The 57,671-nt window shown below is 50.2% G+C and carries 52 protein-coding genes and 2 riboswitches (1 of these 54 running past the window's edge); of the genes, 50 read left to right on the top strand and 2 right to left on the bottom strand.

The features are described from left to right. The 12 genes from AC50YG_RS29475 to spoVT all read left to right on the top strand — a co-directional run. A protein-coding gene (locus AC50YG_RS29475; RefSeq protein WP_494832225.1) for an asparaginase crosses the window boundary here: on the top strand, nt 1–559 show its 3' portion. It extends 617 nt beyond the left edge of the window; only the last 559 of its 1,176 coding nucleotides appear in the window; its start codon lies beyond the left edge, outside the window; the stop codon is at nt 557–559. Nucleotides 560–704: 145 nt separating this feature from the next. Next, nucleotides 705–854: riboswitch (guanidine-I (ykkC/yxkD leader) on the top strand. 182 nt (nt 855–1,036) lie between these two features. Next, complete coding sequence (locus AC50YG_RS29470; protein ID WP_494832223.1) at nt 1,037–2,053, top strand: ABC transporter substrate-binding protein; 1,017 nt, start codon at nt 1,037–1,039, stop codon at nt 2,051–2,053. Nucleotides 2,054–2,058: 5 nt separating this feature from the next. Beyond that, complete coding sequence (locus tag AC50YG_RS29465) at nt 2,059–2,859, top strand: ABC transporter permease (protein WP_473755424.1); 801 nt, start codon at nt 2,059–2,061, stop codon at nt 2,857–2,859. A gap of 344 nt (nt 2,860–3,203) precedes the next feature. Then, a complete protein-coding gene (locus tag AC50YG_RS29460; protein ID WP_494832221.1) occupies nt 3,204–4,076 on the top strand; it encodes an SPFH domain-containing protein in 873 nt (290 codons plus the stop codon). Between the two features lie 13 nt (nt 4,077–4,089). After that, on the top strand, nt 4,090–4,290 hold the full coding sequence (locus tag AC50YG_RS29455; protein WP_494832219.1) for a type II toxin-antitoxin system antitoxin: 201 nt from the start codon (nt 4,090–4,092) through the stop codon (nt 4,288–4,290). Nucleotides 4,291–4,660: 370 nt separating this feature from the next. After that, a riboswitch (guanidine-I (ykkC/yxkD leader) is annotated at nt 4,661–4,810 on the top strand. 53 nt (nt 4,811–4,863) lie between these two features. Beyond that, a complete protein-coding gene (locus tag AC50YG_RS29450) occupies nt 4,864–5,592 on the top strand; it encodes an urea amidolyase associated protein UAAP1 (protein WP_494832217.1) in 729 nt (242 codons plus the stop codon). Beyond that, the gene (locus AC50YG_RS29445) at nt 5,592–6,242 is read left to right on the top strand and encodes an urea amidolyase associated protein UAAP2 (protein WP_494832215.1); all 651 of its coding nucleotides are present in this window, start codon (nt 5,592–5,594) and stop codon (nt 6,240–6,242) included. Before AC50YG_RS29450 ends, AC50YG_RS29445 begins: the two co-directional genes overlap by 1 nt. 23 nt (nt 6,243–6,265) lie before the next feature. Continuing rightward, a complete protein-coding gene (uca, locus tag AC50YG_RS29440) occupies nt 6,266–10,015 on the top strand; it encodes an urea carboxylase (RefSeq protein ID WP_494832213.1) in 3,750 nt (1,249 codons plus the stop codon). Then, complete coding sequence (atzF, locus tag AC50YG_RS29435) at nt 10,012–11,847, top strand: allophanate hydrolase (protein WP_494832211.1); 1,836 nt, start codon at nt 10,012–10,014, stop codon at nt 11,845–11,847. Before uca ends, atzF begins: the two co-directional genes overlap by 4 nt. Before the next feature lie 220 nt (nt 11,848–12,067). Further along, entirely contained in the window at nt 12,068–12,862 is a 795-nt protein-coding gene (locus tag AC50YG_RS29430) for an ABC transporter ATP-binding protein (RefSeq protein WP_494832295.1), read from the top strand. A 25-nt stretch (nt 12,863–12,887) separates the two neighbouring features. Continuing rightward, nucleotides 12,888–13,121 (top strand): hypothetical protein, encoded by a 234-nt coding sequence (locus AC50YG_RS29425; protein ID WP_494832209.1) that lies wholly within the window; start codon nt 12,888–12,890, stop codon nt 13,119–13,121. Nucleotides 13,122–13,659: 538 nt separating this feature from the next. After that, the gene (spoVT, locus tag AC50YG_RS29420) at nt 13,660–14,202 is read left to right on the top strand and encodes a stage V sporulation protein T (protein WP_341280342.1); all 543 of its coding nucleotides are present in this window, start codon (nt 13,660–13,662) and stop codon (nt 14,200–14,202) included. 131 nt (nt 14,203–14,333) lie between these two features. Here spoVT and AC50YG_RS29415 read toward each other — a convergent pair whose 3' ends face one another. Both AC50YG_RS29415 and AC50YG_RS29410 read right to left on the bottom strand, forming a co-directional pair. Then, entirely contained in the window at nt 14,334–14,720 is a 387-nt protein-coding gene (locus AC50YG_RS29415) for a hypothetical protein (RefSeq protein WP_494832207.1), read from the bottom strand. Between the two features lie 4 nt (nt 14,721–14,724). After that, nucleotides 14,725–15,468 carry a hypothetical protein gene (locus AC50YG_RS29410; protein WP_494832205.1) on the bottom strand — a complete coding sequence of 248 codons (744 nt, stop codon included), beginning with the start codon at nt 15,466–15,468 and terminating at the stop codon, nt 14,725–14,727. A gap of 195 nt (nt 15,469–15,663) precedes the next feature. Here AC50YG_RS29410 and yabN point away from each other — a divergent pair, with 195 nt between their 5' ends. The 38 genes from yabN to AC50YG_RS29220 all read left to right on the top strand — a co-directional run bounded on the left by yabN (nt 15,664) and on the right by AC50YG_RS29220 (nt 57,497). Next, on the top strand, nt 15,664–17,145 hold the full coding sequence (gene yabN, locus AC50YG_RS29405) for a bifunctional methyltransferase/pyrophosphohydrolase YabN (RefSeq protein WP_494832204.1): 1,482 nt from the start codon (nt 15,664–15,666) through the stop codon (nt 17,143–17,145). 192 nt (nt 17,146–17,337) lie between these two features. Then, nucleotides 17,338–17,610, top strand: coding sequence for an HU family DNA-binding protein (locus AC50YG_RS29400; protein ID WP_046234423.1), 273 nt, complete (start codon nt 17,338–17,340; stop codon nt 17,608–17,610). A 3-nt stretch (nt 17,611–17,613) separates the two neighbouring features. Beyond that, nucleotides 17,614–17,895, top strand: coding sequence for an RNA-binding S4 domain-containing protein (locus tag AC50YG_RS29395; protein ID WP_046234424.1), 282 nt, complete (start codon nt 17,614–17,616; stop codon nt 17,893–17,895). Between the two features lie 107 nt (nt 17,896–18,002). Further along, complete coding sequence (locus tag AC50YG_RS29390) at nt 18,003–18,611, top strand: histidine phosphatase family protein (protein ID WP_494832201.1); 609 nt, start codon at nt 18,003–18,005, stop codon at nt 18,609–18,611. Between the two features lie 91 nt (nt 18,612–18,702). Beyond that, nucleotides 18,703–19,470: a DUF817 domain-containing protein gene (locus AC50YG_RS29385; protein ID WP_494832293.1), complete on the top strand. Its 768-nt coding sequence runs from the start codon at nt 18,703–18,705 to the stop codon at nt 19,468–19,470. Nucleotides 19,471–19,678: 208 nt separating this feature from the next. Then, a complete protein-coding gene (yabP, locus tag AC50YG_RS29380) occupies nt 19,679–19,963 on the top strand; it encodes a sporulation protein YabP (protein ID WP_046234426.1) in 285 nt (94 codons plus the stop codon). After that, nucleotides 19,960–20,562 (top strand): spore cortex biosynthesis protein YabQ, encoded by a 603-nt coding sequence (gene yabQ, locus AC50YG_RS29375; protein ID WP_473755442.1) that lies wholly within the window; start codon nt 19,960–19,962, stop codon nt 20,560–20,562. The genes yabP and yabQ overlap by 4 nt, the downstream gene beginning before the upstream one ends. Before the next feature lie 69 nt (nt 20,563–20,631). Continuing rightward, nucleotides 20,632–20,946 carry an FtsB family cell division protein gene (locus tag AC50YG_RS29370; RefSeq protein WP_473755443.1) on the top strand — a complete coding sequence of 105 codons (315 nt, stop codon included), beginning with the start codon at nt 20,632–20,634 and terminating at the stop codon, nt 20,944–20,946. Nucleotides 20,947–21,049: 103 nt separating this feature from the next. Further along, a complete protein-coding gene (locus AC50YG_RS29365; protein ID WP_099517810.1) occupies nt 21,050–21,601 on the top strand; it encodes a S1 domain-containing RNA-binding protein in 552 nt (183 codons plus the stop codon). Nucleotides 21,602–21,965: 364 nt separating this feature from the next. Continuing rightward, on the top strand, nt 21,966–24,458 hold the full coding sequence (gene spoIIE, locus AC50YG_RS29360; RefSeq protein WP_473755444.1) for a stage II sporulation protein E: 2,493 nt from the start codon (nt 21,966–21,968) through the stop codon (nt 24,456–24,458). Between the two features lie 398 nt (nt 24,459–24,856). Beyond that, on the top strand, nt 24,857–25,582 hold the full coding sequence (locus AC50YG_RS29355) for a vWA domain-containing protein (protein WP_046234430.1): 726 nt from the start codon (nt 24,857–24,859) through the stop codon (nt 25,580–25,582). Further along, a complete protein-coding gene (locus AC50YG_RS29350; RefSeq protein WP_473755446.1) occupies nt 25,566–26,489 on the top strand; it encodes a protein kinase domain-containing protein in 924 nt (307 codons plus the stop codon). The genes AC50YG_RS29355 and AC50YG_RS29350 overlap by 17 nt, the downstream gene beginning before the upstream one ends. A gap of 78 nt (nt 26,490–26,567) precedes the next feature. Beyond that, the gene (gene tilS, locus AC50YG_RS29345) at nt 26,568–27,998 is read left to right on the top strand and encodes a tRNA lysidine(34) synthetase TilS (protein ID WP_494832197.1); all 1,431 of its coding nucleotides are present in this window, start codon (nt 26,568–26,570) and stop codon (nt 27,996–27,998) included. A 49-nt stretch (nt 27,999–28,047) separates the two neighbouring features. Then, entirely contained in the window at nt 28,048–28,587 is a 540-nt protein-coding gene (hpt, locus tag AC50YG_RS29340; RefSeq protein WP_338553848.1) for a hypoxanthine phosphoribosyltransferase, read from the top strand. A 103-nt stretch (nt 28,588–28,690) separates the two neighbouring features. Further along, entirely contained in the window at nt 28,691–30,685 is a 1,995-nt protein-coding gene (ftsH, locus tag AC50YG_RS29335) for an ATP-dependent zinc metalloprotease FtsH (RefSeq protein ID WP_494832195.1), read from the top strand. Between the two features lie 471 nt (nt 30,686–31,156). Further along, nucleotides 31,157–32,227 carry a BMP family lipoprotein gene (locus AC50YG_RS29330; RefSeq protein ID WP_494832193.1) on the top strand — a complete coding sequence of 357 codons (1,071 nt, stop codon included), beginning with the start codon at nt 31,157–31,159 and terminating at the stop codon, nt 32,225–32,227. A gap of 117 nt (nt 32,228–32,344) precedes the next feature. Then, nucleotides 32,345–33,892 carry an ABC transporter ATP-binding protein gene (locus AC50YG_RS29325; protein WP_494832191.1) on the top strand — a complete coding sequence of 516 codons (1,548 nt, stop codon included), beginning with the start codon at nt 32,345–32,347 and terminating at the stop codon, nt 33,890–33,892. A gap of 5 nt (nt 33,893–33,897) precedes the next feature. Then, nucleotides 33,898–34,992 (top strand): ABC transporter permease, encoded by a 1,095-nt coding sequence (locus AC50YG_RS29320; protein WP_473755452.1) that lies wholly within the window; start codon nt 33,898–33,900, stop codon nt 34,990–34,992. Nucleotide 34,993: 1 nt separating this feature from the next. Further along, entirely contained in the window at nt 34,994–35,956 is a 963-nt protein-coding gene (locus AC50YG_RS29315) for an ABC transporter permease (protein ID WP_341280356.1), read from the top strand. A 417-nt stretch (nt 35,957–36,373) separates the two neighbouring features. After that, on the top strand, nt 36,374–37,312 hold the full coding sequence (nadA, locus tag AC50YG_RS29310) for a quinolinate synthase NadA (RefSeq protein ID WP_046234439.1): 939 nt from the start codon (nt 36,374–36,376) through the stop codon (nt 37,310–37,312). A gap of 38 nt (nt 37,313–37,350) precedes the next feature. Continuing rightward, nucleotides 37,351–38,967, top strand: coding sequence for an L-aspartate oxidase (gene nadB, locus AC50YG_RS29305; protein WP_494832189.1), 1,617 nt, complete (start codon nt 37,351–37,353; stop codon nt 38,965–38,967). Beyond that, nucleotides 38,960–39,844: a carboxylating nicotinate-nucleotide diphosphorylase gene (gene nadC / locus AC50YG_RS29300; protein WP_494832187.1), complete on the top strand. Its 885-nt coding sequence runs from the start codon at nt 38,960–38,962 to the stop codon at nt 39,842–39,844. Before nadB ends, nadC begins: the two co-directional genes overlap by 8 nt. Next, on the top strand, nt 39,841–40,611 hold the full coding sequence (locus AC50YG_RS29295) for a type III pantothenate kinase (protein WP_338553855.1): 771 nt from the start codon (nt 39,841–39,843) through the stop codon (nt 40,609–40,611). The genes nadC and AC50YG_RS29295 overlap by 4 nt, the downstream gene beginning before the upstream one ends. 3 nt (nt 40,612–40,614) lie before the next feature. After that, nucleotides 40,615–41,514 (top strand): Hsp33 family molecular chaperone HslO, encoded by a 900-nt coding sequence (gene hslO / locus AC50YG_RS29290; protein ID WP_341280359.1) that lies wholly within the window; start codon nt 40,615–40,617, stop codon nt 41,512–41,514. 18 nt (nt 41,515–41,532) lie between these two features. Next, a complete protein-coding gene (locus AC50YG_RS29285) occupies nt 41,533–42,504 on the top strand; it encodes a peptidylprolyl isomerase (protein ID WP_494832185.1) in 972 nt (323 codons plus the stop codon). 307 nt (nt 42,505–42,811) lie between these two features. Beyond that, entirely contained in the window at nt 42,812–43,750 is a 939-nt protein-coding gene (cysK, locus tag AC50YG_RS29280; protein WP_046234444.1) for a cysteine synthase A, read from the top strand. 197 nt (nt 43,751–43,947) lie between these two features. Further along, on the top strand, nt 43,948–45,579 hold the full coding sequence (locus AC50YG_RS29275; RefSeq protein ID WP_494832291.1) for an anthranilate synthase component I family protein: 1,632 nt from the start codon (nt 43,948–43,950) through the stop codon (nt 45,577–45,579). Between the two features lie 14 nt (nt 45,580–45,593). Beyond that, the gene (gene pabA, locus AC50YG_RS29270; protein ID WP_338553858.1) at nt 45,594–46,175 is read left to right on the top strand and encodes an aminodeoxychorismate/anthranilate synthase component II; all 582 of its coding nucleotides are present in this window, start codon (nt 45,594–45,596) and stop codon (nt 46,173–46,175) included. Beyond that, on the top strand, nt 46,172–47,128 hold the full coding sequence (locus AC50YG_RS29265) for an aminotransferase class IV (RefSeq protein WP_494832182.1): 957 nt from the start codon (nt 46,172–46,174) through the stop codon (nt 47,126–47,128). Before pabA ends, AC50YG_RS29265 begins: the two co-directional genes overlap by 4 nt. A 61-nt stretch (nt 47,129–47,189) precedes the next feature. Next, on the top strand, nt 47,190–48,062 hold the full coding sequence (folP, locus tag AC50YG_RS29260; protein ID WP_494832180.1) for a dihydropteroate synthase: 873 nt from the start codon (nt 47,190–47,192) through the stop codon (nt 48,060–48,062). Nucleotides 48,063–48,093: 31 nt separating this feature from the next. Next, complete coding sequence (gene folB, locus AC50YG_RS29255) at nt 48,094–48,480, top strand: dihydroneopterin aldolase (protein WP_341280363.1); 387 nt, start codon at nt 48,094–48,096, stop codon at nt 48,478–48,480. After that, nucleotides 48,458–49,009: a 2-amino-4-hydroxy-6-hydroxymethyldihydropteridine diphosphokinase gene (gene folK / locus AC50YG_RS29250; RefSeq protein ID WP_494832178.1), complete on the top strand. Its 552-nt coding sequence runs from the start codon at nt 48,458–48,460 to the stop codon at nt 49,007–49,009. The genes folB and folK overlap by 23 nt, the downstream gene beginning before the upstream one ends. Beyond that, a complete protein-coding gene (locus AC50YG_RS29245) occupies nt 48,961–49,182 on the top strand; it encodes a helix-turn-helix domain-containing protein (RefSeq protein WP_341280364.1) in 222 nt (73 codons plus the stop codon). The genes folK and AC50YG_RS29245 overlap by 49 nt, the downstream gene beginning before the upstream one ends. A 48-nt stretch (nt 49,183–49,230) precedes the next feature. After that, nucleotides 49,231–50,229 (top strand): tRNA dihydrouridine synthase DusB, encoded by a 999-nt coding sequence (gene dusB / locus AC50YG_RS29240; RefSeq protein WP_494832175.1) that lies wholly within the window; start codon nt 49,231–49,233, stop codon nt 50,227–50,229. A gap of 576 nt (nt 50,230–50,805) precedes the next feature. Next, nucleotides 50,806–51,282, top strand: coding sequence for a transcription elongation factor GreA (gene greA / locus AC50YG_RS29235; RefSeq protein ID WP_494832172.1), 477 nt, complete (start codon nt 50,806–50,808; stop codon nt 51,280–51,282). 85 nt (nt 51,283–51,367) lie between these two features. Further along, entirely contained in the window at nt 51,368–52,891 is a 1,524-nt protein-coding gene (gene lysS, locus AC50YG_RS29230; RefSeq protein ID WP_494832169.1) for a lysine--tRNA ligase, read from the top strand. 269 nt (nt 52,892–53,160) lie between these two features. Continuing rightward, a complete protein-coding gene (locus AC50YG_RS29225; RefSeq protein WP_494832164.1) occupies nt 53,161–57,015 on the top strand; it encodes a glycosyltransferase family 39 protein in 3,855 nt (1,284 codons plus the stop codon). Nucleotides 57,016–57,080: 65 nt separating this feature from the next. Further along, nucleotides 57,081–57,497: a GtrA family protein gene (locus AC50YG_RS29220; protein WP_046234455.1), complete on the top strand. Its 417-nt coding sequence runs from the start codon at nt 57,081–57,083 to the stop codon at nt 57,495–57,497. Nucleotides 57,498–57,671 lie beyond the last annotated feature (174 nt).

The raw sequence follows: 57,671 nt of genomic DNA, 5'->3' as shown, positions 1-57,671 counted from the left end.
TGTGCGTGAAGTGACGAAAACAAATGCACTTCGTCTCGACACTTTTGAATCGCCTGGATTTGGTCCACTCGGCTACATTGATGAATCAGTCATTCAAATTTACCGTGTGCCGACAAGAGCGCTGAAAACCGACGCGGAGTGGGCGACGCCATTTGATCTGTCCAAGCTGCCGAAGGCGGGCTTCTCGAAGGTCGAAATTGCTTATTCGTATCAAGGTGCTGGCGGTGAGGCTATTAAAGGCTTCGTAGACGGCGGCGCAAAAGGGATTGTTACAGCGGGCACGGGAGCTGGCGGCATTTCCGCTGCAATGAGAGAAGAGCGTACGAAAGCGGTTGAAAAAGGCGTTATTTTCGTAACGACGACAAGAACCGGATCGGGCAATATTTACGGCGGCAGCGAGGGGATTTTAGCAGGAGACAATTTGAACGCGGCTCATGCTCGTATCCTGCTTATGCTGACTCTGACGTACACAAGCGATTTCCCGACTATGCAAAAATGGTTCACCGTTTATGGTGCACTGGAAGTGCCTGAAGATACAGCGGTGAAAGCTGCTGCATAATAGAAAGCATTTTAGATGAAAGTCACGTAAATTAATATGACATGAGTATTGACAGAGTGTTAGGTGCCCTACTATAATACAGATAAATGTAAGGTTATCTAACAAAAAATCATATAGTTCCTATGCTGGCTGTACACATCGGGAACGACAAGCTGTCTAGGGTTCCGTTGACAGGTCGCAAGTTTGCCTCGCGTCTTATCAAGTCTGGTCCAAGAGACGGCGTACGGCGAGTGTGCATCCATTGAGGGATGGCGGCAAGCGCTGTATAACACGGAAGGATAAAAGCCTGGGAGATCACAATCTCCCGGGCTTTTGTTTTTTTAGAAATATAAAAATGTATGAGTTACACGCTTATACATGCTTATATTTCACCCGCGAAACGGTAGCTTTGCCGCCAGAGGATGGCGACAGCTGTTTACGCTTGGCCCAATCTCTGGTTATTCAGGAGTTGGAGCGTTAAAGACAAGGGGTGGGACAATGAGACAGTCGTGGAAGGTTTGGCTCTTGGGGTTGCTTGTCGTGTCGATGTTTGTTGTTACGGGTTGTGGCAGTTCAGGTGGCAAAGCGGGAGAAGGAGGAGCGGGTGAGCCGATTACAATTGCCCTGAGTCCGTGGCCGGGTTGGTATATGTGGTATGTAGCTGAGGAAAAAGGTTTTTTTGAAAAGCATGGAGTCAATGTAAAGCTGGAGTTTTTCCCGGTGTACAGCGACTCGCTGCAAGCTTTGGCAACGGGAAGGGTAGATGCAAACAGCCAGACGCTGAGCGATACGCTCGCTCCTTTTTCAAAGGGGATTCCGCTTAAAGCGGTTCTGGTCAACGATAACTCCTTCGGCGGCGATGCTATTGTCAGCAAACCGGAAATCCAGTCCATTCAGGATCTGAAGGGGAAAACGGTTGCGACGGAGCTTGGTACTGTCGATCACTTGCTGCTGCTAACTGCCTTGGCGCAAAATGGCATGAAGGAAGAAGATGTGAACTACGTCAATATGACTGTAAATGATGCGGGCCCAGCATTTATTTCCGGAAAGTCTGATGCTTCTGTTCTATGGGAGCCGTTCCAGACAATTGCGGTGAAGGAAGGAAAGGGCAAGGTGTTGTTCTCCTCTAAAGATACACCGGGACTTATACCGGATTTGCTTGTGTTTCGTGAGGAGGTTGTGCAGAAGCGTTCCGCTGAAGTGCAGAAGGTTGTGGATGCTTGGTTCGATGCGCTTGCGTATTATGAGGCCAATCAGGAAGAGGTACTGAAGCTGCTGGCGACCAAGGCGGAGACGACTCCGGAGGATCTCAAGCTGGGGTTTGATGGCATCAAGCTGTTCTCTCAAGCGGATAATCTTCACGCCTTCGAGAAGCGTGATGAATATACCTCGCTTGAATATACGGCGGGGCAGACGGCGGATTTCTTGCGCGGACTCGATATGGTCGGTGACATTGATGACGTGAGCGGACTGTTCGACGCGCAATTCGTCAAAAATACATCAGCAGGGAAGTGATGACGATGAAGGCAGTTCGGCGGCGGAAGCCGCATCGGATACAGATTTTTAAAGATATTGGCTCCCGGGCGTTTATGATTACGGCTAGCTGCTCTTTTCTGCTCCTTCTGCTGCTGTGGTCGCTGCTTAGCTATACGGAGGCTGTGAACCCTGTATTTTTGCCGAAGCCGCATGTCGTTCTAGCGACCTTTATAGAGCTGCTCGGCAGCTCTGATTATTGGAATCATATTGGCGTTAGCTTATTTCGCGTGATGTCAGGCTTCCTGTTGGCGTGTGCGCTAGGCATTCCTATCGGGATATTGGCTGGGACGTTCAAATTCGGCGAAGCGCTGATAGAGCCTCCGATGGAATTTATCCGCTACATGCCAGCGGTCGCTTTTATTCCGCTTATTATGGTGTGGGCAGGGATTGGCGAGTGGGCCAAGGTATTGCTTATTTTTATCGGCTGTTTCTTCCAGCTCGTGCTGATGGTGGCTGACAATACGCGAAGGGTGTCGCAGGATTTGCTGCAAGCTTCCTTCACGCTTGGGGCGGGGCGCTGGAAGGCAATCGAGACGGTGCTCATACCGGCGATTCAACCGCAATTAATGCATACGATGCGGCTTATTCTCGGCTGGGCGTGGACGTATCTAGTTGTGGCGGAGCTGGTTGCTGTCAACAGCGGGCTTGGATATGCCATCATGAAGGCGCAGCGATTTTTGAATACGGAGGAGATTTTTGTAGGTATTTTCGTTATTGGGCTGCTGGGCTTGATCAGCGATCGCATTTTTGCCTTTTTGAACCGCAGATTGTTCCCTTGGGTATAGGGTTTGAGGACTGAGGTTCCGTTATCACCCTAATAATCTCTCCAAAATGGCTTTTGGCAGCGCATTAGCTGCTTCTGAGTCCGCTGCCTAGCCATAAGCCTTGATTCTGTTGAAATAGCTGCTGCTGTGTCCGCCAAGTATTTCTTTGTGCAGGGTGTGAACCCCTAAAACGAAGATTGCGATTCCTAGTTGAAAAAAAGAATATCAGTGCCTGCTATATACGAAGCTCGCAGTCCAAGAGGAAGAGTTCCTTGAGGCCTGTGGGCTTTTTTGGTGTTTGCATATAAATGTAAAAAGTGATATCATAAATATATCAAATTAATACTAAAGGGGTGTTCTGACAGATGAAAGAGTTCAAAGCTTGGCATGTGAATGGATTTTTGGCATTGCTGGTTGGCGTATTGTCGCTTGTTGGGGGAATCATTCTGATTTTGTTTGGCGCATCGGGTACACAGCCGGACTTCCTTTCGATTATTGCGGGTGCATTGCTGATTCTTGTTTTTATCATCGCTTCGTCCTCGCTGACGATTGTGCAGCCGAATGAAGCGAAGGTCATTACCTTTTTCGGAAAATATATCGGTACGGTAAGAACTGCAGGGCTGTGGATGACGCTTCCGCTGACGAACAAGCAAAAGGTATCGCTTAAAGTGCGCAACTTTAACAGCCATACGCTGAAGGTCAATGATGCCGACGGCAATCCGATTGAAATTGGGGCGGTTGTTGTTTTTAAAGTAACGGATACGTCCCGTGCGAGCTTCGATGTCGACAATTATGAGCGTTTCGTGGAAATTCAAAGCGAGACGGCCGTTCGCCACACGGCGGCACAGCACCCATATGATACGCATACGGATGAGAACGCGATGTCTCTGAGAGGCAATTCCGAGGAAGTGGCAGAAGAGCTGCTCAAGGAGCTGCAAAGCAGGCTTGCTGTTGCGGGAGTTGAAGTAATAGAGACGCGGCTGACGCATCTGGCCTACGCGCCGGAAATTGCTAGTGCAATGCTGCAAAGGCAGCAAGCAACAGCGATTGTGGCAGCTCGCCAGAAAATCGTTGAAGGCGCGGTCGGCATGGTGGATGCGGCATTGAAGCAACTGGAGGATAGTGGAATTGAGCTGGACGTGGAGCGGCGTGCGGCGATGGTCAACAATCTGATGGTGGCGATCGTATCGGATCGTTCTGCCACTCCGGTCATTAATACCGGGTCTTTGTACACGTAGGGAGCTGTCGATAATGGGAAAAGAAAAGAAAGCTTTTCCGCTCCGACTGAATCCTGACATTCACCGCGCTCTGGAGCAGTGGGCTAATGAGGAATTTCGCAGCGTCAATGGTCATATTGAGTTTTTGCTGCGCGAAGCGCTTAGCCGTTCAGGCAGGCTACCGAAGCCAAAACCTGCCGAGCCTCTGGAAAATGCCGGTGAGCCTAAGGAATAGAGAGAAGCAGATAAAGAGCCTGATTATAGGTAAGAAACAAAGCCAAACAGCAGCTGCCGTCCAATGACGATGGAGCTGCTGTTTGGCTGATTTGCAATCATCTGAAACTAAACTCGAAGCTGTTCAAAATTGGTTGGCTTCAAGTGATAGGAAAATCAAGAAGGTTACCATTTTGTTGAACCAAGAGGAGTTGTTAGACGCTTACTCAATGCCTTAGAGTAGGAATGCTAAGGTGTCTAAAATCGACGCATCTTGTGTTATGTTATCTAACATAACTGTTGACAAACGATATTCAACAGTCATATAATCTATCTAACGTTAGGTTATATGACAATTGAATATTGGTTTCCGTTGCAAAATAAACTGGAAACAAATCGCTGTCTAGGGTTCCGTTAGCTGCTGATGGGGTATATCTCATCTGTTGATAGCTAAGTCTGGTCCGAGAGACGGCATGCAGTCGAATGCGAGTAATACTGGCGCGAATCGCTGTATAACACGGAAGGATAAAAGCCTGGGAGATCAAATCTCCCAGGCTTTTTTTATTTATATTTACACGGGGAGGCGAAAGAGGGAATGAGTGAAGAATGGAGCAAAACGATTGAAGCTGGAGGCAAGTGGTCAGGCGTTATTGGGCGGGGGAAGCTTGTTCGTTTAACCGCCCTTGAAGGTGGGGCGAATGTGTCTACCATGCTGTTCAGCGCTCGAGATTTGAATGAACGCTACAATATGCCAGATACACTCAAGGCGCAGCATACCTCACATCTAACGAAAGGGAATGTGCTGATGAGCGACAATGGACGTGCGATGGTCAGTATTGTAGAGGATGGACTTGGCTGGCATGACCCGCTTGGCGGCTATACAAGCCGCGAGCTGACGGATGAGCGCTATGGCGCGACGACTTATCAGGTGCTTCGAAACGGCTGGCTGCGAAGCGGGCAGGAAAATTTGGCGGTTGAGCTGGTGCGAAGCGGGATGGGTGTCAGGGATTTGATGCCGGTCATCAACTGGTTTTCCAAAATTAGCTGCGATGAGCAGGGTGATATGCATTATGCCGAAAATCATTGCCTCGCAGGTGCTAGTGTGACGCTTCGAACAGAAATGGATGTGCTGCTGGTGCTGTCGAATACGCCTAATCCGCTTGATGCTAGAACAATTTATCCTTCGGTTCCGGTGCGGGTAGAAGTGTTCGAGGCTGAGAGAGTAGATCGAGAAAATGACTATTGTGTAAATTTTCGTGCGGAAAATCGCCGTGCGTTCGAAAATACGTGGGAATACAACCTTTTATGGGGAGGCGGATGGTAATGGCGGCATTTAACTTAGTAGAAAGCCCGCGCAAGACGGCGGAAGCTGTGTACAGTAAAACAATTTTAGCTGGCGATGGCTGGATGCATGATTTGCTGCCTGGACAAGTGCTCAGAATTGTTGATCTCGAAGGAAATCAGGCGGCGGATACCCTATTTTACGATGCCGATCAGCCGGAAGATCATTATAGTGCCATAGCAACGATTGCAAGGCAAGCCAATGTGTATTTAACGGCAGGCTCGGTGCTGCGGGCAGAGTCGGGCAAGCCGCTCGTAACGATCGTTGCCGATACATGCGGACGCCATGATACGATTGGCGGCTCCTGCTCTGCACAGAGCAATACGGTGAGATATGCCCATGAAAAGCTGCATATGCACAACTGCCGCGATACGTTCATGCTCCAGCTGGCGAAACGGGAGGCTGGCTATACAAAGCGCGATTTGGCGCCGAATGTGAACTTTTTCATGAATGTGCCAGTGACAGCCGAGGGCGGCTTGCAGTTTGCGGACGGCGTATCCGCGCCTGGCTACTACGTAGAAATGCAATCGCATGGCAAGGTGACGGTGCTCATCAGCAACTGTCCGCAGTTGAACAATCCTTGCAATGCCTATAACCCAACACCTGTGCAGGTACTAATCTGGAACGAATAAATGAATGCGGGGGAGAGGTCGCTATGTTTACAAAGGTACTGATCGCAAATCGCGGCGCAATTGCCGTGAGAATTGAGCGCACGCTGCGCAAGCTAGGTGTTCAATCTGTCGCTGTCTATACGCAGGCGGATCAAGACAGCAGGCATGTTGATGACGCCGATGAGGCGGTGTGGATCGGGGATGGGCCTGCCAAAGAAAGCTACTTGAATGCGGAGCTCATTCTTCAGACGGCGATAGCAACAGGTGCGGAGGCGATACACCCGGGCTATGGATTTTTGAGCGAAAATGCAGACTTTGCCCGTGCCTGTGCTGAGCGTGGTATCGTATTCATCGGCCCGACCCCGGAGCAAATGGAGCAGTTTGGGCTTAAGCATTCCGCCAGAGAGCTGGCGCAGAAGGCTGGCGTGCCAATGCTGCCGGGAACCGACCTGATTGACAGTGTGGAGGAAGCGGTGCTGCATGCACGGCAAATCGGATATCCGGTTATTCTGAAAAGCACGGCAGGCGGCGGCGGTATCGGCATGCGGGTATGTGACGATGAGCAGGCGCTGCTTGCTGCCTATGAGGGTGTTCGTCATCTGGCAGAGACGAATTTCAAGAACGGCGGGATGTTTTTGGAAAAATACATCGCCAAGGCACGCCATGTCGAGGTGCAAATTTTCGGCAACAGCTACGGTGAGATTGTTGCGCTTGGTGAACGGGATTGCTCCGTGCAGCGGCGCAATCAGAAGGTGCTGGAGGAAAGTCCGGCTCCCCATTTGCCGGACAGCGTCCGCGCGGCCATGATGGAATCGGCAACGAGGCTTGCGGCCGAGGTGGGCTACCGCAGTGCGGGAACGGTGGAATATTTATATGACCCCGAAACGGCTGCGTTTTATTTTCTGGAAGTGAACACGCGGCTTCAGGTGGAGCATGGCGTGACGGAAGAGGTGCTTGGGCTCGATCTGGTGGAATGGATGGTGCGGGAAGCGGCGGGGGAACTGCGCGAGCTGAAATCATTAGTAGGGGAGCCGCAGGGACATAGCATTCAGGCTCGCATCTATGCGGAGGATTGCTTGCAGGGCTTCCGTCCAAGTGCGGGGCAGCTGGATCAAGCGAGATTTTCAGAGCAGGCTCGCAATGAAACATGGGTGAGAGACGGCATGACCATTACGACGCTGTATGACCCGATGCTGGCAAAAATCATCGTGCATGGCGCGGATCGCGAGGATGCTCTGCGGAAGCTGGGCGAGGCGCTGGCGCAGACGCGGATGTACGGCCTGACGACGAATTTACAGTACGTGCAGGCGCTGCTTGCGGATGCAGCTTGCAAGGAGGGGCTTGTTTATACGCGGATGCTGGAGGATTTTGCGCCAGTTGAGCAAGCCGTCGAGGTGCTGGACGGCGGCGTGCAGACGACGGTGCAGGATTGGCCTGGAAGAGTCGGACATTGGGACGTGGGTGTGCCGCCATGTGGTCCGATGGACCCTTACTCGTTCCGCCTAGGCAACAAGCTGCTCGGCAATTCGGATCAGGCGGCGGGCCTTGAGCTGACGCTGCGCGGCGGTTCTTATCGCTTCCGCGGTGCGATGCGATTTTGCCTGACGGGTGCTGACATGCAGGCGAAGCTGGATGGCAAGCTTGTGCCGCTGTATGCGCCTTTACTGGCGAAGGCAGGGCAAGTGCTCAGCTTCGATGAGGCAGCCGCTGGGCTGCGGACGTATTTGCAGATTGCAGGCGGGCTTGATATGCCGCTCATTCTGGGCAGTGCCGCAACGTTTACGCTGGGCGGCTTTGGCGGTCATGGCGGCCGGGCGCTGCGAGCTGGTGATGTGCTGAGAGTTCACGGTGATGGCAGTACGCTATCTCATGAAATGGCGGTCTCTGAACGATTGCCGAAACAACAATCTGAACAGCAATCTGAGCAGCTTTCTGAACAACGCTCGGAACTGCCTCGAGACCATGTATCCTCGACGTTAGCAGAAGGGCTTGCTCCTGCTTACCGTCCGGCTATTGGGAGACAATGGACGATTGGTGTCATACCGGGACCGCATTGTACAGAGGAATTTTTGCGGCCGGAGTATTTAAAGCAGTTAACCGATACGCAGTGGGAGGTTCACTTTAATAGCTCCCGTACAGGAGTGCGTTTAATTGGCCCTGCGCCGCTTTGGACTAGAGAGGATGGCGGAGAAGCGGGGCTGCATCCTTCGAATATTCACGACAATGCCTATGCTGTGGGAACGCTTGATTTGACGGGCGATATGCCGATTCTGCTGGGGCCCGATGGCCCGAGCCTGGGTGGTTTCGTATGCCCGGTCACGACGGCTTCCGCTGAGTTTTGGAAGCTGGGGCAGCTGCATCCTGGCGACAAGGTTTATTTTCAGCTATTGACGCTTGAAGAGGCTGATGCGATGCGCGATGCGCAGGAAGCTAATTTGCGGGCGCTGGGTGAAGGCGACATGGCTTCTCTGCAAGAGCTGATGCTTCCTGAGCCTAGGAAACAGTTGCTTTCCCCGTCCTACCCGCTGCTCGTTAGCGAGGAGGCGGGGCGGAGGTTTCCTATCTCCATTCGGTGCAGTGGGGATGAAAATTTGCTCGTGGAATACGGCGAGCTGAAGCTGGACATTTTGCTCCGTTTTCAGGTACATGTGCTAATGGAGGCGATTCGGGCGGATGCTTCGCTTCCGGTGCTCGATCTGACGCCGGGTATTCGCTCGCTGCAGGTGCATATCGATCGCACTCGCATCACGGCCTACGATGCTTGCCGCCGCTTGCTGGAGCTGGATAGCGCGCTGCCGCCGCTTGAAACCATTGAAGTTCCGTCGCGAATTGTCCGGCTCCCGCTTTCGTGGGATGATCCGTCCACGCAGCTGGCGATAGACCGCTATCAGCAAACGGTGCGTCCGGATGCTCCTTGGTGCCCAAGCAACATAGAGTTCATTCGCCGCATCAATGGTTTGGATGGTAGGCAGGATGTGCAGCGAATCGTTTTTGATGCCAGTTATCTTGTGCTAGGTTTGGGCGATGTGTACTTGGGCGCTCCTGTTGCGACGCCAATTGATCCGCGGCATCGTCTGGTGACGACTAAATATAATCCGGCGCGGACGTGGACGCCTGAAAATGCCGTCGGAATTGGCGGAGCTTACATGTGTGTCTATGGCATGGAAGGGCCGGGCGGCTATCAATTTGTTGGGCGCACGATTCAAATGTGGAACAAGCTGCGAACGACGAAGAGCTTTACGGCGGGCAAGCCGTGGCTGCTGCGGTTTTTTGACCAAATTCAGTTTTATCCGGTTGCTGCGGATGAGTTGTTGAAGATGCGTGAAGACTTCCCGCGCGGGCGCTTTGATGTCGAAATTACGGAGACAACCTTCGAGCTGAAAGACTATTTGGCGTTTCTCGCTTCTATTGAACAAGATGCGGAGTCGTTCCGTGCTACCCAGCAGGCGGCGTTCAAGGCCGAGCGCGAGAGCTGGAAGGCGCTCGGCCTTGCGGAGTATGTCTCCGAGCAGGATGGCGCGGCTCAAAGCGAAGAAGAGGAGCTGCCTGCAGGGGCGGAGGCCATTCGCTGCAATATGCCGGGAAGTGTGTGGAAGGTGCTTGTACAGCCGGGCGTTCGAGTGAAAAAGGGTGATACGCTTATCATTGTGGAAAGCATGAAAATGGAGTTTTCCCAGCAGGCATCCTGTGATGGGGTTGTTGCCTCGATCTATGTCAAGCCTGGTGATGAGGTTCATACCGGCCAGCTTGTTGCTGGCATTATGCAAATCAAGAAAGAGGTGTCGCTCGTATGACGGGTGTTACTTTTCCTGAAGTGCTCACGATGCAATGGCTGCGTGAAAAATATACCGCCAAGCAGCTTGCGCCTGAGGCGGTTATTGAGGAAATCATCAGCCGTTCCGAGCGAGATGCGGCTATGAATATCTGGATTACGCCGCCTTCGCTTATGCAGCTGCGCCCTTATCTGGAGCGGCTCGCGCTGCTTGATCCGGCACAAACGCCGCTCTGGGGCATCCCTTTCGCAGTCAAGGACAATATCGACGTTGCGGGCTTTCCGACAACGGCAGCTTGTGCGGAATTTACCTATACGCCAGGCGAGAACGCCACTGTAGTGGAGCGTTTAGTTCAGGCGGGGGCTATCCCGCTAGGCAAAACCAATCTCGACCAATTTGCCACCGGCTTGGTCGGCATGAGAAGCCCTTACGGCGAGGCGCATAATGCTTTGCGCCCCGAGCTGATCAGCGGCGGCTCGAGCTCCGGCTCGGCTGTCGCTGTTGCCCGCGGCCAAGCGGTATTCTCGCTTGGCACAGACACCGCTGGCTCCGGCCGTGTACCGGCCGCGCTGAACGGGCTTGTCGGCTATAAGCCGACCCTTGGCGCGTGGCCGACCAAGGGCGTCGTGCCTGCCTGCGCCAGTCTGGACTGTGTGACGGTATTCGCCCACAGTATAGATGATGCGCTCGCCGTGGACAGCTCCGCTCGCGGCCTGGATTCTGCCGATCCATGGTCAAGGGAGGTTGTACGCTCTACCAGTGATCTGCCGTCCAAGCTGTATTTGCCTCAGGAACGTCCAGCCTTTTACGGGCCATTCGCCGACGAATATGCCCGGGCATGGGGGGGCTCAATCCAGCGATTGCAAGCGCTTGGGATCTCCATTGAATATGTGGATTGCAGCTTGTTTGCAGAAGCGGCAGCTGAGTTGTATGAAGGTCCTTGGGTAGCGGAGCGCTGGGCTGATCTGAGCGAATTTATCGAAAGCCACCTTGGGGCTTTAGTGCCTGCAACGGAGCAGGTACTTCGTTCAGGAGCGGCAGAGCGCCACACGGCAGCTTCCGTATTTGCCTCCATGCATCGCTTGCAGGCTTTCAAGCTGGCGGCGAAAGCCCTGCTCGGCGATGCGGTGCTGGTAATGCCGACCTGTGGCGGAACTTGGACGCGGGAGCAGGTTCGCGAGCAGCCAATACAGACGAATACGGCAATGGGAGCTTATACGAACCATTGCAATTTGCTTGATTTGAGCGCGCTTGCCCTTCCTTCGGGGGAGGCGGCGGAAAGGCTTCCTTTTGGCATAACGCTGTTCGCTTTAGCAGATCAAGAGCATTTGCTTGAAGGCTTGGGAAGATTGTATGCCGACCAGGCAATGGAGTCTGGGTCGTCGGAACGAGCGAAATGCAGTCTGAATAGCGCTATTGCAAAGGTGTCATCTGAAGCATTCGAATCAACCGACTCCGATCAGACGACGCTCGTCGCTGTGTGTGGTCTCCATATGCGCGGATTTGCTTTAGAGCAGCAAATGCTCGCCTTCGAAGCGAGCTTTGTCAGGGAAGCGAACACGGCGGCTAAGTACGAGCTGATCAAGCTCGATACAACGCCTGTAAAACCTGGCATGATCAAGCTGGAGCAGAGCGGTGCATCGGTCGCGCTGGAGCTTTGGCGCATGCCGCTTTCACGTTTCGGCGCATTTGCTGCCCTTATACCGGCACCTCTGGGGATAGGAAAAGTGGAGCTGGAAGGTGGGGAAGAGGTGCCAGGCTTCATCTGTGAAGGTTATGCTCTTGAGCGGGCGGAGCGAATTTCCGAGTATGGCGGCTGGAGGGAATATCGGAGAGTAATGAGTCTAATGTAAATAAACCTAACATATAAATTGACAAACCATAAAAAATTACGGTATCCTAATTAAAATTGTTAGATTATCTGACAAAAGGGACGGCGGCTTAGCCAAATCCGCTGCCAGTACGCTTACTGAAATGTAAGCGGAGCAGGCGGCGCAAATTGAACGCTTTTGGAGGCGATCATAGTTGAATACAGCGACGGTAACAGCAAAGAAGCAGCCGCAGGAGAAGGCACTGGCGCAAAAAGCGAAAGCTGCCGCTCCGGCAGCTGGCAGCGGAACGATTGAAATTCGCGATTTGCATAAGGTATACGAGACGAAAAAAAGCAGCTTTGAAGCGCTGCGCGATATTCAGCTCACCATTGGCTCCAATGAATTTTTAACGATACTTGGCCCGTCCGGCTGCGGCAAATCTACGCTGCTTCGCATGGTCGCCGGGCTTGATGAGCCTTCGAGCGGCATGCTTGCCTTGGATGGAGAAGAAATCGTCGGCCCGGGCGCTGAGCGAGGCATGGTATTTCAGGGCTATACGCTGTTTCCGTGGCTGACGGTGCGTGAAAATATTGAATATGGTCTCAAGCTGCAAGGGATACCAACGCTTGCTCGCCGTGCCATCTCCAATTATTGGCTCAAAATCATTCGTCTTGAGCGATTCGACAAGTCTTATCCAAAGCAGCTTTCTGGGGGCATGAAGCAGCGGGTTGCCATTGCCAGAGCGCTTGCCAATCGTCCAAAGGTACTGCTGATGGATGAGCCATTTGGCGCCTTAGATGCCCAGACAAAGCTGGAGATGCAGGAGATGCTGCTGGATGTGTGGCAAAAGGAGAAAACCACCGTGCTTTTCATTACGCACGATATTGATGAAGCGATCTTTCTGTCGCAGCGCATTGTCGTAATGGGGGCTGGCCCAGGGCGGATTTTAAAGCAATTTGAAGTGAATTTGCCTGCAGAGCGCTCGCCGGAGGTGCGTGAGCACAAAGCGTTTTTAGCTTTAAAGCGGGAGCTTGCCGAACTGCTGAAGCATGATTGATTTATTTTTAAAGGAGGAGTTAATGATGGAGAAACTGACTAGGGCTGTGCTGGAAGAGGATCAGAAAGATCAGCGGAATTTCCCTACTGCCGAGGTTCTCAAGGCTCGTCCCAAATTGCTTGCGGCTATGGCTTTGCTTGCTACCGTCATGTTATTCAGGCATCCTGCCGCTCTTAATGGAGCGACAGGATGTTTTGATTTTCGGGGAGAAGAAGGACAACAATCGGAGGCCCGAGGAGAGCAAGAGAGGCAGGTTTAACCTCTTGTAGTCAAATATTTTTTTGCAGACGCTACCCAACCCAAGAGCTGGATAGGGCGACAAATATTTAAAAATTTCATGGATATTCACCCGCTGGAACTAGGAAATTAGTCTGGGAACGAGCTGCCCGCCGCCTTTCAGGAGTGCTGAAAGGCGGTGTTAATGAAGGGGATGTAAAGGGTAAAATAGTTTAAAGGGTTGCTGTTCAAGGTTCGTGCATAAGAAATTGGGAGCGGATGAATACTATGGTCAGATTCACAGCAAACGCATTGCCCGGTTTGATCAAGTAAAGAACGGTCCTTCGAGTGCCGGCCTTCGTCATGCATCGGAAAACGACTGCTTCAGCATTCGAGGATTTCCCCTGTTAGCCGTGTTTTTTAAAATATAAGACTTTATAAGTTCCTGCTTATAACCCGCTTATATTTCAGCGCAAAACGAGCCTTTGCCGATAAATGACGGCGAGAGCCGTTTACGCTATTAGACAGGCAGTTCGTACCCAGTAGACTTAAAATCCTCTAGGAAAGTGGGGCAACATGAAATGAAAGCAACTGGAATTGTACGCCGCATTGATGATCTTGGGCGTGTAGTTATTCCGAAGGAAATTCGCCGGACACTACGCATTCGGGAAGGTGACCCGCTTGAAATATTTGTGGATCGCGACGGGGAGGTTATTCTTAAGAAGTACTCTCCTATTGGCGAACTCGGGGATTTTGCCAAAGAATACGCAGAATCGTTGTTTGAGAGCACGAATCATGTGGCGCTCATCTCTGACCGGGATACGATTATTGCGGTAGCCGGCGCCTCCAAGAAGGATCTGCTGGACAAGCAGGTTGGGCCGATACTGGAAAGCTGCATGGAGAACCGCAAAGCTGTAGCTGAAACGACTCCTGGGGCTTATGAGATGATTAAAGATATAAGTGACACTTTCTCAGCCTTCGTTATAGCACCGATTATTGCAGGTGGAGACCCGATTGGTACCGTTGTGCTGCTTAGCAAGGATGAAACTGTGAAAATGTCGATTATGGAGCAAAAAATGGCGGAGACTGCTGCTGGCTTTTTAGCGAAGCAAATGGAGCAGTAAAACAGGAACTCCCTTCAAACGCAAAAGCCCGGTGCACACAGCAGGTTAGCTGTTTAAGCACCGGGCTTTTGCGTGTTTGTGCTGCTGGGGACTGGATGTCAGAGCATATATGAGTCATTTTATTCTGATATTTAAAAAGCGTCATCATCTTGAACGGCGAGCTCGCCTGCATAAAGCAGCTTGAAATATTTGTAACCCAATATACAAAAAGCAATTAAAAAAACGAGTTGTTTAATCAGCATTGGCACAGGAATGAAGTCAGAAACGATCCAAACATCCAACAGGACGGTAAACAGGATGATTTGGGTCATAACTTTTGCTCGAAGCTCCGTCCTAATCCACTTTTTCACATGTAAAAGAGCGATTCCGCCGCACAGCATCATTATGAGCCAAATAAAAAAAATGTCTTTATTAAGCGAGTAGCCGAATAAGGAGCCATAAAGCAGTGATGAGGCAATACCGGAGAATTTAAGCAATTTTTGTTCGTTGGCACTTAAATTATAATATGTTCGTTTCATTCAACTACCAAGTTCCTTGGGAATAATTTGGAAATATTCCATCCCAGTTTAAGCCTATATAAACGCCATTTCTTTTATTAATTTTGGCTTGGATAATTAAATAACATAGATTAGTCAGTGTACCGATTCCGATGATTGTTAAAGCTAAAGTAATGAAAGACCCAACTGGCCCTCCGAATAAAAAAGCGAGAGCGGATAATGCTGCGGCTAAAGCTTCTGGTCCGATCCCTGCTGCTACAAAAAGATATAAATCAATATCTGCTTGTGTAAAGTATATTTTAGAGTCCTGTAGAAATACTTGTGGCGAAACCACATTTTGAATAGGGTTATAAATGGATGGCGATTGGGATGAGGAAAGTCTGGTATTGGACTGATCTTGCCCCCTCAGGAGAACACCTTTGTTATTTGCATCTTTGACTATTTCTTTAAGTAGTAAGATGAACTCATTATTTAATCCATATGTTAGTTTTAAGTAGCTCTCGTCATCATTCAACAAGATCATTTTTCCATCTAGGCCCGATGATATTTCATTTAGAACACCACTTGTTGTCATGATCTGGAGAAAATTCTTTGTTTCTTGATCCAAAGTTATAAAAAAATTTCCGTTTTTGATCAGGGCAGTACTTGATGACCTCTCAGAAGCAATAGTAATTACGGCTGGTTTTGTGATCTCTTTTGCTGCCACTACATTTGGGATAGAAGCTAAAATCATTGCTGAAGCCGTTATTAATACTAAGGATTTTTTCAAATAAACTCTCCACCTTTCAGGTTGTAGAGGCTGTTAATCAAATGAAAAATTAGAGATTTAGTCCTCTCTAAGTAAATTGTACCTCATATTTCCAATTAAGGGAATGGAGGTGTTTGCTTGTCGGCTTTTTTGTAGTTGCGGCGCCTTCTTTAGTATACTAATGGGAGAAGCTAATTGTAGGAGAGAGGGAGAAAAATGAGTGAACCACAAATTACGGTTGTCGGTCTTGGTTCTGGCGACGCCGATCAAATGACGCTTGGCGTATGGCGCAGGCTCCAGCAGGCGGCCCGCGTCTATGTCAGGACGGAGCAGCACCCGGCGATAACGCTGCTTAAGGAGCATCAGCTTGCCTATACCTCGTTTGATTCGGTGTACGAACAGCATGATACGTTCCCAGAGGTGTATGAGGCGATAGCGGCCGCGCTGCTGTTAGAGGCGCAATCGTCGCAAGGAGAGGTTGTGTACGCCGTTCCGGGGCATCCGATGGTCGCAGAACGTACAGTTCAGCTGCTCCGCGAGCGCTGTACGGATGCGGGCGTGCAGCTTGACATTATCGGTGGAGAGAGCTTCTTGGATCAAGCGTTTATTCGGCTTGGCATCGATCCGATCGAGGGTTTTGCGCTGCTGGATGCCGCAGAGCTTCAGCCTGCCATGCTTCAACCGCGCGTACATACGATTATTGGGCAAATTTACGATGCGTTTACCGCATCAGACGTAAAGCTGGCTCTGATGGAGCGTTATCCTGATGATTTCGAGGTTGTCATTGGCCATGCGCTCGGCGTTGCTGGCGAGGAGCAGATTATTCGGGTGCCCCTCTATGAGCTGGATCGCACACCTGGCTTTGGCAATCTTTCATTGCTGTTCGTGCCGCGTACGACGGAGGATGCCGTGCTGAACCGATCTTTTGACCGCTTGCACGAGATTGTGGCGATTTTGCGCAGCCCCGAGGGCTGTCCGTGGGATCGGGAGCAGACGCACTCATCTATCCGCAAAAACTTTATCGAAGAGCTGTACGAGGCGCTTGAAGCGATTGATAATGATGATCCGGATGGCATGCGCGAGGAGTTTGGCGATGTGATTTTGCAGGTGATGCTGCATAGTCAGATGGAGGAGGAGACTGGTGCGTTCACCGTCTATGATGTCATTGAGACGCTGAACGAGAAGCTGTTGTTCCGTCATCCGCATGTATTTGGCGCCAGCAGTGCCACGGATGCTGATGAAGCGCTTGGCAACTGGGAGCAAATGAAGGCTGAGGAGAAGGAGCGCAATGGCACAGCTGCCAGCCGCCAATCTCAGCTGGATGGCATTCCGCCAGACCTTCCAGCACTGATGAAGGCATACACGCTTCAGAAGAAGGCAGCGAAGGTAGGGTTTGACTGGGATGACCTGGGGCCTGTGCTGGATAAAATCCAAGAGGAGCTCTCCGAGCTTCGCGAAGCTATTGCCTCGAAGGATGAGTTGGAACAGGCGGGCGAGCTAGGCGATTTGCTTTTTGCCGTCGTCAATGCAGCGAGATTCATTCATGCCGATCCAGAGGAAGCGCTGACGATGACGAACCGGAAGTTCAAGTCGCGTTTTGCTTATATTGAAGAGCAGCTTCGTATAAACAACAAAACATTTGACCAGACTGATTTAACAGAAATGGACCGCTGGTGGGAAGAAGCAAAGCGACAGTAAGGGACGCGGTTCGCTAAGAGCAGCAAAGATTCCGCACTTTTCGTGAAAAAAATTTGCGGTCAGCGGCAGGAATTCATGTCGGCAAGCAGAATAAGTTAACTTCGTAAGTGTAACAGTTTCAAACTTTCACGAACGTAGGCCGCGCTGAGCGGCTATACCATTAGCTAAGCTTATCATTAGGAGGATTTTAGAATGAACAAAACAGATTTGATTAACAACATTGCAACAAAAAGCGGTTTGACTAAACGCGATGTAGAGGCTGTTCTTAACGGCTTTCTTGGTGAAGTAACAGATGCTCTTGCTGGTGGAGACAAAGTACAATTGATCGGCTTCGGTACTTTCGAAACGCGCACACGCTCAAGCCGTGTTGGCCGCAACCCACAAACAGGCAAAGAGATTAACATTCCAGAATCGAAAGTTCCTGCATTCAAAGCAGGCAACAAGCTGAAAGAAGCTATCCAATAATTCATGCGTCTGGATAAGTTTCTCAAAGTATCCCGCCTGATCAAGCGGCGCACAGTCGCCAAAGATGTGTCCGAGCAGGGGCGCGTCTGGATCAACGGCCGCGAAGCGAAAGCGAGCAGCGCCGTAAAGGTTGGGGATGAGCTTGCTATCCAATACGGGCAGAAGACAGTAACCGTTCGAATTGAGCGAATTGCCGAAACGACCCGCAAGGATGAAGCCGGTGAGCTCTACACGGTGCTGAAGGAAGAACAGCGTCCGCGTGACAATGATCTTGAATGGCAATAAAGATAAAGGGTTGCTTGCGCATGATACCAACGTGCGGGAGCAACCTTTTTTTTATAAATATACGTATATAACCATGAATGGAGCAAATCAAGGAGGGAAACTGAAGCATGACGAAAATAGGTTGGATCAGGCATGGGGTTACGCAATGGAACGTCGAGGGGAGAGCGCAGGGCTCTACGGATATTCCGCTGAATGAGGAGGGCAAGCGGCAAGCGGCAATTTTGGCTGAGCGGCTGAGCAAGGAGGAATGGCATCATATTTACTCCAGTGATCTGCAGCGGGCGCTTGTGACAGCAGAGACGGTAGCGGCGCGCCTGGGAGGCGGCATGGCAGTCAAGCAGGATGCGCGGCTGCGGGAAATGGGAGGCGGCCTTCTGGAAGGCATGACGGAAGCGGAGCGTATTCTGAAGTGGGGAGCCGACTGGCGCAAAGCGGATTGGCAGGGTGAAAGCCATGAATCCGTTATAGGCCGCGGTTTCGAGGTGCTGAGGGAGATTGCCGATAACCATCCGGGTCAAAATATACTTATTGTCAGCCACGGAGCGCTCATCGGCCGCTGCTTGAAGGAGCTTGTGCCCGACGCTTATAAGAACGAGCCGCTTCAAAACACGTCCATCTCGACGATTTATGCGAATGCGGCAGGTAGCTGGTCCTGTGAGAAGTTTAATTGTGCGCTGCATTTGAGCGGCGTGGCTGATGAAGTAGAGGCGAAATGATTCATTTTCCAAGGTGAAACGGCTGTCGCCGTCCTCTGGCGGCGCGCGGCGTTTCAGTCCGAGAAATATAGAGAAAGGATGGCGGAATCATATACTTTTCTATATTTTAAAAAAACTGCTGCTGTTTGGGTATTTGCAGGCGCTGAATTGCCTATTTCCGGTTACGATCTTCGGGGCTATGGCTCTTACACATTACGTCCAGGTACCGGGCATTGCAAGGTATGACCTAATTCTGCTCATCTGCTTGGTCATGCAGGTTGTTATGGTAGCTACAAAGCTGGAGACGTGGGATGAGCTGAAGGTCATTTGCCTGTTTCACATTATCGGTCTGGCCCTTGAGGTATATAAGGTGAAGATGGGCTCTTGGACGTATCCGGGTGAAGGGTGGTCAAGGGTATTCGACGTTCCGCTTTACAGCGGCTTCATGTATGCGAGCGTAGCAAGCTATATCTGCCAGGCTTGGCGCAGGTTCAATCTGGAGATGGTCGGCTGGCCAAAAATGGCGTATGCGGTAACGATCAGCGCAGCGATTTACTTGAACTTTTTTACCCATCATTATTTGTGGGATTTCAGATGGGTGCTGATGGCGGGGCTGATTATCGTATTCTGGCGTTCTAGTGTCCACTTCACGCTTGGGGAAGCTGTATATAAGATGCCGCTTACGCTGGCTTTTGTTCTAATCGGATTTTTTATTTGGATTGCGGAAAATATTATGACCTTTTTCGGGGCATGGGCCTATCCGGATCAGGAAAAGCAATGGACGCTCGTCCATGTGAGCAAAATCAGCTCGTGGCTGCTGCTCGTCGTGATCAGCATTATTATTGTGGCCCAGTTGAAACGGGTAAAAAGCGCCCGCTGAGCGCAATGGCATTTTCAGCTAATAGGTATCCGTGCAAGGCATTCTGCTGTTTCAAAATCATAGAATAGGGTATATATCGGTAGCCGCTTTATTTTCATGAGCCCTTTCATAGATTCCATAGGTTTGTCCTTCTGGACAGGTTCTAAAGTTCGTCCCACTCCCATAAGCTTTAGCATAAGCTGCGTTTTTGAAGTGGAGGGACGGGTCAATGGTGGATCAGAATAAAGGGCAGAAGCGTCAGGAAGTGAAGATGCTCAATCGAAAGCTGCTGGAAATTACCGGGGTATTAAACGTGGAGAGCTTTGACAGCGAGGAGTTTTTGCTGGAAACGGATCTGGGCTTTCTGACGATTAAAGGGCAGAATCTGCATATTAAGCATCTCAGCCTGGAGCAAGGTTTTGTCGCTATAGAGGGGCTCGTTCATTCGCTCGCCTATCTGGACGGCAATGCCCCGAGCAAATCCAAAAGCCTGTTTGGTAAATTATTTAAGTGACACTGACGATGCAGTGGTACACGCTCGCGATGATGCTTCTGTCAGGAATCGGCATGGGAGTCGCCTTTGACGGCTATCGTGTGGTGTCGAATGAGCTGCGGTTTCCACGTTGGTGGCTGCCGGTTCTGGACATTATATACTGGCTGGCAGCGTCGATTATCGTGTTTCGTGTGCTGTACGCAAGCAACAATGGCGAGGTGCGGGCGTACGTCTTTCTAGGGCTGGCAATAGGTGTGAGCAGCTATTACTTTCTATTTAGCAAGCCGGTCATCAAGCTGGTGCAGGGCATTATTCGCGCTATCCGCGCACTGATCAGAGGAATCGTCAAAACGGTGGAATTTGTCATTATTAAGCCGATTCTTCTTTTGTACAAAATAGGTATTGTAGCACTGGGATTTGGGACTGCTTTCACTATTTTTGTGCTAAAAATTATGTTAAAATTGACTCGTCCATTATGGCTATTGCTATGGTGGGTATTAGGTCCTATCATACGACCGTTGAACCGCCTATTTATGAAGTACGCCGATAAGTTTAAGCTTACAGAGCGCTTTAAGGCAGCGGTTGCACGCGTAGTTGCGCTTTGGCGGAAGTTATTCTAAGTTTTCATGGCATGGAGCAGATCGAGTGATGGATGCATCTGGTTCTATTTCTTAAGGGGGTACAAGCAATTGGCGACAGCAGCAGCAGCAAACAAGTTAACCGTTAATCCAGGCTCCAAGCGTCGGATCAAGATGTGGATGATGTTTATTGTCCTCTTCATGGGCTGGGCGGCTTATACCTTCTTTGGACAAATCCAGCAGCAAAACGCTACCGAACTGCGGCTTGCAGCTGTAATGAAACAGAAGGAAGATGCCACAAATCAGGCGCAGCAGCTGCAACAGGAAATTGAGCGGCTTAACGATCCGGAATATATTGCGCAGCTTGCAACCAAAGGTCAAGGCATGGTTAAAGAGGGCGAACAACAGATACAGGTGGTTAAATAGACGCACAAACGGGTGAACGTCTGTTGACCTTCCTTCTTCCGTTCGGTTATAATCACGTTAATAGTACATTAAGCGAAACTTTTAGGGAGGAACATTTTATTTTATGGCAATTGAAGTAGGCGCGAAGTTAGAGGGCAAAGTGACAGGCATTACGCATTTCGGGGCATTCGTTGATTTGTCTGGAGGTGTCACAGGTCTCGTTCACATCTCGGAAATTGCTGATAATTACGTCAAAGACGTGAAAGATCACCTGAAGATCGAAGACGTGGTCAAGGTCAAAGTGATTAACGTTGACAAAGACGGAAAAATTGGACTTTCCATTAAACAGGCAATTGATCGACCAGAAGGCCAACTGCCTCCTGCACGCGAATCACGTCCAAGCACTCGTCCAAGTGGCGGGCCTGGTGGTGGTGGCGGCGGAGAACGCTTTAATCGTGGCGGCAGTGGTGGCGGTCAGGATCGTGGCGACCGTGGAGGACACGGTGGCGGCGGTGGTGGGCGTCCATTCAAGCAGCAGGCCGGGAGACCAGCTTACGGAAAACCAACTTTTGAGGATAAAGTGTCGCGCTTCCTGAAAGATAGTGAAGAACGCATTTCCTCCCTGAAGAAGAATACCGAAGGCAAACGCGGTGGACGCGGAGCCAAGCGGGTTTAAGCAAGAGCTATATTTTAATGACAAAAGCAGAGCCTTTATGGTTCTGCTTTTTTTGCGTTTATGTGCCGCCTCGAAGTTTTTTCCTACCCTACTCTTTCAATACCGACACATTCACCTGCATATTCGCCAACAAATGGAAGTGCCAATAGACGGTTTTTGTTGAAGCTATTTGAGGCACTGTCTGCAAAGAGGGCGGCATGAGCCCAGACAGGGCAAGCGAAAATTTGCTTTTGACAAGGACTGCGAGGGCAGTTGATTTTGTCGGAAAAAACTTTTGGGCCGCCTACGTTAAACTGACAAACTTCCTATGGACGACCTCCTATAATGGGAAACACAATACATTCGGAAATGGTGGTGTCTGCGGATGAACAAGGAAAGTGTACTCGTATTTCCCAGAGGAAAGAAAGAAGGATGGTTGCAGCCTCGAATCGGTAAAGTCAAGGAGCGTGTTGCCTCGCAGCGATTTATTCAGCTGGTGCTGGCGAAAAAATGGACCTTCCTGCTTGTTGCTGTTGGTTTTTTGCTTGGACGAGCCGTCATTTTGGAGTCGCTTATGCCGTTTGCCGCCGCTTATTTTGCCGTCATTTATTTTCTTCGAAAGGATGCGGTTGCTTGGGTTGGGCTGTCAGTGGTGGTGGGAAGCTTCTTCGCGGTTACACCCTCCCCAGTCTGGATTGCGATGGAAATTGCCGCATTATTTCTTCTGTTCAAGGGGCTCGAAGCCTACGAGAAGGCTGAGCTTGCTTCGGCTCCGCTGCTCGTATTTACCGCCACCTTGCTCGTCCAATTGTTTCATGCCTTCACCTTGGACACGCTGACCTGGTACAGTATCATGCTGGTTGTAGTGGAAGCGGCTCTCGGCTTTGTTCTCACGCTCGTGTTCATCCAAGCCATTCCGGTGCTGACCATGTCTAAGAAGACAACGGCGCTGCGCAGCGAGGAAATCATATGCCTGATGATATTGCTCGCTTCCGTCATGACAGGGGCGGTTGGCTGGGTGATCTACGGCATGTCGGTGGAGCATATAATGTCACGTTATATGCTGGTGCTGTTCGCGCTTGCTGGGGGCGCGCCGCTTGGAGCATCGGTCGGGGTCATTGCTGGACTCATACTCAGCCTTGCGGACTTTAACGCCATTGTGCAGATGAGTCTGCTGGCGTTTGCGGGCTTGCTGGCGGGGCTGCTGCGGGATGGAGGGAAGATGGCTGTAGCCTTCGGCATGCTGCTCGGAACGTCCATTCTAGCCGTATATGTAGGCGGTCAAGGCGATGTGATGGCATCCACCTGGGAATCGGTTACAGCGGCTATTATGCTGATTTTGACGCCGCGCGTCATGATACGAACGATATCCCGCTATGTGCCGGGAACGAATGAGCATGCGAAGTCACAGCATGAATATGCGAAGCGGGTGCGTGAGGTGACGGCTGAGCGGGTCACGCAATATTCGGAGATGTTCCGGCAGCTCTCGCGAAGCTTTGGGCAATTAAACGGCGGCGCTGTGGCGATGAATCGCGAAGATGAGATCACTCATTTTATGAATGAGGTGGCGGCACGAAGCTGCGCAAGCTGCCATCGGCAAAATGCATGCTGGGGGGATAAATTTTATCAGACCTATAAAGTGATGACGGAGATGATGACGACGGTTGAGCAGGAAAGGGCTCCTGGAGCTAAGGATATGCCGCGAACATGGACCGCCCATTGCTCCAAGTCGACGCAGGTGATGTCTGTCATGAAGCAGCAGTACGAGCTTTATCAAAATAATATGCACTGGAAGAAGCAAATATTCGATTCTCGTCAGCTGGTGGCCGAGCAATTGACCGGCGTGTCCCAGGTCATGGAGGATTTGGCGAAGGAAATTCGCCGCGAGGGGCAAACGCTGCATTTGCAGGAGGAGCAAATTAGGGAGGCGCTGGAGGGGCTGGGTCTGTCGATTCGAGAAATTGAAGTGATTAATTTGGAGGAGGGCAATGTTGATATTGAGCTGTACCATACCTTTAGCAAGGGATATGATGAGTGTCGCAAAATTATTGCGCCGCTGCTTACGGATATTTTAGGTGAGCATATTGCAGTTAAACTTGAGGAGGAACCAGAGAAAAATGGAGAAGCAACAAGGGTCGTATTTGGCTCCGCCAAAGTGTTTGAAATTGAAACGGGCGTTGCTGGTGCGGCAAAAGGGGGCGATCTGCTGTCAGGCGACAGCTTTAGCATGGTGGAGCTTGGCAACGGCAAATTTGCCGTGGCAATTAGCGATGGCATGGGAAATGGAGAGAGGGCGCGCCAGGAAAGCAGCGCAGCGCTGTCGATTTTGCAGCAGCTGCTCAAGTCGGGTATGGACGAGAAGCTCGCGGTCAAATCGGTCAATTCCATCCTGCTGCTGCGTTCGTCAGATGAAGTATTCGCAACCGTGGATCTCGCCATTATCGATCTTTACACCGCCTCAACAATGTTTATGAAGATAGGATCAACGCCGAGCTTTATTAAGCGCGGCAAGGAAGTGATTCCAGTTACGGCCAATAATTTGCCAATCGGTATTTTACAGGATATTGATGTGGATATGATTTCGATGCAGCTTCAGCCCGGGGATGCACTCATTATGATGAGTGATGGCATTTATGATGCGCCAGGCCATGCGGTCAATAAGGAGATGTGGATGAAACGAATGATTCATGAGCTGAAAACGGAGGACCCGCAGGAGATGGCCGATGTGCTGCTGGACACCGTTGTGCGTTACCATAAGGGGGAGATTATCGATGACATGACCGTGCTGGTGGCGCGTGTGGACAAGCATTTGCCAGAGTGGGCGGCATTCCGCTGGCCGGGGATGACGCGAATGGAGCGCCCGCGGACGGTAAGCTAGCATATAGGAGGGCCGCCAGGGACGGCGACAGCCGTTTTACCTTGGCTCACATACTAATTGGAGGTGAAGCGGCTAAGCGGTAGCTTAATAGAATGTTCTCTTGGAGGTGGTTAACCAAACCAGCGTTCATTCATAGCGTGCTTCAAAGGAAGCGGCTATGAATAAACGCTGGTTTTTTCTGCGTATAACCGTTTATCTCTCTTAAAATGGGCAAAACTGATAGAATCAGCTCTTTGTCACTCTAAGTGGGTCGGCATGCTGGTTTGTGGCTGTTTGTGCAAATATAAGAATTTATAAGTTTCACACTTATAAACGGGCTTATATTTCAGCGCGAAACGGAAGCTTTGCCGCCAGATGATGGCAAAGCCGTTTACGATTGTGAAGGGAGATTGATAGGGATGAAACAAATTTTGCTAATAACCGATGGTTGTTCGAATGTAGGGCTTAGCCCGATTGTAGCAGCGGCTCATGCGAAGGCGGAGGGTATTGCAGTCAATGTCGTCGGGGTGCTTGATCACGGCGATGCAGGCGAGTCCGGCAGCATGGAGATTGAGGAGATTGCAAGGGCTGGCGGGGGCATCAGCCGGATGGTTCATACGCGCCAGCTGGCGCAGACTGTCCAGATGATGACGCGCAAGACGGTTGTACAGACGATTCAGCTAGCTGTACAGAAGGAGCTTAAACATGTGCTTGGCAGCGGGGCGATTGAGGATTTGCCGCCGGAGACGCGCAGCGAGGTCGTGAGGGTGATGGATGAGCTGGGGGAAAGCTCCAGTCTGCAGGTGGCGCTGCTTATCGATGCCAGCGCTAGCATGAAGCCAAAGCTGATTGCGGTAGAAGAGGCGATCCGCGACTTGATGCTGAGCCTGCAAGCAAGGCAAGGGAAAAGCGAAATCGCTGTCTTTCATTTTCCGGGCGGAAGGCATGGAGAAGAGTGCAAAATGGATTTGGGCTGGACGGATAATTTGACAGGAGCGCAGTCGATTTTTCCAAAATTGCAAATGAGCGGCACGACGCCAACGGGTCCTGCGCTGATGCAGGTGATTGATTTTTATCGTCAGGGGGATTATGGTAGGAGGAGCAGAGAAGAAACGGATGGGATGATGAGTGACTACGTCGTTTAGAATCAGTCTCCGCCGTGGCACTGTGGTGACTGGAAAATGGAAGCGCCGTAAGTATCGGGTCGAGCGTCTGCTTGGGGAAGGCGCCAATGGCAAAGTGTACTTGGTCCATTCCGACCAGGGGTGGGTTGCGCTTAAGGTAGGCGCTGACGCAGTAGACCTGCAATCGGAAATCAATGTGCTTCAGACGCTTGCGAAGCAGGGGAGGCGTCAGGCGCCTGCATTTTTGTATGATGTGGATGATCTGCAGGGCTCCGATGGACGCGATTACCCTTTTTATATTATGAAGTATGTGCGCGGGGTGAACTTGTCTGCGTATTTGCTGCAAAACGGCAAGGAATGGTTCCCGCTGGTCAGCCTTAATCTGTTGAATAAACTGGCGGAGCTTCACAGCAAGGGCTGGGTATTCTGTGATTTGAAGATGGAAAATGTGATGGTTGCCGATTATGGGCATGTCGAGCTGGTGGATTACGGCGGGGTGACGGCGGTAGGAAAGAGCATTCGCCAGTTCACTGAAATTTATGATCGTGGCTACTGGAACGCAGGTTCCCGGGCTGCCGATTTGAAATACGACTTATTTTCTTTCGCGGTGCTGTGCATCCAAATGCACGAACCGAAGAGACTGCACCAGCTTACCTTGACGCTGCTCCCGCAAAATCGTTCGACCGATGATTTAGAACAGCTGATTGCGACCAATGCTTCTCTGAAGCCGATTGCAGGCTGGCTTGCAGAAGCTCTTGCGGGTCGTTTTGCAGATGCTGCTGAAGGCGCGGAGGCGTGGCGTGTGCTGATGCATGGAACGAGCCGCAAGCAAGCTGCTCCGACCCCTTTCTGGCTCAAAGGGCTAGTTGCGGGTTCGGCAATTATGCTGGCTGTATCGGTTTATTGGCTGCTTCGCGTGGGTATGTAATGACATGAGATGTTATAGCAAGGTTTCGCCAGCTATTTTGTTGAAGGCGGCGGCCAGAAGGGAATGAGGGAAGAGGAAATGACGATAGGAATCGATTTGCTTCCCGATGTTCAGAAGCTGGCAGCAATGGAACGGTTATGGAGCGAAGGGGACTGTGTTGTTGTTGCTGTCTCCGGGGGACCGGACTCTATGGCTCTGCTGCATCTCCTGAGCCGCCTGAAGTCAAGCGGGGTGCTAAACGTTGTTGCGGCTCACGTGAATCACGGCTTCCGGCCGAAGGAGTCGGCGCTGGAGGCAGAGGTAGTTCGGCGTTATGCGGGGGAGCTTGGGCTGCCCTTTGAGCTGACAGAACTCGATTTGCCTGCTTATATAGAAGAAACAAAAATGAACGCACAATCGGCGGCGCGCGAAAAACGCTACGCCTATTTGCATGAGGTTGCGCAGCGATGGGGCGCGCAGGCGATTGCCCTTGCCCATCATGCAGATGACCAAGCGGAAACGGTGCTCATGCATTTGATTCGCGGCAGCGGTATTTCGGGACTTTCTGGCATGTCGCTGCGCAGGCAGGAAAAAAACGTGGAACTCATTCGCCCCCTCATGCGTAAGAACAAAACAGACCTTTTACAATACTGCCGTCATTACGGCATTCCGTATTGCGAGGACAGCAGCAACGAGAAGCGCCATTACTTTCGCAATGTTGTCCGTCTGGATGTTATTCCGCAGTTATCCAGCTTCAATCCGCAGCTGTCCGAATCGCTTGGCCGCCTTGCTGAAGTGGCGGGCGCCGAGGATGAATGGCTGGATAGGCAGACAAAAGCTTTATTCGAAGAGTTAGCCTATACGGAGCAAGAGGAATGTTCTGTAAGCTGCAGTCGTTTGGCGGGCCTTCATGTCGCTTTACAAAGGAGATTGATTAAACTAATATTAGATTATCTTTCGAGGGATGCTGATGTGGTCTCCTTCGAGCATATCGAGTCTATGCGGCTTGCCGCAGCGCCCGAAAGTTCAAGCACTTGGCGTATGGATATTGGAAACGGTTTGCGCTGCTTGCGTGAATATGACCATATGCGTTTTGTCAGGATGCCGAAACAAGAGGAAGCAAATACAGACTATGCGCTTGTTGTTGTACCTTTGACCCAGCAATACATAGAGGTAGAGGCGGGCGGCTGGAAGCTCGCGTTTGAGCGGCGGACAGCTGATGATCAGACTGCTGGAAAACTGGCGGGCCGCCATGAAGCTTGTTTCGATTTGGAGCAGCTTGCGTTTCCGCTGACTGTACGAAATCGGCACCGTGGTGACCGAATTCAAGTTTTAGGATTAAATGGGTCTAAAAAAGTGCAAGATATGTTCGTTGACGAAAAGCTGCCTCCTTCACAGCGCGAACGCTATCCACTGCTTTTCGATGCAGATGGGCGGCTGCTGTGGATTCCAGGCATAAGGCGATCTAGCCATGCGCTTATCAGCCCAAGCACGAAGGAACTATTATTCATTCGTCTTACGAAAGAATAAGAAGCACTGTTACACTCATAAACATAAGTACTGTAGGGGGATTAATCCGTTGTTAAACGACATTCAAGAAGTGCTTTACGATGCACAGCAGATTCAGGCCAAGGTGCGTGAGATGGGCAAGAAGCTCAGTCAGGATTTTGAAGGGCGTGACCCTCTCGTTATTTGTATCCTTAAAGGGGCCATTATTTTCATGTCCGACCTGATCAAGGAAATGACGATTCCGCTGGAGATTGATTTTATGGCGGTGTCGAGCTATGGTCAGTCGACCAAGTCCTCAGGTGTGGTCAAGATTATTAAGGATCTTGATGTATCGGTTGAAGGCCGCGATGTACTCATCGTTGAGGACATTATTGACAGCGGTTTGACGCTAAGCTACTTGATTGATGTTTTGGAGCGCCGCAATTCCAAATCGGTTACGGTGGCTACGCTGTTCGATAAGCCAGCACGCCGTACAGTAGATCTCGAAGCAGACTATACGGGCTTTACGCTGCCGGACGAATTCGTTGTCGGTTATGGGCTTGATTTTGCTGAGCGTTACCGCAACCTGCCGTTCATTGGCGTTTTGAAACCGGAAGTGTACGAGAAGTAATTTGAATGGGCTTAACCAGTATGCCTGTCCTCCAAGTGGTTCTATTGTGATGGAAAGTCATGCTATGTTAAAATATGAAAAGCGTCTTGAGAGGAGGTAGGAGATGAATCGGATCATCCGTAACACTGGATTTTATTTGATCATCTTTTTGGTAACCGTCGGGATTATTCAGTTTATCAGCAATCAGAATGATACTACCGTCGAAATACGATATGATCAGCTTCGCGCTGCTATTAATGAGAACAACGTCGCGGAAATGATGATAAAGTACGATGGTCAGTCTTATTATATTTCTGGTAAATACAAACAACAGCCCGAAAGCGCGAAGAGCATACAGTTCACATCGCGTGCAGGGATCGATTCAGGCGAGGTATTGCGTGAAGCCGCAGTGAAAAACGGTTTTGAGTTACAGTATAAACCAATGGATACGCCAAGTGTCTGGCTTACACTCCTTACTTCCATCATTCCGTTTGTGATTATATTCGTTCTGTTCTTCTTCTTAATGAATCAAGCGCAAGGCGGTGGCGGCAAAGTCATGAATTTCGGCAAAAGCCGTGCCAAGCTTTACAATGAAGAGAAGAAGCGCATCACTTTCGAGGATGTGGCAGGGGCGGATGAGGAGAAGCAAGAGCTGGTTGAAGTTGTTGACTTCCTCAAAGATCCGCGTAAGTTTAATCTGGTAGGCGCCCGTATTCCTAAGGGTGTTCTGCTCAATGGTCCTCCGGGAACAGGTAAAACGTTGCTTGCCCGTGCAGTTGCCGGTGAAGCAGGCGTGCCATTCTTCAGTATTTCGGGTTCGGACTTTGTGGAAATGTTCGTCGGTGTCGGCGCATCCCGTGTCCGTGATTTGTTCGAAAATGCGAAGAAAAATGCACCTTGTATTATCTTTATCGATGAGATTGACGCCGTTGGCCGTCAACGTGGTGCTGGTCTTGGCGGTGGTCATGATGAGCGTGAGCAAACGCTCAACCAATTGCTCGTCGAGATGGACGGATTTGGAGCGAACGAAGGTATCATTATCGTTGCAGCAACGAACCGCCCTGATATTTTGGACCCTGCCTTGCTGCGTCCGGGACGTTTTGACCGTCAAATTACGGTTGACCGTCCAGATGTGAGAGGCCGTGAAGCGGTGCTGAAAGTTCATTCCCGCAATAAGCCGCTTAACAAGGACGTCAAGCTGGATATTATCGCAAGACGTACAACAGGCTTCTCCGGAGCAGATCTTGAAAACTTGCTGAACGAAGCAGCGTTGCTTGCTGCTCGTCGCAATAAGAAAGATATTGCAATGAGAGAGGTTGATGAAGCTATTGACCGTGTTATCGTAGGTACAGAGAAGAAAAGTCGCGTAATCAGCGATCGTGAGAAGCGTATTGTTGCTTTCCATGAAGCTGGACATACGATTATTGGATTCTTCCTGGAGCATGCGGATCTCGTTCATAAAGTAACCATTATTCCTCGTGGCAAAGCTGGCGGTTACGTCATCATGATGCCGAAGGAAGACCGGATGCTGGTAACGAAGCAGGAGCTGCTGGATAAAGTGACTGGCTTGCTTGGCGGACGTGTAGCTGAGGAATTGTTTATCGGCGAAATCGGCACAGGCGCATACAGTGACTTTAAACAAGCGACGAGTATCGTTCGTGCGATGATTATGGAATACGGAATGAGCGACAAGCTTGGTCCATTGCAATTCGGAAGCTCGCAAGGACAGGTGTTCCTTGGACGTGATATCGGCCATGAACAAAATTACTCCGATGCGATCGCTTATGAAATTGACCAAGAAATGCAGGCGATTATCGGAGCTTGTTATGAGCGTGCGAAAAAATTGCTCACCGAGAGATCGAAAGAGGTTCACACGATTGCGGAGACGCTTCTGTCTGTAGAGACGCTTGAAATGGATCAAATCAAACGTTTGATCGAAACAGGCACGCTTGAATTGGCGGAAGGTGAAGCAGAGAGTGTTGCTGTTGAACCAACAACTGAACCAATCGTCGATACGATTGGCGACGTTAAGGTTCGTATACAGTCAAGAGAAGCAGGAGAAATCCCTTCATTGGATAAATCTGATGATAAACCGAATGATGGGGAAGAACCGAAATAAATAGGATGAGGACGCGTTAGAAAACCGACATTGTCGGTCGTTGAACCATCGTCCTCGCCAGTTGTTTATGGAGACAGCTATTTTCTCAGTAGTGGCCGAGAAAATAGCTGTTTTTTTATTTCATCGCGAAACAGAAGCTTTGCCGCCAGAGGTCGGCGTCAGCCGTTTACGCTTGATTAATTTTACTTTATTAATGTTCGGATTTAGCCTATAATAATAGAGGTAAAACTCAGGAATTATTTGGTTTTGTCGGGTGTGTGTAAGGTTTTAATGGTGTGTTTGGCACAAATGTTAAATAATTGTGAGATATAGGCGTGAACAAAATTTCTGTGTCATGTTACATGACGTAAAAATGTTGACGTATGTGGATAAGCAATTATAATAAAGAGAATAGCAGCCAAGCACAACAACAATAATATAAGCAAGTAGGTTGCAGTTACAACACATCTATATTAAGGGGAGAAATCGAAGATGAAAAAACGTTTAGGTTTTATGTTATCTATTGTTCTTATGTTCGCATTAGTATTGTCTGCTTGTGGTGGCGGCAGCAAAAACAATGGCACAAACGGAGCAGCATCGCCTGAGGCGTCTGCGGCACCTGAAGCATCATCAGATGCTGGTACAGCAGCTAAGCTCAAAATCGGTATGGTTACAGATACAGGTGGCGTAAATGATAAATCCTTTAACCAAAGCGCTTGGGATGGCCTGCAACGTGTAACGAAAGATACAGGCTCCGAAACGAAATATTTGGAAAGTAAAGGCGACGCTGATATGGAACCGAATCTGCGTGCATTCATTTCTGAAAAATACGATATGATTTGGGGCGTAGGCTTCTTGTTCCAAGATGCAATGGGTAAAGTAGCGAAAGACAATCCGGACTCCAAGTTCGGCATCATCGACTCCGCTGTTGACGCACCAAACGTTGTTTCTGTTAACTTCGCAGCTAACGAAGGTTCGTTCCTTGTAGGTGTAGTTGCTGGCTTGACAACAAAAACAAATAAAATTGGTTTTGTAGGCGGCATGGAAATTCCGAGTGTTACTGTATTTGAAGCAGGCTTCAATGCAGGTGTAGCAGCAGTAAACCCTGAAGCGAAGGTTATCCGCAACTACACAGGCGAGTTCGGTAAACCAGACTTAGGTAAAGCAGCAGCAACCGTAATGTACAATGACGGCGTAGATATTATTTTCCAAGTTGCTGGTGGTACTGGTAACGGCGTATTTAACGAAGCAACAGCTCGTAAAAAAGCAGGGCAAGATGTATGGGTAATTGGTGTTGATAAAGACCAATCGATCGAGTTCGGCAACGAAGTTACGCTTACTTCCATGCTTAAAGGCGTTGAAGCTGCCATTCACCAAGTTTCCACTGACCTGATTAACGGCAAATGGGAAGGCGGCAAATCGGTTGTTCTTGGTCTTAAAGACGGCGCAGTTGGCCTGCCAGAGAACAACCCTAACGTTTCTGCAGAAATTATGACTAAAGTTGAAGACTACAAACAACAAATTATTAGTGGTTCGCTTGTAGTTCCAACTGAAGTGAAATAGTTTTAAACTTATGATTTAATGTCGTTTGTTTATTATGTACAGCCGACAAGACCTGCCCTCAAGCCGGTCTTGTCCTTTTTTGAGATTGGGAGCTAACAAACCGGGGAGGATAACTGGATGAAACAAAGTGCAGCGGCTGTCACACTTAAGGGGATTACGAAACGCTTTCCCGGGCTTGTAGCCAATGATTCGATTGATTTTGAACTCAAGAAAGGCGAAATCCATGCATTGCTGGGCGAGAATGGTGCAGGTAAGTCTACGTTGATGAACATTTTGTTCGGCTTGTATCAGCCGGATGAAGGAGAAATCTGGGTCAACGGCAATAAAACGGTTATTGAAGGTGCAGGAAAAGCTATTGAGCTTGGAATTGGTATGGTACATCAACATTTTAAGCTGGTACAGCCATTTACAGTGGCTGAAAATATTGTGCTTGGCAATGAGCCGCGTAAATTTGGCACATTCGTCAATTATAAGCAAGCAAATGATAAAGTCCGTTCCATTTCGGAACGTTATGCATTGAAAGTAGATCCGCAGGTGCGGATTAAAGATATTACGGTGGGTATGCAGCAGCGTGTGGAAATTTTAAAAACCTTATACCGTGGCGCTGAAATTTTAATCTTTGATGAGCCAACTGCTGTGCTTACCGTACAAGAGATCGAAGAGCTGATTGGCATTTTGCGCAATTTGGCTGCAGAAGGCAAGTCCATTATTTTGATTACGCATAAGCTCAAAGAGGTTATGGCGCTTGCAGATTCGGTGACGGTTATTCGTCGGGGCAAGGTGGTTCGAACCGTTACGACAAAAGAAACGAACGAGCAGCAGCTTGCGGAGCTTATGGTTGGCCGTGACGTTAATTTTCAGGCGGTAAAAACCAAGAAAGAGCCTGGAGAGCTTATCGTATCTGTTGAAAACCTTACGATGAAAGGCGAGGAGAATAAGCTCGTTCTAAATGGTGTCGCTTTTAATATCCGTGCCGGCGAGATTTTGGGTATTGCTGGCGTTGATGGCAATGGACAAAGTGAGCTGGTACAGGCTATTACTGGCATGCGTAAAGCGTCTGGTGGCTCTGTGAAGCTTTTGGGTAAGGAAATGATCAATAAAACGCCGCGCCAAATGTCCGTTGCAGGCGTCAGCCACATTCCAGAGGATCGTCACAAGCATGGAATGGTGCTTGATTTCACACTGAGCGAAAATATGGTGCTGGATACGTACTTTGATCCACAGTTCGGCAAACATGGCTTTATTGATTTTAAAGCTATAGACGCTCTTGCGAATCAACTTGTAACTGAGTTTGATGTGCGTTCATCAGGCATTGGGGCCAAGGCCCGCTCCTTGTCGGGCGGTAACCAGCAGAAAGCCATAATTGCCCGTGAAATATGGAAAAATCCGTCCTTGCTCATCGCTGTACAGCCGACTCGCGGTCTGGATATAGGCGCGATCGAATATGTGCATAAGCGGTTAATTGAAGCGCGGGATGCAGGCAAAGCGATTTTGCTCGTTTCTTTTGAGCTGGATGAGTTGTACGCATTATCTGATCGTATTGCGGTTATGTACGAAGGTAAAATAATGGGCTATGCCGATGCTGATCAGCGTGACGATCAACAGCTGGGTCTAATGATGGCAGGCAATTCAACAGCGAAGCAGCCGAGCAAAGGTGGGAGATAGCAACCATGGATAAAGTCAAAGGAATTGCGGACAAAATATTCAATAAAACATCCTTCCTCGTCCCCTTGGTGGCTATCATTTTGGGTCTGTTATGCGGGGCAATAGCCATGCTGGCAGGCGGGTTTGATCCTATTCTAGCTTACCAATCACTGATTAAAAAGCTATTTGGCAGTCCTTACGATATGGGCGAGGCTATTCGTGCGATTACCCCGCTGATATTCACAGGTACAGCGGTTGCTTTCGCTTTCCGTACGGGCCTGTTTAATATCGGGGTAGAAGGCCAGTTCATGATGGGTATGACTGGTGCAACCGTCATAGGGATTACGCTTGACCTCCCTTGGTTTCTGCATGCTCCGCTTGCTATTATTGTCGGAGCGCTGTGTGGAGGCTTATGGGCGGCATTGACTGGCTATTTAAAGGCTGTTCGCGGCGTTAACGAGGTTATTTCTTCGATTATGTTGAACTGGGTTGCGCTTTATTTATCCAATTACATTATTCGTGCGTTTTTTGTGGCAAAAGGGCAGCAAAAATCGGATCCGATTCAAGAGTCAGCACTCGTATCGATTGGCTGGTTATCCGATGCGATGGATCATGCCCGTATGCATTGGGGTACTGTCATTGCCTTGCTCGGTATTGGGGTATTTTATATTATACTGTGGAGAACGAAGCAGGGCTATGAGCTCAGAGCAGTGGGACAAAGCCCTGACGCAGCGCTGTATGCAGGGATTAATGTCAATCGCACCATTGTAAAGTCGATGTTTATTAGCGGATTGTTTGCGGGTCTGGCAGGCGTGTTTGAGACGCTGGGCGTATTTGGCTATCAGACGATTCTGGCAGCGCCATGGGGCTATGGCTTTGATGGTATCGCGGTTGCTTTGCTTGGCGGCAATACGCCAATTGGCGTATTGTTCGGTGCTGTACTGTTCGGTGGTCTCAGCTATGGCTCTGCGGGTATGAGCTTTGGAGCGGGCGTACCGCCAGAGCTCGTTCGAATCGTTATTGGTTCGATCATTTTCTTTATTGCTTCGCATGGCATAGTAAAGTTTTTCTTAAAACCATTCCTTGGACGACGTGCAGACAAGCGTAAGGAGGCGATCTAATATGAATGCACTAGAGATATTGGGTCAGCTTATTAACGTTACGCTTGTATTTTCTACGGCGCTTATTTTTACCGGTCTCGGTGGACTATTCTCTGAGCGCTCAGGCGTTATTAATATCGGTCTCGAAGGCTTGATGGTGTCTGGCGCGTTCGCGGCAGCAGTCATTACCGACTATGCGATACAAGCTGGTTATGAGGAATCTGCTCCGTGGATAGGCTTAGTGGGGGCAGCGATTTATGGGGTGATATTTGCCCTTCTACATGCGATATCCACCATTACATTTAAGGCGGATCAGACGATAGTCGGTGTCGTTATTAACATTTTGGCAGCGGGAATCGCGATTTATTTGACGAAAAGCTTGTATGAAGGTTCGGGACAGACGACAACGCTGACTCATGTATTCAACAAATGGGAAATCCCTTATTTATCAGATATTCCGTTTTTTGGAGAGGCGTTCTTTAAAGCTTATCCGACGACCTATGTTGTTATTATCCTTGTCATTATCAGCTATATTGTGCTGTACAAAACGCACTTCGGCTTGCGCCTTCGCGCAGTTGGCGAATACCCAAGCTCGGCAGATACAGTGGGTATCAGCGTAACAAAATACCGTTATATCGGCGTGCTGCTCAGCGGAGCACTTGCAGGTCTTGGCGGTGCGACCATTACGTTAACAACGACGAGCAACTTTGCCCATAATACCATTTCGGGCCAAGGCTTTATCGCTATCGCGGCTGTTATTTTTGGAAAATGGAATCCTCTCGGCGTTGCGGGAGCTGCTATTTTCTTCGGCTTCGCGCAAGCGATTCGGAACTTTGCTCAACTGTTCGATTGGTCGCAGCAAATTCCGACCGAGTTTTTCTATATGCTGCCATACGTATTGACGCTGGTTGTACTCGTTGGTGCAGTAGGACGTTCTTCCGCTCCAGGCTCGCTTGGCGAACCATACGATCCAGCTAAGCGCTAATCGAAACAAGAAGCATCATACTTCCCATGGCTATCACGTAAGTGATGATTCATCCATGGGAAGTTTTTTTGTTTTCTAACCCTTTACACAAGGTTAGTCACAGAAAATCCGTGATTGTGGATAACTTGTGGATAACCATGTGCGTAAACGCTGCATTTATACACAATAGCCGCCAATGATGGAAAGTTTAGCTGTGGCAGGTGCTATTTTCAAAGGGAATTCACACTTTTGTCATAAACGCATTGACAGCATGATCTGCCTGGAGTAAATTAAACCTTATCAAATGAATTTACCGTAAAGGTCAAATGAAAGGCGAACGACTTTTTAGGTTTGTGCATCAATTCACAAAGTCGGTAGTAGCCATATCTGGAATGGGCAATCAGCTTGCCCTTCCCTCATAAGAGGAGAGGATTAACTGTGGAAGCACTGGCACTGGAACGCAAGGCGGAGCAGAACCGCGAACTGCGGGAACGGCTAATGCAATTGAAGAAAGAGCGCAACGCCATCATTCTTGCTCATTATTATCAGCGTGATGAAATTCAAGAGGTTGCGGATTTTCGCGGCGACTCGTTTTTGCTAGCTCAGAAAGCGGCTCAGACGGATGCGGATGTCATCGTATTTTGCGGCGTGCATTTTATGGGGGAGAGCGCCAAAATTTTGGCTCCCAATAAAACCGTCATTATTCCGGACGAGCGTGCAGGCTGCCCGATGGCCGATATGGTCAATGTCGATGGTCTTCGCAAGCTGAAAGCCCAGCATCCGAATGCGACTGTCGTTACGTATATTAACTCTTCCGCCGAAATTAAGGCAGAGACTGACATTTGTTGTACATCGGCGAATGCGGTTAACGTTGTAAATTCCGTTGAAGGCCAAGACGTCATTTGGGTACCGGACAAGAACCTAGGGCACTATGTGCAGCAGAAGACCGATAAGAACATGATCATCTGGGAAGGCTACTGCAACACGCATGACATGTTGACGGTAAAGGATGTAGAGGAAATGAAGGCGAAACACCCGAATGCGCAGTTTGTTGTGCATCCTGAGTGCCGCCCTGAAGTGGTGGAGCTGGGTGATTTTGTCGGCAGCACGACAGCGATTATTAAATATTGCAAGGAATCGGATTGCAAGGAGTTCATTGTCGGCACGGAGGATGGCACAGGCTATCAGCTGAGATTGGACAGCCCGGACAAAACATTCCTGTTTGCATCTAAATATTTGGTTTGCCCGAACATGAAGGTTAATAACCTGAAGAAGCTGGTTAAATGCCTTGAAACGATGCAGCCGCAAATCTATGTACCGCCGCATGTGGCGGATCAAGCACGCTTGTCCCTGGAGCGCATGTTACTCGTGAAATAGGAGCAGCATGCGCTACTCCTATGCCTGGAGGCGCAGAAATGATTCCCAGATACCTTGTAGACATAAAGCTGGACGAACTGCCGGTAATCGAGAAGGATGTTATTGTGATTGGGGCCGGCATTGCCGGTCTTTTTACCGCACTTCGGGCCAGTGATCGGCATTCCGTGCTGATGATTACGAAGAAGTCGCTGCTCGACAGCAACACCCGCTATGCGCAAGGCGGCATTGCCGCGGTCATATCGGAGGACGATTCACCAGCTTACCACAGCGAGGACACGCTAATTGCGGGAGCGGGGTTGTGCTCGGAGGATGCGGTCAATGTGCTCGTGCATGAGGGGCCGGAAGGTGTGAATCAGCTCATTGAAATGGGCACACAGTTCGATTTGGAAAATGGCGAGTTTGCGCTGACGAAGGAAGGCGCTCACAGCCAGCGTCGTATTTTGCATGCGAATGGGGATGCGACGGGCTACGAAATTGTACGAGCCTTATCGGAGAAAGCGTTATCCAAGCCGGGTATTGAAGTATGGGACGACCACTTTGTCATCGATTTGGTTACCAATGATGGAGAATGTGTGGGCGCTGTTGTGCAAAAGCCGGACGGCTCGCGTCTGCTTGTGCGGGGCAAGGCGACCATTCTATGCTCGGGCGGCGCAGGCCAGCTCTACCGTTATACGACGAATCCTGAGGTGGCCACAGGCGATGGGATCGCTATGGCTTTCCGAGCAGGAGCTTTTATACAGGATGTAGAGTTTGTCCAGTTTCATCCGACCTCCCTATGCTATCCCGGAGCACCACGGTTTCTGATTTCAGAGGCCGTACGCGGCGAAGGAGCCGTCCTCCGCAATACGCGAGGCGAGCGTTTTATGGAGCGCTATCACCATCAGCTGGAGCTGGCGCCGCGTGACGTAGTGGCCCGCGCTATTATTAGCGAGATGGAAGCAACGAAATCAACTTTTGTTTATTTGGATGTGACGCATGAGTCGCCGGATATGGTGAAGCATCGTTTTCCGAATATTTATGAATTTTGCCTGCAATACGGTTTGGATTTGACGACAGATTGGATTCCGGTCGCCCCTGCTGCACATTATATGATGGGCGGCGTTAAAACCGATCTCGATGGAGAAACCAATATTAAAAGGCTGTTCGCCTGCGGCGAGGTTTCCTCGACAGGCGTTCATGGAGCGAATCGGTTGGCCAGCAATTCGCTTTCGGAAGCGGTCGTTTTCGGCAAGCGTATCGTCGAGGCGATTGATAAACTTGCAGAGCATGCAGAGATTCAGCCTATAATAGAGAGCAGCGTACCGCGCAGCAGTGTGCCGATTCAGGCAGTGGTGGAGCGGAGATTGAAGCTGCAAAAAGTGATGGTCAGGTATGCGGGCTTGCAGCGCGATGCAAAGGGCCTCGAGAAGGGGCTGGAGGAGCTGCGGCGCCAGTTGACTATTTTTCAAGCGATGCTGACCAAGCGGGAAGAGTTTGAATTTGCCAATATGCTGACATGCGCCCTGCTGACGGCGGAATCCGCTTTACAGCGGGAGGAGAGCCGCGGCGCGCATTACCGTGAGGACTTCCCGGAGCGCAATGATCAAGTATGGCGCAAGCATACTGTAATGCACCGTGTATACGGGAGGACAGAGGAGCGGTTAACCAATGTTTGAGACAACGCTGGATGGCTATAATGAAGCGCTGCGCGCGCAAATACGCGGCTGGCTCGCTGAAGATATCGGAAGCGGCGATGTAACGACGGCTATGACTATTCCGCGTGGAGCGCAGGCGAAGGCCGTCATTCATGTGAAGGAAAATGGGCGGATTGCGGGCATTCCAATTGCGCGCCTTGTGTTTGAAATCGTTGACCAATCGCTGGTCTTCACGGCAAAGGTCGAGGATGGACAGTATGTTGAAAAAGGCACTGTACTCGCTGAAGTAGAAGGCAGCATCCATAGTCTGCTTACAGGGGAGCGTCTAGCGCTTAATTTAATGCAGCGGATGTCCGGCGTGGCGACGAAGACTAGTGAATTTATAGCGGCGCTGCAAGGCCTGCCGGTCCGACTGGTCGACACTCGCAAAACGACGCCAGGCCATCGTCTGCTTGAAAAATATGCCGTTCGCGTAGGCGGCGGCTCGAATCACCGCTTTGGCTTGTATGATGCCGTTATGATCAAGGATAATCATATTAAGGGCGCAGGCGGTATTCGGGAAGCAGTGGAAGCAGCTCGAGCGGGTATTCCCCATACGATGAAGATCGAGGTGGAGACGGAGTCCTTGGAGCAAGTCGATGAGGCGATTGCATACGGCGCTGATATTATTATGCTGGACAATATGACGCATGAGATGATGAAAGCCGCAGTAAAGCAAATCAAGCAGCGCGCGCCACATGTTATTGTAGAAGCCTCCGGCAATGTGCGGGTTGATACCATACACGGTATAGCCGCTTGCGGTGTCGATGTCATTTCGGTAGGAGGCCTCACCTATTCCTTTCAATCACTCGATATTAGTCTCGACCTGTTTGCGAAGAAGGGAGGGGCCATGTCTTGATTCTCGTCATTGACGTCGGAAATACGAATATAGTCTTGGGCATTTATCAAGGCAAGGAGCTGCTTCATCACTGGAGGCTCAGCACGAATCGTTCCGCTACAGTTGATGAATATGGCATCAACTTTCATCATTTGTTTCATTTTGCCGGCATGCGTCTGGAGCAGATGGAGGGTGTCATTATTTCATCAGTCGTTCCGCCGCTCATGCGGACGTTGGAGCAGCTGTGCATGAAGTATTTGCGCAAGACTCCTTTTATCGTTGGTCCAGGCGTGAAAACCGGACTTAATATCCGGTATGAAAATCCCCGCGAGGTCGGCGCTGACCGCATCGTGAATTCGGTGGCGGGCATCGTCAAATATGGCAGTCCGCTTATTGTCGTCGATTTCGGAACGGCAACGACGTTTGATTACATTGATGCCGCTGGCAGCTATTTGGGCGGCGCTATTGTGCCGGGCATTGCAATATCGACAGAGGCGCTTTATCAGCGGGCGGCGAAGCTGCCGCGGATTGAGCTGGTGAAGCCGCCAAGCGTCATCGGCCGCAATCCGGTCACTTCCATGCAGGCGGGTATTATATACGGCTATGCAGGACAAGTGGACGGTATCGTGCGCAGAATCCGCAAGGAATTTAAAGTCTCGCCGCGTGTTATCGCGACGGGCGGCTTGGCTGAGTTAATTAGCTCAGAATCGGAAACGATAGATGAGGTTGATCCGCTTCTGACATTAGAAGGTTTGCGTATTATATATGAACGGAATCAGGAGGGATAGACGATGGAGCAAAGGAAAGATTTTTTGGTGCGTGGCACGGCATGGGAAGGCAAAATTCGTGTTTTTGCAGCCCGTACGACGCAATTGGTCGATGAGCTGCAGCGCCGGCACGGCACTCTGCCGACTGCAACTGCAGCACTTGGCAGAACGGCAACGGCTGGAGCTATTATGGGCGCCATGCTGAAGGGCGATGAAAAGCTGACGATTCAAGTGAAGGGCGAAGGCCCAATGGGACAAATTGTCGTCGATGCAAATGCTCATGGAGAAGTGCGAGGCTACACGGACAATCCACTCGTTCTGCTTCCAAGCAATGCGCAGGGAAAGCTTGATGTTGCAGGTGCCGTAGGCCATAGCGGCTATCTTCATATTACTAAGGATCTTGGGTTGAAAGAGCCTTACCGCGGCAGCGTTCCGATTGTTTCTGGCGAGCTGGGCGAAGACTTCACCTATTATTTTGCTGTATCGGAGCAGACGCCTTCCGCAGTTGGACTGGGCGTACTGGTTGATGAAGACGGCCGCGTCATTCATGCTGGCGGCTTTATCGTACAGCTGATGCCAGGACTTACGGATGCGGAAATTACTAAGCTGGAGAAAGCGCTCAGCGCGATGCCTCCGGTCACAGCCCTGCTTGATCAAGGGGAGACGCCAGAAGGGCTGCTTAAATGGGTCGTCGGTGATGATGTTGTCATTCATGAGTCGCTGGACTTGCGTTTTCAATGCAAATGCTCGCGCGATCGCGTAGAACAGACCTTGATCAGCATGGGTGAATCGGAATTGCAGCAAACGATTGAAGAAGAAGGTAAAGCAGAGGTCGTCTGTCACTTCTGTAATGAAGCGTACCAGTTTAACCGCGTAGAGCTGGAGCAATTGCTCGAACAAGCCAAACCGAAGCCGATCCATTAATATGGAGGCTACCGGGCAATGAATAAAATCGGTGTAGTGAGGACGATCGTCGTCATTCAGGCGTTATGTATGATCGTACTAAGTGTAGTTGTTGTAGTGAGATTGTCGCCTTTTTCTGAAGGAATGCCGGACCATGAGCCAGATTCGGGAACACGTACTGAAACAGGCAATGAGGTTGTACCAGGCAGCTTGGATAATGATAAAATTGTTGCCATAATTGGCGATCACAGCATCAGGGAAAGCGAACTGATGAATGCGCTTAGCGAGCAATATGGCCAAGCTACCCTCAAGCTGATGATGATTCACAGCGCCATTGACCAAGAGGCTGCCTCGCAGCAGCTTGAAGTGACCGCTGAGGAGCAGCAGAGAGCTGTTGAGGAGCAGGCAGAGGGATATGATAGCGAAGAGGATTTTTATCGCATCATGGATCAGCAGCTGGGCATGTCCAAAGAGGAAGTTTTGAAGGATACGAAGTACAGGCTGTTGACTGAAAAAATAGCGATCCAAAAAGTAGATGTGCCTGATGCTGAGGTTGAACGCTACATTGCGGATCATGAGGAGCAATACGGCGACAAGCTGCAATATCGCTTATCCTGGATTGTGACGGCGAATATGGAAGAGGCGAACCGCGTGCTGGATAAGCTCTCTGAGGGAGCAGACTTTGCGCAAGCAGCAGATAAATATTCGATAGATGCTTTTACGGCAGATGCTGGCGGTGATTTAGGCCTTATTGATGCCAATGACCCGTTTCATGAGCTGGCGATTCTTTCGGCGGCAAGCAAGCTGGGTACAGGAGAGATCGCTGGCCCGATAGCGATTGCCGAAGGGTATGCCATCATTCGTTTGATGGAGCGCCACACAACGGATAAGCCACAGGGGCAGCAGCTGTATGAGCTGGTCCGCAAAGAGCTGGCATTATCACAGGCTCCTTCCCTAAGCCAAATTGAGCAGCAGCTATTGGAGAAATATGACGCGGTCACCTTTCCGTAAATATAAGAAATTTTAGGTTTGTTTATAAGCTTCCATTATATTGGAGCATCATATAGTCGTGTTCGCCAGACGATTAGAAAATGGGCGAACAATCCTTCTTTTTCAAAATGTAAGCATTTATAAGGCTTCCACTTATATCAGGCTTATATTTCAGCGCAAATTGATGCTTTATCGGTCAGGGATGGCGTTAGCCCGCCGTATTCGCATGAAGGAAATGAAGGTATTGACAACGAATACAACTCATTGATAAGATGGAATTAGTTTAAAAACCAACTGAATTAGTCGGAATAAGGAGGAAGTATGACACATGGCAAAAATCGTGCAAAGCATTACTGATCTAATTGGTGATACACCGCTAGTTCGCTTGAATCGTCTTGTTCCTGAGGACAGCGCTGAAATCTATGTAAAGCTTGAATATCAAAATCCAGGTGCGAGCGTAAAAGACCGTATCGCAATCAGCATGATCGAAGTAGCTGAACAGGAAGGCATCATCAAGCCAGGCGATACAATTGTTGAGCCTACGAGCGGCAACACGGGTATTGGTCTTGCATTGGTAGCAGCAGCTAAAGGCTATAAAGCCATTCTCGTTATGCCTGAGACGATGAGTATTGAGCGCCGCAACCTGCTTCGTGCTTATGGCGCAGAAGTGGTTCTGACGCCGGGTTCGGAAGGCATGAACGGAGCTGTTCGCAAAGCCGAGGAATTGGCGAAAGAAAATCCGTCCTATTTTATCCCGCAGCAGTTTAATAACCAAGCCAATGTGAAAATCCACCGCGAGACAACTGGTCCGGAAATCGTTGAGGCGATCAACTCCCTGGACGGCAAGCTAGATGCATTCGTAGCGGGTATTGGTACTGGCGGTACGATTACGGGTACTGGCGAAGTGCTGAAAAAGAACTTCAAAGATATTAAAATTTATGCGGTTGAGCCTGCGGCTTCCCCACTGCTTTCGGGTGGACAGCCTGGACCTCACAAAATCCAAGGAATTGGCGCTAACTTTGTGCCGACGATTTTGGATCGCGAAATTTATGACGAAGTCATTACGGTTGAAAATGATGATGCATTCGACTACGCACGCCGTGCTGCGAAAGAAGAAGGCATCTTGTGCGGAATTTCCTCCGGTGCTGCGATCTATGCTGCTTTGAAAGTGGCGAAGGAGCTTGGCAAAGGCAAGCGCGTTATCGCCGTTGTTCCAAGTAACGGTGAGCGTTACCTCAGTACGCCGCTGTTCAACTTCGAGAACTAACACTTATGTCCAAGCGGGGCCGTGCCTTAAGTAGGATCGGTATACCGTTTGACTGGCCTTCCATTCATTTGAGTGGAGGGCTTTTTTCATATGCGTAAATGGCCGTGGGAATATGGCGGCAGCGCTCTTTCCTTTTGGGCGGGTATTCTGTATACTAGGCAAAATAAACATGCTTGTCGATCGGGGGTTGGAAGGTGATGTTCACCGCCTTTGACTATTGGTTAGGGTGGCACGCCGAGCGGAAGTATACGACTTTTCCACTGCTGCGGGAGCTGTCGCTTGGAGAAGAAGGTGTCGCTTCATGGGAAGAGGCATGGCGGGATGCATCGCCGTATGCTTTTGTACTGGAGAGCGGTAAGGGCGGGCGCTATACGTATCTCGGCTTGCAGCCGGAAAGCGTTATTCGCGGTAAAGGTCTGGAGGCGGAAGCTCGGACGCTGCGGACAGATGGAGCTGAAGCTTTAGATGATGCTAATTCGGGCTTGCGCTACCAGGGCAAGCCGATCGAAGTGGTGCGGAGCTGGATGGAGCCATATCGCGCGCCAAAGCTTGAAGCAGCTGGCACGCCGAAATGGACGGGCGGGTGCGTCGGATTTTGGAGCTATGACGTCATTCGTTCGATTGAACGGCTGCCGGAGCTGACGGAAGATGATTTGAATGTGCCGGATTATTTATTTTTGCGTTTAAATGAACTATGGATTGTCGATCATAGCGACAAGAAGCTATATTGCGCTGTGCATACGCCTGTGCCAAGTGAAGCAGGTCAAGAGGAGCTGCGACTGCTTTATGCGCAAGCTTGCTCGCGGACCGGCGAGATGGCCGCTTATTGGAAGCAGCGGTTCGGGAGCGCAGCGAACGGCCAGCGAGGCGAGAATAATGCTGCAAGCACAAGCGATAGCAGCCGGCTGCGGCAAGAGCGGCAACAGCTCGCTGACGATGATTCTCTTCACAGCAATGGGGACGCACTGGATGGGATCAGCACGCGTTTTTCGAAGGAAGCTTTTGAAGAGGCAGTTCGGCAAATTCAGCGTTACATCGGACAAGGCGATGTATTTCAGGTGAATTTATCGGTACGCCAGAGCCGGGCGCTGGCTGCGCAGCCGGAAGAGCTGTACGAGTGGCTGCGTCTCATTAATCCTTCTCCTTATATGGGCTTTCTGCGCTGTCCTGATTTTCAACTCGTGTCGGCTTCGCCGGAGCTGCTGGTTGAGCGCCGCGGCGACTTGCTTGCAGCCCGACCAATTGCCGGAACGCGCAGGCGCGGCCGAACAGAAGAAGAAAATGAGCTCATGGCGGAAGAGCTGCGGACAAGCGAGAAGGAGCGCGCCGAGCATATTATGCTGGTCGATCTGGAGCGCAACGATTTGGGCCGGATTTCGGCTTACGGCACGGTGAAAGTGGAAGAGCTGATGGTTATTGAGCAATATTCGCATGTGATGCATTTGGTATCCCAAGTCGAGGGGCGGCTTGCCGAGGGCAAGGATGCTTATGATGTCATTGCGGCGACTTTCCCAGGCGGCACCATTACAGGCGCTCCCAAAATCCGCACGATGGAAATTATTGAAGAGCTGGAGCCTGTAAGGCGCGGTCCTTATACCGGCTCGCTCGGATGGATTGACTATAATGGCGATATGGAATTTAATATTATTATACGAACGATGGTCGTCAAGGATGGCATGGTGCATATCCAGGCTGGAGCAGGCATTGTCATTGATTCCAAGCCGGAGCGCGAATATAAGGAATCACTAAGCAAGGCCAAGGCGCTGTGGAAGGCGATTGAGTATAGTGAGCGGTTCAGGCAGGCTGCGCCAAGCGGGCGCAAACAATAGAGGGGGCGCATGCGATGATTCTCGTAATAGATAACTATGATTCGTTTACCTACAACCTGGTGCAATATTTAGGCGAGCTTGGCGAGGACATTGTGGTGAAAAGAAATGATGAGCTGGAGCTGGCGGACATTGAGCAGCTGGCGCCTGACCATATTTTGATTTCTCCAGGACCTTGCTCTCCGAACGAGGCAGGCATCAGCCTGTCGCTCATTGAGCATTTTAAAGGAAAAATCCCGATTTTCGGCGTGTGTCTTGGCCATCAGGCGATTGGACAAGCATTTGGCGGCGATGTCATTCGCGCAGAGCGCCTGATGCATGGCAAAACTTCGCAAATGGTGCATGACGGCAAGACGATTTTTGAAGGAATCCCTTCACCGTTTACCGCAACCCGTTACCATTCCCTTATCGTGAAAAAAGAAACCCTGCCAGACTGTCTTGAAATCAGCGCAGAAACAGCGGAAGGCGAAATTATGGCCCTTCGCCATAAAGAATACCCGATTGAAGGGGTGCAATTCCATCCGGAATCGATTATTTCCGAGCATGGGCTGACGCTGCTGCGCAACTTTTTGAAAATTCGTACAGGCGCGCCGCGATGAAGGTTGCGTTGGGCGGCGTTGTCATGGATGCCGGGCAAGCTGTGATCTCAATATATGATCACGGCTTTTTGTACGGTTTGGGTTTGTTCGAGACGTTTCGAACCTATGGCGGCCGCGCATATTTGCTGGAGCGGCATTTGCGGCGTCTGGAAGCGGGCTGTTTGTCGCTGGGCATCCGCTACAAAGCGGATCAAACCGCGCTGGAGGCGAGCATTGCCAAACTGCTTCAGGCGAATGAGCTGAAGGACGGCTATGTCCGGCTGACCGTTACAGCGGGCGATGGCGGGCTAGGCTTGCCAGTGGGCGATTACGAGCAGCCGCAGGAGTTGATCCTGATGAAGGCGCTGCCGCCCTATCAGGCGGCGCTTTATGAGCATGGCCGAGAGCTTAGGCTGCTGCATACGAAGCGCAATACGCCAGAGGGCGAGATTCGACTTAAATCGCTGCATTATATGAATAATATTATAGCGAAGCGCGAGCTTGCCGCGAGCGATGCCTCGCCGGGAGCAGAAGGCTTGATGCTGAGCGGCGACGGCCTGCTGACGGAAGGCATCGTCAGCAATCTTTTTTTCGCCCAGGATGGTATTATTCGGACGCCTGCGGTAGATACGGGCATCCTGCCCGGCATTACGCGAGAGCGTGTTCTGGAGCTGGCCCGTGCGGCTGGCTTTCAGGCAGAAGAAGGACACTACAGCTGGAATCAACTGCTGGGGGCAGATGAAATATGGCTGACGGGCTCCGTACAGGAGCTGGTGCCGGTGACGCGGTTATCTGGTACCGACGGTACTCAGGTGCTGGTCGGCAAAGGGACAGGTGCGGGAATCGGTGTGGGCTACGAATCGGCAAGAAATGCAGCTAGGCTTGAAGCCGAAGCAGAAGCTGGGACTGCAGCTGGTCCGATCACTCGTCAGCTTTTAAAGGCCTATCGTTCCGATACGATGAGAAGCAAGTAAGGCGGGAGCGTCAGGCGACTGCATATCAAGACTAGTATAGCTAAAGGTGTGAGCGTAGCTTATGAATACAGCAAGAGAAGGCAAGCTTGAATATTACAGCAGGAGCTATGGGCTGGCTTGCGGCAATCGGCTGGAGCTGGGCAAGCGCACGCTGATTATGGGCATATTGAATGCGACGCCGGATTCTTTCTCCGATGGCGGGAAATTTAATGAAGTGGAGGCGGCTGTCAGCCGCGCTGTGGAGATGGCCGCAGAGGGCGCGGATATTATTGATATCGGCGGCGAGTCCACACGTCCAGACTTTGTGCCGGTCGATGCCGAGGAGGAGCTGCGCCGCGTGATTCCGGTCATTCAAGCTGTCCGCGCCGCGCTGCCGCATATCGCGATATCGATAGATACGTATAAAGCAAAGACAGCGCGCCATGCGCTCGAAGCAGGAGCTACGATCATTAACGATATTTGGGGACTCAAATACGATGCAGATATGGCGGCAGCCGCAGCAGCATACGGCAGCCCGGTTATTTTAACGCATAATCGCACGAATCCCGTCTACCTGGCCGCTGATTTTGTAGAGGACGTTATTGCCGATTTGAAAGAAAGCATCGAAATCGCAAGACATGCCGGCGTGAATGAAGAGCAGATCTGGCTCGATCCAGGGCTTGGCTTTGCCAAAACCTATGAGCAAAATATGGAGCTGCTAGGACGGCTCGCCGAGCTGCACGCTCTGGGCTATCCTGTGCTGCTGGGCACTTCACGCAAGAGCTTCATTAGGCAGACGCTGGATCTGCCAAGGGAAGAGCTGGTAGAGGGTACGGCAGCAACAACGGCCCTTGGCATTGCGCAAGGCTGCCAAATCGTTAGGGTACATGATGTCCGCGCGAATAAAAGAACAGCTGTGATGTCGGATGCGATTATCTATCCGCGTTATTCATAGATTCAGATATAAGTATAAGGGGCGTAAGCTTATGGATAGAATGCTTGTGAAGGGCATGCAGTTTTACGGTTATCACGGTGTTTTTGCAGAAGAGAACAGGCTGGGTCAAAAATTTGGCGTCGATCTGGAGCTGCTGCTGGATTTGGAGAAGGCGGCAACGATGGATGATTTGGAAGCAACGGTGAATTATGCCGAATTGCATGCGTTAACGAAGAAAATTGTCGAAGGAACGCCGTTTAAATTGATTGAAGCTTTAGCAGGTAGCATTGCAACCCAGTTGCTGTCGGCTTATACTATGATAAATGAAGTAACGGTTCGTGTGACGAAGCCGAACCCGCCGTTCGACATTCATTTTGATGGCGTGACGGTAGAGCTGCGCAGAAAGCGGGATGCTGATGGACGCGTTGTCACCGTTTAACTCGCCCGCATATGCTTATGTGGCTCTAGGTTCAAATGTAGGTGATCGGCAGCAGCTCTTGCTGCAAGCGATCCAGCAGTTAAGTGGCCGCCCAGACATCGAAGTGCTTCGCGTTTCGGGCGTATACGAGACCGATCCGGTCGGCTATACGGATCAGCCCCCTTTTCTGAATATGGCTATCGCCGTACGAACTACGCTGTCCCCGCTTGCTTTACTGCACATTCTGCTGGATACCGAGCAGCAGCTTGGGCGTGTCAGAGATATTCGATGGGGGCCGCGCACTATAGATCTCGATTTGCTGTTGTATGCTGATGTCGTGATGGATGGCGAGGAGCTGACGCTTCCGCATCCACGAATGATGGAACGCTCCTTCGTGCTCGTTCCGCTTGGTGATGTGATCGAGCAGTCCCATCCGCTTAAGGAACAGGTGGCTGCGGCCGCGGCTTCAGCGCTTCAGGATGGAAAGGAAGGCATCATGTTATGGAAAATCATCAATTGGCACAGCGAGTCCGGGCATTTCGTAAGCTAAAGGGCTACACACAACAGGAATTAGCAAAAGTACTTGGCGTGTCGGTAGCGGTGTTAGGCTCCCTTGAGCGTGGCACCCGCAAGGCAGACGCCAAGTTATTGATTCATATATCAAACACCCTTGGCATTAGCTATGAAGAGTTGACGGATTCGGGTTCGAACGGAAACGTGTAAGAAACTAACGTACTAGGAAACAAATCAGAAGGAGGAGTGAGGAGAAACATGCTGAAAATCGGAGACATCGAGATGAAGAACAGGGTTGTGCTTGCACCGATGGCCGGCGTGTGTAATCCCGCTTTCCGTCTAATTGCAAAGGAATTTGGAACAGGTCTTGTATGCGCGGAGATGGTGAGCGACAAGGCGATTTTGCACGGCAATAAGCGGACGATGGAAATGCTGTTCGTGGACGAGCGTGAGAAGCCGCTTAGCTTGCAAATTGTCGGCGGTGACCGTGAATCGCTGGTCGAGGCGGCGAAGGTCGTGGATAAGCAAACCAATGCTGATATTATTGATATCAATATGGGCTGCCCGGTACCGAAAGTAACGAAATGCGATGCTGGAGCACGTTGGCTGCTTGACCCGAACAAAATTTACGAGATGGTTTCTGCCGTAGTGGAAGCTGTTGATAAGCCGGTAACGGTGAAAATGCGTATTGGCTGGGATGACGAGCATATTTATGCGGTGGAAAATGCGCGCGCCGTTGAGCGTGCTGGCGGCAAAGCGGTCAGCGTTCACGGTCGTACGCGCGAGCAGCAGTACACAGGCGTAGCGAATTGGGACATCATTCGCGATGTGAAGCAGGCGGTGTCGATTCCGGTAATCGGCAACGGGGATGTTTTTTCACCTGAAGATGCCAAACGCTTACTGGAGCATACGGGCTGTGACGGCGTCATGATCGGACGCGGTGCACTTGGAAACCCTTGGATGCTGTACCGGACCATTCAGTATTTGACGAATGGCGAGCTGCTGCCCGATCCTATGCCGCGTGAGAAGATGCTGGTCGCTACCTTGCATCTGGACCGTCTCATTGATCTAAAAGGCGAAGCGGTTGCCGTACGGGAAATGCGCAAGCATTTGGCTTGGTATTTGAAAGGCTTGCCGGGCGGTGCGCGCGTCAAGGATGTTATTATGGAAGAAACCGGCCGTGACCGGATGGTGGACATTTTGGATCGATATGTGTTGTCGCTTGAAGAGCAGGGCCTTGCTGCTGCGAGCCTGTAGTCTGAAATAGCGGGCTGTTCAGATACGGCTGTGCGCCATGCCGAGCATTGTCAAACTTGATTTGCAAATGAAATAAACGGGCAGGTTATCTGAGAACGTTCAGAGGCCTGCCTTTTTTCAAAATATAAGATGATAAAGGCGCTTCTCCTTAAAATGGAAAGGTTATGTAAAAAATCTTATATATTTGGAACTTTGTGTTTTTTGTAAACGAGTTAGGAAGGAATGTGCGGTTTTATAACGAATAAAAAAGAAGGGCCGTGCGGTTATCCCGCCAACTGCAATAGTGGGCACAGACACAGGCGCTTTTACAAGTTTCGAGTTCCTTCCAGACAGGTATACATATATGGTGGGCAACGCTTTCAAGGGGCCTAATGCGAAAGTCGTTCCAGTCGTTTGGCTTTGATTGACATTCAGGAGAACATTGCATATAATCGTGCAATATAACCTTAATGACTATAGTCAACACGGCTTATCTGCTCCCTCAGCTGGTCTGAGGCAAGAGGAGCGTAATATATTAATTAACAGTGAATTCATACCTGGTATGAAAATTGGTCACACGACGGGAGAATCGGAAAGATGAGCGATAAAGAGATCATTCTGACTCAGGAAGGTTTGAGAAAGCTTGAGGACGAACTGGAGATGCTGAAATCGGTCAAGCGTCGCGAAGTAGCTGAGCGGATCAAGGTCGCGATTGGCTACGGCGATATTAGCGAAAACTCCGAGTATGAAGATGCTAAGAATGAGCAGGCCTTCATCGAAGGTCGTATCATTACGTTGGAGAAGATGCTCCGCAACGCTCGAATCATCAATAGCGATGAAATCGATACGGACGTGGTCAGCATCGGCTCCACAGTAACCGTAGAAGATTTAGAATTTGGCGATAAAATGGAATATGCGATTGTCGGTTCTGCTGAATCGGACCCGCTTAACAATAAGATTTCCAATGAGAGCCCTGTTGGCAGAGCGATTTTGGGTAAAAAGGAAGGCACGGTCGTTGATGTCAGCGTACCTGCCGGCGTTATACAGTATAGAATCATCGATATTAAAAAATAAGGTTTGCACTGTGTCTGATTCAGAAAGCTTCCTTAAGCGGAAGCTTTTTGAACGTTAAAGCGGTGCCTTAGGAGATGAAATCAAGTTGGAACATCAGAACACCGAGACAGGTCATGAACAAGAACAAGAGCTAAGCGAGCTGCTGCAAATCCGCCGTGACAAACTGGACGAGCTGAGAGGACTCGGCATTGATCCATTCGGCAGCAAATTCGAGCGTTCGCATAATGCGAAGGACATCGTGTCCGCATATGAGTCGTTTACGAAGGAAGAGCTGGAGGAGAAAGCCGTTCAGGTTAGCATTGCGGGCCGGATTATGCAGAAGCGCGGCATGGGGAAAGCGAGCTTTGCCCACATTCAGGATCTAAGCGGCAAAATTCAAATTTATGCGCGCAAGGATACGGTTGAGGAAAATCAATTCGCAGCGTTCACCCTGCTTGATATCGGCGATATCATCGGCGTGAAGGGAACGGTATTCAAGACGAATACCGGCGAAGTATCGGTAAAAGCGCTGGAAGTGATCGTACTTACGAAATCGCTTCTGCCTTTGCCGGACAAGTTCCATGGACTGAAGGATGTCGAGCTGCGCTACCGCCAGCGTTATGTTGATCTAATTGTGAATCCTGATGTTCAACAGACGTTCATCTCCCGCTCCCGCATTATTCAATCGATGAGACGTTACCTGGATGACCAGAACTATCTGGAAGTGGAAACGCCGACGCTGCACACCATTCCAGGCGGAGCATCCGCAAGGCCTTTCATCACGCATCATAATGCGCTTGATATGCAGCTGTACATGCGTATCGCGATTGAGCTGCATTTAAAACGCCTCATTGTTGGCGGCATGGAGAAGGTTTACGAAATTGGCCGCGTTTATCGGAACGAAGGCATGTCGACGCGCCATAATCCAGAGTTTACGATGCTGGAGCTGTATGAGGCTTACGCTGACTACAAGGACATTATGGCATTGACTGAAAACATGATTGCGCATATCGCACAGGATGTGCTCGGCACAACCAAAATCATGTACCAAGGCCAGGAAGTCGACCTGACGCCGCAATGGCGCCGTATTTCAATGGTTGATCTGGTTAAGGAAATCAAAGGCGTTGATTTTAGCGTTCAAATGACGGATGAAGAAGCGCATGCCATTGCGAAGGAGCATAACGTCAAAGTTGAGCCGCATATGACGTTCGGTCATATTGTGAATGCATTCTTTGAAGAGTTTTGCGAGCATACGCTCATTCAGCCGACCTTCGTTACGGGACATCCGGTTGCGATTTCGCCGCTGGCGAAGAAAAGCCCGGTTGATCCGCGCTTTACCGATCGTTTTGAATTGTTTATCGTGGCGCGCGAGCATGCCAATGCGTTTACAGAGCTGAATGATCCGATCGATCAGCGCGAACGTTTTGAGGCGCAGCTGCTGGAGAAGGAGCAAGGCAATGACGAGGCGCATGAGATGGATGATGATTTCATCCGTGCGCTTGAGTACGGCTTGCCGCCAACTGGCGGACTAGGAATCGGCATCGACCGTCTGGTCATGCTGTTGACCGATGCGCCTTCCATCCGCGACGTGCTGCTGTTCCCGCATATGCGCAATCTGGCAGGCGAATAGCCAATCATAGTTTTCTACTAACCTGTTGAGGCCTAAGGCTTCAGCAGGTTTTTTTCTGTAAATAGGCTAGAATAGCTGTTTGAGCGTGCTTTAGGCTAGGCAATAGGCTGATGCCGCCTCCATCCATTGACCCGTGCCTTATTTTCCTTTAAAGTGAATATGTATTTTCAGACAAAAAAAGCTATCTTAGCGAGGTATTGACTATAGAAATCAGAGGTGAACAGACGTTGCTGAAAGGTTCGATGAGAAGTTTGCGGTTGGTCATATGCATGGTAATGCTCTTATTCAGTTTTTTGCCTTATGGCAGCAAGCAGGTGTTCGCGGAGGAATTTAATATTATACATAATGCTGGCTTCGAAAGTACGGAGTCTGGCGTGCCTTTGTCATGGACGCAGGATGTATGGGAAGCGGGCGAGAGCATTTCGCGCTTCACGCTGGAACAGTCCGATGTTTATTCGGGCACCGGCGCAGCTAAAATTCAAAATTTTCAACCGAACCATGCCAAGTGGATACAGAAGCTGACGGTTAGTCCGGACGCCTATTACCATGTGAGTGGCTGGGTCAAGGTTTCAGATGCGAAGAGCGATGCAATCGGCGCTAATTTGTTTATTGTAGGAGTTGGTGATCCATTTCCTCAGTTGACCGATACTGCGGGCGAATGGAAGCTGCTCGAATTTTACGGCCAGACAGGCCCGGAGCAAAAAGAGCTGCAAATGGGCATCAGCCTAGGCGGCTACGGAAGCTTGAATACGGGAACAGCGCTGTTTGATGATTTGAAAATGGAACAGCTTCCAGCAAAGCCGGAAAACGTCCAAATCATCTCCTTCGAACCATCGAAGCTGACAGGCGGCGGGGGAGCAGCTTCAGGAACTGATAATTTGGACCCGAAAAAGATATCTGCTTTTCCCGTATTATCGATATCGGCTCTATTCGGCCTTTTGTTTGTTTTTATTTATCGAAAAATGCTTCGGACACAGCCACTCGGCAAGCCTCGCATCTCCTACCGTAGCTGGCTGATTGCCGCTATGGCGGCGGCCCTTATTTTCAGGCTATGGGTTGCGATTAAGGTGCCCGGCTACGTCAACGATATTAAAACCTTTATGTACTGGGCGGATCGCGCCTATCAGAATGGCGTACAGCATTTTTATGAAGAAGGAGTCTTTGCAGATTACCCGCCGGGCTACGTCTACATTTTGTATGTTCTTGCTGCCATCAAGTCATGGTTCAGCATAAATCCGGATACAAGCGGAGCAACGCTGCTGTTCAAGCTCCCGGCCATCGTGGCTGATTTGGCTTCCAGCTGGCTCATTTACCGTTTTGCCAAAACAAAGCTCAATCCAGCGGCAGCGGTAGGTCTTGCCCTGCTCTATGTCTGGAACCCGGCGATCTGGATCAATTCAGCGGGCTGGGGACAGGTGGATTCCTTCTTCACCCTGTTCCTTATTATGGCCATTAGCAGCATGGCAGGGGAACGTTTGGAACGAGGAGGCATCTGGTTCGCGCTTGCCGTACTTATTAAACCGCAGGCGTTGATTTTCGCCCCGGTCGTATTGCTCGCTTACTGGCACAAACGCGATTGGAAGCGTGCCCTGCTGAGCGTCGCTTATGGCATAATCGCTTTTCTGGTGTTTGCCGCTCCGTTTTTCTTAACCAATGGCGGTTTGATCGGTGTTATTGAGCTTTACAAAGCGACGCTGTCCTCCTATCCTTACGCAACGCTGAATGCGTTCAACCTATATGCGCTTACGGGAGGGAATTGGGCACCGCTGGAGAGCAGCTGGCTTGCGCTGTCCTATAAAACTTGGGGCAACATTGCCATAGCACTAGCGGTTATAGCCGCACTTTGGTTCTCCTTTAAGGGCAAGCCAAAGCGCAATCTGGGCATCTCTTATTTTATTGCGATCATTCTCATCACAATCGTCTTTCTGTTTGCGACAAAGATGCATGAGCGTTACCTGTTCCCCGTCATCTTGCTGTATGTTTTCGCCTATATCGAGTCTCAGGATCGGCGACTGCTCCATCTCTTGATGGGCTTCAGTGTCACGCATTTCATTAATGTAGGCTACGTGCTTGCATTTAGCGAGGCGGGCCAGCATACGGTGACCGACGGCATTGTCATTTTGTGCTCGATTACGAATTTGTGTTTGTTCGCCTATTTGCTTTATGTCGGCTATTCACTCTATGTGAAAAATGATCAAAAACCAGTTCCTCCACTCACACAGGAAGAATTGCGCGAAGCAGACCTTCAGGCACTCAAGGAGCTGGAGCAGCAGAGCGTCCCTAAGGGCAAGGAACTTCAAGCTTCTTCCTCTGATAAGAGCGGCAATAAGCTCACTCGCAAGGACTGGTGGTGGATGGGCGGCATTACCGCTGTCTATGCAATTGTGGCGCTGCTTAATTTGGGCTCGTTTAACAGCCTGAATACAGGCTGGAAGCCGCAGCAGAATGGCCAGAGCTTTTATGTTGACCTTGGTCAAACACAGCAGCTGGAGCGGGTCAACATGTTCGGCGGCGTGGGCTCCGGCAAGCTCAAGCTGGAGTTTGGAAATTCACCGGATGCCTGGAGCGGCGGTGTAGATGTCGAGCTGAAAATCGGCGATAATTTAAAATGGGTAGTCCAGCCGCTTAACGTGAGCGCGAGATATGCCAAGGTGACTGTCGCCTCAACGGGTTTCTCGCTGCAGGAAATGGCCTTTTATCCAAGTGGAAGCGATCAGCCGCTTCCTATTGGAGACATTGTTTATATCGGCTCTAATGCGGCAGCGGTCGAGGACCCGCGTTTTGGCCTTGTGGAGCATCTATTTGATGAGCAAAGCTCGGCAGCTTACAAGTCGACCTATTGGAACGGCTCATATTTCGATGAGATTTATCATGCACGTACTGCGTATGAGTTCCTTGAGGATTTGACAGTATATGAAAATACACATCCGCCACTGGGCAAAATACTCATCGCCATCGGCATCAAGCTGTTCGGGCTCAGCCCATTCGGCTGGCGGATCATTGGAACGCTGTTCGGCATTGCGATGATTCCGCTTATGTATATATTCGTGCTGCGGTTGTTCCGCTACCGCACGGTTTATGCAGCAGCTGGCGCGATTTTGCTGGCGGCCGATTTCATGCATTTCACACAGACGCGCATTGCGACGATCGATGTGTACGCCGTATTTTTCATTATGCTGATGTTCTACTTCATGTACCGTTACTATAGAATGAACTTCTATTTAGTGGCCCTAGGGAAGACGCTCGTTCCGCTTTCGCTTGCGGGGGTCGTATTCGGTATCGGCGCAGCGTCCAAATGGATCGTCATTTACGGCGGGGCAGGGCTTGCCATTATGCTTGGCTTATCCTTGTTCGACCGGTATAAGCAGTATGCAGCCTCCAAGCGTGCGCTTGCATCTGGTACGGCGAGTGCTGAGCAGAAGGAAACGTATAAGCGCGTCATTAAGGCTTTCCCACGCAATGCGCTGTTAACGCTCGCGAGCTGTTTGATTACGTACATCGCCATTCCGGTTGTCATTTACAGCCTATCCTTTATGCCGGTGCTGAACGCAGGCGATGGCAAGTATACAATTGAAGGCCTTGTAAGTCAGCAGGAGCATATGTACTCTTATCACAGCGAGCTTGTTGCTACGCATCCTTATTCCTCTCAGTGGTGGGAGTGGCCGTTTATGAAGCGGCCGGTATGGTATTACAGCGGCAAGGATTTAGAAAACCCTAACGATGTGTCGTCGATTTCCGCATTCGGCAATCCGCTTATTTGGTGGACGGGGCTGTTTGCGCTAATAGGCGCCTTCTATATAAGCCTTAAGCGCAAGGATAAACGCATGTATATAGTCTGGATCGCTTATCTGTCGCAATACCTGCCGTGGATGCTTGTGCCAAGGCTGACGTTTATTTATCATTATTTTGCGATGGTGCCGTTCATGATCATGGCGATACTCTATATGTTCCAGACGGCAGAGGAAAAAAATCCGAAGTGGAGAAAATATCTAGGCATCTACGTCGCGGCAGCAGTCGTGCTGTTCATTATGTTTTATCCTGTGCTATCTGGATTGCCTTTCAGCAAAACCTATGTGGCTCATATTCTACGCTGGTTCCCGAGCTGGGTGCTCTACAGCGGCTAGTGCCAGAAAGCTGAGTTATGCAAGCATTTAAACGAAGAAGTTTAGGAAGACAAAGGAGCGGCAACATGTCCCAAGGTACAATGAGGCAAACAATCAGGCAGTTTATAATGTTTAATATGATAGGGCTTGTAAATACGGCTGTCGATTTTATGGTGTTTAGCCTCTTGGTATGGCTGGGTGTGTACTTCGTTGGCGCACAGGTGATTTCTTATGGAGCAGGTATTGTGAACAGCTATGTTATGAATTCATGGCTGACGTTCGGCAAAGGGCCGGAGCAGCGAAGAGAACGCAAATTTGATAAAGCGCAGGCAATAAGGTTTACTATTTTGAGCTGTACGGTACTCGGTCTGTCGTTGCCCTTATTGTATTTCGTGTCTGAAAAGATGCTTGTTAACGAGTGGCTGGCAAAGCTGCTCGTTACGGGGGTAACGACAGTGCTCAATTTTATTGGCAGCAAAAAGTGGGTTTTCCGCGGTAAATAAGGCTTTGCAACGCCGGAAAAAGCCGCTGTAATGCGGGTTTAATAAAAGTTAAAAGTTTTTTTAAAAAAACACTTGCAATCCTCTAGGCACCCGTGATATATTATATGAGTCGCCGCTGAGACATACGGCAGACAAGAACGAAACGCAAGCAAGAGAAATTGTTCTTTGAAAACT

The organism is Paenibacillus sp. J31R34, from assembly GCF_059383715.1.
This window is presented reverse-complemented; position numbering and strand designations above follow the sequence as displayed.

Coding starts and splice junctions, on each gene's coding strand:
- folK (WP_494832178.1), top strand. CDS start 48,458: ATGGACGCGTTGTCACCGTTTAACTCGCCCGCATATGCTTATGTGGCT.
- atzF (WP_494832211.1), top strand. CDS start 10,012: ATGACGGGTGTTACTTTTCCTGAAGTGCTCACGATGCAATGGCTGCGT.
- AC50YG_RS29330 (WP_494832193.1), top strand. CDS start 31,157: ATGAAAAAACGTTTAGGTTTTATGTTATCTATTGTTCTTATGTTCGCA.
- AC50YG_RS29470 (WP_494832223.1), top strand. CDS start 1,037: ATGAGACAGTCGTGGAAGGTTTGGCTCTTGGGGTTGCTTGTCGTGTCG.
- folB (WP_341280363.1), top strand. CDS start 48,094: ATGGATAGAATGCTTGTGAAGGGCATGCAGTTTTACGGTTATCACGGT.
- AC50YG_RS29355 (WP_046234430.1), top strand. CDS start 24,857: ATGAAACAAATTTTGCTAATAACCGATGGTTGTTCGAATGTAGGGCTT.
- AC50YG_RS29315 (WP_341280356.1), top strand. CDS start 34,994: ATGAATGCACTAGAGATATTGGGTCAGCTTATTAACGTTACGCTTGTA.
- ftsH (WP_494832195.1), top strand. CDS start 28,691: ATGAATCGGATCATCCGTAACACTGGATTTTATTTGATCATCTTTTTG.
- uca (WP_494832213.1), top strand. CDS start 6,266: ATGTTTACAAAGGTACTGATCGCAAATCGCGGCGCAATTGCCGTGAGA.
- AC50YG_RS29275 (WP_494832291.1), top strand. CDS start 43,948: ATGTTCACCGCCTTTGACTATTGGTTAGGGTGGCACGCCGAGCGGAAG.
- nadB (WP_494832189.1), top strand. CDS start 37,351: ATGATTCCCAGATACCTTGTAGACATAAAGCTGGACGAACTGCCGGTA.
- yabN (WP_494832204.1), top strand. CDS start 15,664: ATGAGTGAACCACAAATTACGGTTGTCGGTCTTGGTTCTGGCGACGCC.
- AC50YG_RS29445 (WP_494832215.1), top strand. CDS start 5,592: ATGGCGGCATTTAACTTAGTAGAAAGCCCGCGCAAGACGGCGGAAGCT.
- AC50YG_RS29400 (WP_046234423.1), top strand. CDS start 17,338: ATGAACAAAACAGATTTGATTAACAACATTGCAACAAAAAGCGGTTTG.
- AC50YG_RS29365 (WP_099517810.1), top strand. CDS start 21,050: ATGGCAATTGAAGTAGGCGCGAAGTTAGAGGGCAAAGTGACAGGCATT.
- AC50YG_RS29425 (WP_494832209.1), top strand. CDS start 12,888: ATGGAGAAACTGACTAGGGCTGTGCTGGAAGAGGATCAGAAAGATCAG.
- AC50YG_RS29265 (WP_494832182.1), top strand. CDS start 46,172: ATGAAGGTTGCGTTGGGCGGCGTTGTCATGGATGCCGGGCAAGCTGTG.
- folP (WP_494832180.1), top strand. CDS start 47,190: ATGAATACAGCAAGAGAAGGCAAGCTTGAATATTACAGCAGGAGCTAT.
- nadC (WP_494832187.1), top strand. CDS start 38,960: ATGTTTGAGACAACGCTGGATGGCTATAATGAAGCGCTGCGCGCGCAA.
- AC50YG_RS29465 (WP_473755424.1), top strand. CDS start 2,059: ATGAAGGCAGTTCGGCGGCGGAAGCCGCATCGGATACAGATTTTTAAA.
- AC50YG_RS29245 (WP_341280364.1), top strand. CDS start 48,961: ATGGAAAATCATCAATTGGCACAGCGAGTCCGGGCATTTCGTAAGCTA.
- AC50YG_RS29450 (WP_494832217.1), top strand. CDS start 4,864: ATGAGTGAAGAATGGAGCAAAACGATTGAAGCTGGAGGCAAGTGGTCA.
- AC50YG_RS29325 (WP_494832191.1), top strand. CDS start 32,345: ATGAAACAAAGTGCAGCGGCTGTCACACTTAAGGGGATTACGAAACGC.
- yabP (WP_046234426.1), top strand. CDS start 19,679: ATGGTGGATCAGAATAAAGGGCAGAAGCGTCAGGAAGTGAAGATGCTC.
- tilS (WP_494832197.1), top strand. CDS start 26,568: ATGACGATAGGAATCGATTTGCTTCCCGATGTTCAGAAGCTGGCAGCA.
- AC50YG_RS29220 (WP_046234455.1), top strand. CDS start 57,081: ATGTCCCAAGGTACAATGAGGCAAACAATCAGGCAGTTTATAATGTTT.
- greA (WP_494832172.1), top strand. CDS start 50,806: ATGAGCGATAAAGAGATCATTCTGACTCAGGAAGGTTTGAGAAAGCTT.
- AC50YG_RS29390 (WP_494832201.1), top strand. CDS start 18,003: ATGACGAAAATAGGTTGGATCAGGCATGGGGTTACGCAATGGAACGTC.
- AC50YG_RS29460 (WP_494832221.1), top strand. CDS start 3,204: ATGAAAGAGTTCAAAGCTTGGCATGTGAATGGATTTTTGGCATTGCTG.
- spoIIE (WP_473755444.1), top strand. CDS start 21,966: ATGAACAAGGAAAGTGTACTCGTATTTCCCAGAGGAAAGAAAGAAGGA.
- spoVT (WP_341280342.1), top strand. CDS start 13,660: ATGAAAGCAACTGGAATTGTACGCCGCATTGATGATCTTGGGCGTGTA.
- AC50YG_RS29395 (WP_046234424.1), top strand. CDS start 17,614: ATGCGTCTGGATAAGTTTCTCAAAGTATCCCGCCTGATCAAGCGGCGC.
- hslO (WP_341280359.1), top strand. CDS start 40,615: ATGGAGCAAAGGAAAGATTTTTTGGTGCGTGGCACGGCATGGGAAGGC.
- pabA (WP_338553858.1), top strand. CDS start 45,594: ATGATTCTCGTAATAGATAACTATGATTCGTTTACCTACAACCTGGTG.
- AC50YG_RS29415 (WP_494832207.1), bottom strand. CDS start 14,720: ATGAAACGAACATATTATAATTTAAGTGCCAACGAACAAAAATTGCTT.
- dusB (WP_494832175.1), top strand. CDS start 49,231: ATGCTGAAAATCGGAGACATCGAGATGAAGAACAGGGTTGTGCTTGCA.
- AC50YG_RS29320 (WP_473755452.1), top strand. CDS start 33,898: ATGGATAAAGTCAAAGGAATTGCGGACAAAATATTCAATAAAACATCC.
- AC50YG_RS29455 (WP_494832219.1), top strand. CDS start 4,090: ATGGGAAAAGAAAAGAAAGCTTTTCCGCTCCGACTGAATCCTGACATT.
- cysK (WP_046234444.1), top strand. CDS start 42,812: ATGGCAAAAATCGTGCAAAGCATTACTGATCTAATTGGTGATACACCG.
- AC50YG_RS29225 (WP_494832164.1), top strand. CDS start 53,161: ATGGTAATGCTCTTATTCAGTTTTTTGCCTTATGGCAGCAAGCAGGTG.
- AC50YG_RS29285 (WP_494832185.1), top strand. CDS start 41,533: ATGAATAAAATCGGTGTAGTGAGGACGATCGTCGTCATTCAGGCGTTA.